This is a genomic window from Lentzea sp. NPDC004789 (assembly GCF_053601075.1).
In genome coordinates, this window is sequence record NZ_JBSGBE010000009.1 from 170,519 (window position 1) to 225,722 (window position 55,204).

At 70.3% G+C, this 55,204-nt stretch carries 56 protein-coding genes (2 of these 56 cut by a window edge); 37 read left to right on the forward strand and 19 right to left on the reverse strand.

Going from position 1 to position 55,204, the window contains the following annotated elements:
• A protein-coding gene (locus ACWEIJ_RS22025) for a LysR family transcriptional regulator (RefSeq protein ID WP_449839068.1) crosses the window boundary here: on the reverse strand, positions 1-444 show its 5' end (the start). The gene continues 501 nt to the left of window position 1, outside the view; the window shows 444 of its 945 coding nt (coding positions 1-444); it begins with the start codon at positions 442-444; the stop codon falls past the left edge of the window.
• A gap of 108 nt (positions 445-552) precedes the next feature.
• On the opposite strand from ACWEIJ_RS22025, the gene ACWEIJ_RS22030 reads away from it, so the two are divergent.
• Positions 553-1,929: an aminopeptidase P family protein gene (locus ACWEIJ_RS22030; RefSeq protein WP_449839069.1), complete on the forward strand. Its 1,377-nt coding sequence runs from the start codon at positions 553-555 to the stop codon at positions 1,927-1,929.
• Between the two features lie 6 nt (positions 1,930-1,935).
• Here ACWEIJ_RS22030 and glpK (ACWEIJ_RS22035) read toward each other — a convergent pair whose 3' ends face one another.
• Complete coding sequence (gene glpK / locus ACWEIJ_RS22035) at positions 1,936-3,447, reverse strand: glycerol kinase GlpK (RefSeq protein WP_449839070.1); 1,512 nt, start codon at positions 3,445-3,447, stop codon at positions 1,936-1,938.
• A complete protein-coding gene (locus ACWEIJ_RS22040) occupies positions 3,447-4,211 on the reverse strand; it encodes an IclR family transcriptional regulator (RefSeq protein WP_355456473.1) in 765 nt (254 codons plus the stop codon). Before ACWEIJ_RS22040 ends, glpK (ACWEIJ_RS22035) begins: the two co-directional genes overlap by 1 nt.
• Before the next feature lie 255 nt (positions 4,212-4,466).
• Between ACWEIJ_RS22040 and ACWEIJ_RS22045 the strand changes: the two genes are divergently transcribed.
• From ACWEIJ_RS22045 to ACWEIJ_RS22070, 6 genes are all read left to right on the forward strand, one after another.
• Positions 4,467-5,222, forward strand: coding sequence for an MIP/aquaporin family protein (locus ACWEIJ_RS22045; RefSeq protein ID WP_449839071.1), 756 nt, complete (start codon positions 4,467-4,469; stop codon positions 5,220-5,222).
• A 35-nt stretch (positions 5,223-5,257) separates the two neighbouring features.
• On the forward strand, positions 5,258-6,775 hold the full coding sequence (glpK, locus tag ACWEIJ_RS22050; RefSeq protein ID WP_449839072.1) for a glycerol kinase GlpK: 1,518 nt from the start codon (positions 5,258-5,260) through the stop codon (positions 6,773-6,775).
• A gap of 84 nt (positions 6,776-6,859) precedes the next feature.
• Positions 6,860-8,425, forward strand: a complete 1,566-nt coding sequence (locus ACWEIJ_RS22055; protein ID WP_449839073.1) for a glycerol-3-phosphate dehydrogenase/oxidase — start codon at positions 6,860-6,862, stop codon at positions 8,423-8,425.
• Between the two features lies 1 nt (position 8,426).
• Positions 8,427-8,732, forward strand: a complete 306-nt coding sequence (locus ACWEIJ_RS22060) for a hypothetical protein (RefSeq protein WP_449839074.1) — start codon at positions 8,427-8,429, stop codon at positions 8,730-8,732.
• A 102-nt stretch (positions 8,733-8,834) separates the two neighbouring features.
• On the forward strand, positions 8,835-9,767 hold the full coding sequence (locus ACWEIJ_RS22065; RefSeq protein WP_449839075.1) for a glycoside hydrolase family 6 protein: 933 nt from the start codon (positions 8,835-8,837) through the stop codon (positions 9,765-9,767).
• A 69-nt stretch (positions 9,768-9,836) separates the two neighbouring features.
• On the forward strand, positions 9,837-10,742 hold the full coding sequence (locus ACWEIJ_RS22070) for a lysyl endopeptidase (RefSeq protein WP_449839076.1): 906 nt from the start codon (positions 9,837-9,839) through the stop codon (positions 10,740-10,742).
• 44 nt (positions 10,743-10,786) lie between these two features.
• Here the strand turns inward: ACWEIJ_RS22070 and ACWEIJ_RS22075 are convergent, their stop codons facing one another.
• Together ACWEIJ_RS22075 and ACWEIJ_RS22080 are read right to left on the reverse strand one after the other, a co-directional pair.
• The gene (locus ACWEIJ_RS22075) at positions 10,787-11,188 is read right to left on the reverse strand and encodes an SsgA family sporulation/cell division regulator (RefSeq protein WP_449839077.1); all 402 of its coding nucleotides are present in this window, start codon (positions 11,186-11,188) and stop codon (positions 10,787-10,789) included.
• Between the two features lie 99 nt (positions 11,189-11,287).
• Positions 11,288-12,229 carry a pirin family protein gene (locus ACWEIJ_RS22080; RefSeq protein ID WP_449839078.1) on the reverse strand — a complete coding sequence of 314 codons (942 nt, stop codon included), beginning with the start codon at positions 12,227-12,229 and terminating at the stop codon, positions 11,288-11,290.
• 80 nt (positions 12,230-12,309) lie between these two features.
• On the opposite strand from ACWEIJ_RS22080, the gene ACWEIJ_RS22085 reads away from it, so the two are divergent.
• Genes ACWEIJ_RS22085 through ACWEIJ_RS22100 form a run of 4 tightly spaced genes read left to right on the forward strand, consistent with a single transcriptional unit; the run spans position 12,310 to position 15,910 of the window.
• Positions 12,310-13,692 (forward strand): ferredoxin reductase family protein, encoded by a 1,383-nt coding sequence (locus tag ACWEIJ_RS22085; RefSeq protein WP_449839079.1) that lies wholly within the window; start codon positions 12,310-12,312, stop codon positions 13,690-13,692.
• A gap of 4 nt (positions 13,693-13,696) precedes the next feature.
• Positions 13,697-14,104 carry an FMN-binding protein gene (locus ACWEIJ_RS22090; RefSeq protein WP_449839080.1) on the forward strand — a complete coding sequence of 136 codons (408 nt, stop codon included), beginning with the start codon at positions 13,697-13,699 and terminating at the stop codon, positions 14,102-14,104.
• A 19-nt stretch (positions 14,105-14,123) separates the two neighbouring features.
• Positions 14,124-15,074, forward strand: coding sequence for a cell division protein ZapE (zapE, locus tag ACWEIJ_RS22095; protein ID WP_449839081.1), 951 nt, complete (start codon positions 14,124-14,126; stop codon positions 15,072-15,074).
• A gap of 56 nt (positions 15,075-15,130) precedes the next feature.
• Positions 15,131-15,910 carry an ion transporter gene (locus tag ACWEIJ_RS22100; RefSeq protein ID WP_449839082.1) on the forward strand — a complete coding sequence of 260 codons (780 nt, stop codon included), beginning with the start codon at positions 15,131-15,133 and terminating at the stop codon, positions 15,908-15,910.
• A 61-nt stretch (positions 15,911-15,971) separates the two neighbouring features.
• Here the strand turns inward: ACWEIJ_RS22100 and ACWEIJ_RS22105 are convergent, their stop codons facing one another.
• Complete coding sequence (locus ACWEIJ_RS22105; protein ID WP_449839083.1) at positions 15,972-18,821, reverse strand: right-handed parallel beta-helix repeat-containing protein; 2,850 nt, start codon at positions 18,819-18,821, stop codon at positions 15,972-15,974.
• A 379-nt stretch (positions 18,822-19,200) separates the two neighbouring features.
• On the opposite strand from ACWEIJ_RS22105, the gene ACWEIJ_RS22110 reads away from it, so the two are divergent.
• The 4 genes from ACWEIJ_RS22110 to ACWEIJ_RS22125 all read left to right on the forward strand — a co-directional run bounded on the left by ACWEIJ_RS22110 (position 19,201) and on the right by ACWEIJ_RS22125 (position 22,007).
• Complete coding sequence (locus ACWEIJ_RS22110; protein ID WP_449839084.1) at positions 19,201-20,055, forward strand: geranyl diphosphate 2-C-methyltransferase; 855 nt, start codon at positions 19,201-19,203, stop codon at positions 20,053-20,055.
• Entirely contained in the window at positions 20,055-21,119 is a 1,065-nt protein-coding gene (locus ACWEIJ_RS22115; protein ID WP_449839085.1) for a family 2 encapsulin nanocompartment cargo protein terpene cyclase, read from the forward strand. Before ACWEIJ_RS22110 ends, ACWEIJ_RS22115 begins: the two co-directional genes overlap by 1 nt.
• A gap of 273 nt (positions 21,120-21,392) precedes the next feature.
• The gene (locus ACWEIJ_RS22120; protein WP_355450118.1) at positions 21,393-21,569 is read left to right on the forward strand and encodes a hypothetical protein; all 177 of its coding nucleotides are present in this window, start codon (positions 21,393-21,395) and stop codon (positions 21,567-21,569) included.
• Positions 21,570-21,659: 90 nt separating this feature from the next.
• A complete protein-coding gene (locus ACWEIJ_RS22125) occupies positions 21,660-22,007 on the forward strand; it encodes a hypothetical protein (protein ID WP_449839086.1) in 348 nt (115 codons plus the stop codon).
• Between the two features lie 66 nt (positions 22,008-22,073).
• Here the strand turns inward: ACWEIJ_RS22125 and ACWEIJ_RS22130 are convergent, their stop codons facing one another.
• Complete coding sequence (locus tag ACWEIJ_RS22130) at positions 22,074-23,534, reverse strand: aminotransferase class I/II-fold pyridoxal phosphate-dependent enzyme (RefSeq protein WP_449839087.1); 1,461 nt, start codon at positions 23,532-23,534, stop codon at positions 22,074-22,076.
• 36 nt (positions 23,535-23,570) lie between these two features.
• A complete protein-coding gene (locus ACWEIJ_RS22135; protein WP_449839088.1) occupies positions 23,571-24,248 on the reverse strand; it encodes an AfsR/SARP family transcriptional regulator in 678 nt (225 codons plus the stop codon).
• 167 nt (positions 24,249-24,415) lie between these two features.
• On the opposite strand from ACWEIJ_RS22135, the gene ACWEIJ_RS22140 reads away from it, so the two are divergent.
• Genes ACWEIJ_RS22140 through ACWEIJ_RS22160 form a run of 5 tightly spaced genes read left to right on the forward strand, consistent with a single transcriptional unit; the run spans position 24,416 to position 27,875 of the window.
• Positions 24,416-25,279 carry a manganese catalase family protein gene (locus ACWEIJ_RS22140; RefSeq protein WP_449839089.1) on the forward strand — a complete coding sequence of 288 codons (864 nt, stop codon included), beginning with the start codon at positions 24,416-24,418 and terminating at the stop codon, positions 25,277-25,279.
• A gap of 13 nt (positions 25,280-25,292) precedes the next feature.
• A complete protein-coding gene (locus ACWEIJ_RS22145; protein WP_449839090.1) occupies positions 25,293-26,507 on the forward strand; it encodes an Nramp family divalent metal transporter in 1,215 nt (404 codons plus the stop codon).
• Entirely contained in the window at positions 26,507-26,935 is a 429-nt protein-coding gene (locus ACWEIJ_RS22150) for a DUF2243 domain-containing protein (RefSeq protein WP_449839091.1), read from the forward strand. Before ACWEIJ_RS22145 ends, ACWEIJ_RS22150 begins: the two co-directional genes overlap by 1 nt.
• Entirely contained in the window at positions 26,932-27,369 is a 438-nt protein-coding gene (locus tag ACWEIJ_RS22155; protein WP_449839092.1) for a general stress protein, read from the forward strand. The genes ACWEIJ_RS22150 and ACWEIJ_RS22155 overlap by 4 nt, the downstream gene beginning before the upstream one ends.
• A gap of 5 nt (positions 27,370-27,374) precedes the next feature.
• Complete coding sequence (locus tag ACWEIJ_RS22160) at positions 27,375-27,875, forward strand: MSMEG_6728 family protein (RefSeq protein WP_449839093.1); 501 nt, start codon at positions 27,375-27,377, stop codon at positions 27,873-27,875.
• On the opposite strand, the gene ACWEIJ_RS22165 is transcribed toward ACWEIJ_RS22160, so the two are convergent.
• Positions 27,809-28,726: an anti-sigma factor RsbA family regulatory protein gene (locus tag ACWEIJ_RS22165; protein ID WP_449839094.1), complete on the reverse strand. Its 918-nt coding sequence runs from the start codon at positions 28,724-28,726 to the stop codon at positions 27,809-27,811. The genes ACWEIJ_RS22160 and ACWEIJ_RS22165 overlap by 67 nt on opposite strands.
• A 218-nt stretch (positions 28,727-28,944) precedes the next feature.
• Between ACWEIJ_RS22165 and ACWEIJ_RS22170 the strand changes: the two genes are divergently transcribed.
• Together ACWEIJ_RS22170 and ACWEIJ_RS22175 are read left to right on the forward strand one after the other, a co-directional pair.
• The gene (locus ACWEIJ_RS22170; protein ID WP_449839095.1) at positions 28,945-29,319 is read left to right on the forward strand and encodes an STAS domain-containing protein; all 375 of its coding nucleotides are present in this window, start codon (positions 28,945-28,947) and stop codon (positions 29,317-29,319) included.
• 27 nt (positions 29,320-29,346) lie between these two features.
• Positions 29,347-30,564, forward strand: coding sequence for a PP2C family protein-serine/threonine phosphatase (locus tag ACWEIJ_RS22175; protein WP_449839096.1), 1,218 nt, complete (start codon positions 29,347-29,349; stop codon positions 30,562-30,564).
• Here ACWEIJ_RS22175 and ACWEIJ_RS22180 read toward each other — a convergent pair.
• Positions 30,537-30,938 (reverse strand): PRC-barrel domain containing protein, encoded by a 402-nt coding sequence (locus ACWEIJ_RS22180; protein ID WP_449839097.1) that lies wholly within the window; start codon positions 30,936-30,938, stop codon positions 30,537-30,539. The two genes, ACWEIJ_RS22175 and ACWEIJ_RS22180, sit on opposite strands and share 28 nt — an antisense overlap.
• Positions 30,939-30,974: 36 nt before the next feature.
• Positions 30,975-31,400, reverse strand: coding sequence for a hypothetical protein (locus ACWEIJ_RS22185; RefSeq protein ID WP_449839098.1), 426 nt, complete (start codon positions 31,398-31,400; stop codon positions 30,975-30,977).
• 103 nt (positions 31,401-31,503) lie between these two features.
• Here ACWEIJ_RS22185 and ACWEIJ_RS22190 point away from each other — a divergent pair, with 103 nt between their 5' ends.
• From ACWEIJ_RS22190 to ACWEIJ_RS22210, 5 genes are all read left to right on the forward strand, one after another.
• Entirely contained in the window at positions 31,504-34,065 is a 2,562-nt protein-coding gene (locus ACWEIJ_RS22190; RefSeq protein WP_449839099.1) for an ATP-binding protein, read from the forward strand.
• A gap of 42 nt (positions 34,066-34,107) precedes the next feature.
• Positions 34,108-34,536: a hypothetical protein gene (locus ACWEIJ_RS22195; protein ID WP_449839100.1), complete on the forward strand. Its 429-nt coding sequence runs from the start codon at positions 34,108-34,110 to the stop codon at positions 34,534-34,536.
• Between the two features lie 2 nt (positions 34,537-34,538).
• Positions 34,539-34,967: a hypothetical protein gene (locus ACWEIJ_RS22200; RefSeq protein ID WP_449839101.1), complete on the forward strand. Its 429-nt coding sequence runs from the start codon at positions 34,539-34,541 to the stop codon at positions 34,965-34,967.
• 250 nt (positions 34,968-35,217) lie between these two features.
• Entirely contained in the window at positions 35,218-35,544 is a 327-nt protein-coding gene (locus ACWEIJ_RS22205) for a VOC family protein (RefSeq protein WP_449839232.1), read from the forward strand.
• Between the two features lie 37 nt (positions 35,545-35,581).
• On the forward strand, positions 35,582-35,827 hold the full coding sequence (locus ACWEIJ_RS22210) for a DUF2630 family protein (RefSeq protein ID WP_449839102.1): 246 nt from the start codon (positions 35,582-35,584) through the stop codon (positions 35,825-35,827).
• A gap of 3 nt (positions 35,828-35,830) precedes the next feature.
• On the opposite strand, the gene ACWEIJ_RS22215 is transcribed toward ACWEIJ_RS22210, so the two are convergent.
• A complete protein-coding gene (locus ACWEIJ_RS22215) occupies positions 35,831-36,277 on the reverse strand; it encodes a GtrA family protein (protein ID WP_449839103.1) in 447 nt (148 codons plus the stop codon).
• An 82-nt stretch (positions 36,278-36,359) separates the two neighbouring features.
• Positions 36,360-37,268, reverse strand: a complete 909-nt coding sequence (locus ACWEIJ_RS22220) for a helix-turn-helix transcriptional regulator (protein WP_449839104.1) — start codon at positions 37,266-37,268, stop codon at positions 36,360-36,362.
• 70 nt (positions 37,269-37,338) lie between these two features.
• Between ACWEIJ_RS22220 and ACWEIJ_RS22225 the strand changes: the two genes are divergently transcribed.
• The 4 genes from ACWEIJ_RS22225 to ACWEIJ_RS22240 all read left to right on the forward strand — a co-directional run bounded on the left by ACWEIJ_RS22225 (position 37,339) and on the right by ACWEIJ_RS22240 (position 43,389).
• The gene (locus tag ACWEIJ_RS22225; RefSeq protein WP_449839105.1) at positions 37,339-37,920 is read left to right on the forward strand and encodes a class I SAM-dependent methyltransferase; all 582 of its coding nucleotides are present in this window, start codon (positions 37,339-37,341) and stop codon (positions 37,918-37,920) included.
• Positions 37,921-38,043: 123 nt separating this feature from the next.
• The gene (locus ACWEIJ_RS22230) at positions 38,044-39,999 is read left to right on the forward strand and encodes a WD40 repeat domain-containing serine/threonine protein kinase (protein WP_449839106.1); all 1,956 of its coding nucleotides are present in this window, start codon (positions 38,044-38,046) and stop codon (positions 39,997-39,999) included.
• 68 nt (positions 40,000-40,067) lie between these two features.
• On the forward strand, positions 40,068-41,672 hold the full coding sequence (locus tag ACWEIJ_RS22235) for a purine-cytosine permease family protein (RefSeq protein WP_449839107.1): 1,605 nt from the start codon (positions 40,068-40,070) through the stop codon (positions 41,670-41,672).
• Between the two features lie 19 nt (positions 41,673-41,691).
• Complete coding sequence (locus ACWEIJ_RS22240) at positions 41,692-43,389, forward strand: cation:proton antiporter (protein ID WP_449839108.1); 1,698 nt, start codon at positions 41,692-41,694, stop codon at positions 43,387-43,389.
• A 10-nt stretch (positions 43,390-43,399) separates the two neighbouring features.
• Here the strand turns inward: ACWEIJ_RS22240 and ACWEIJ_RS22245 are convergent, their stop codons facing one another.
• The 5 genes from ACWEIJ_RS22245 to kstR form a co-directional block, all read right to left on the reverse strand.
• On the reverse strand, positions 43,400-45,544 hold the full coding sequence (locus ACWEIJ_RS22245) for a xanthine dehydrogenase family protein molybdopterin-binding subunit (protein WP_449839109.1): 2,145 nt from the start codon (positions 45,542-45,544) through the stop codon (positions 43,400-43,402).
• Positions 45,541-46,521: an FAD binding domain-containing protein gene (locus ACWEIJ_RS22250; protein ID WP_449839110.1), complete on the reverse strand. Its 981-nt coding sequence runs from the start codon at positions 46,519-46,521 to the stop codon at positions 45,541-45,543. The genes ACWEIJ_RS22245 and ACWEIJ_RS22250 overlap by 4 nt, the downstream gene beginning before the upstream one ends.
• Positions 46,521-46,976: a (2Fe-2S)-binding protein gene (locus ACWEIJ_RS22255; RefSeq protein WP_449839233.1), complete on the reverse strand. Its 456-nt coding sequence runs from the start codon at positions 46,974-46,976 to the stop codon at positions 46,521-46,523. The genes ACWEIJ_RS22250 and ACWEIJ_RS22255 overlap by 1 nt, the downstream gene beginning before the upstream one ends.
• Before the next feature lie 286 nt (positions 46,977-47,262).
• Positions 47,263-47,667 carry a hypothetical protein gene (locus ACWEIJ_RS22260; protein ID WP_449839111.1) on the reverse strand — a complete coding sequence of 135 codons (405 nt, stop codon included), beginning with the start codon at positions 47,665-47,667 and terminating at the stop codon, positions 47,263-47,265.
• Between the two features lie 24 nt (positions 47,668-47,691).
• A complete protein-coding gene (kstR, locus tag ACWEIJ_RS22265) occupies positions 47,692-48,267 on the reverse strand; it encodes a cholesterol catabolism transcriptional regulator KstR (RefSeq protein WP_449839234.1) in 576 nt (191 codons plus the stop codon).
• A gap of 158 nt (positions 48,268-48,425) precedes the next feature.
• Here kstR and ACWEIJ_RS22270 point away from each other — a divergent pair, with 158 nt between their 5' ends.
• From ACWEIJ_RS22270 to ACWEIJ_RS22295, 6 genes are read left to right on the forward strand one after another with little or no spacing between them, the layout of a single operon-like run.
• A complete protein-coding gene (locus tag ACWEIJ_RS22270; protein WP_449839112.1) occupies positions 48,426-50,327 on the forward strand; it encodes an acyl-CoA dehydrogenase family protein in 1,902 nt (633 codons plus the stop codon).
• Entirely contained in the window at positions 50,327-51,289 is a 963-nt protein-coding gene (locus ACWEIJ_RS22275; RefSeq protein WP_449839113.1) for an acyl-CoA dehydrogenase family protein, read from the forward strand. Before ACWEIJ_RS22270 ends, ACWEIJ_RS22275 begins: the two co-directional genes overlap by 1 nt.
• Positions 51,279-52,406 carry an acyl-CoA dehydrogenase family protein gene (locus tag ACWEIJ_RS22280; RefSeq protein ID WP_449839114.1) on the forward strand — a complete coding sequence of 376 codons (1,128 nt, stop codon included), beginning with the start codon at positions 51,279-51,281 and terminating at the stop codon, positions 52,404-52,406. The genes ACWEIJ_RS22275 and ACWEIJ_RS22280 overlap by 11 nt, the downstream gene beginning before the upstream one ends.
• Positions 52,406-53,290: a bifunctional MaoC family dehydratase N-terminal/OB-fold nucleic acid binding domain-containing protein gene (locus tag ACWEIJ_RS22285; protein ID WP_449839235.1), complete on the forward strand. Its 885-nt coding sequence runs from the start codon at positions 52,406-52,408 to the stop codon at positions 53,288-53,290. The genes ACWEIJ_RS22280 and ACWEIJ_RS22285 overlap by 1 nt, the downstream gene beginning before the upstream one ends.
• Entirely contained in the window at positions 53,277-53,660 is a 384-nt protein-coding gene (locus tag ACWEIJ_RS22290; protein ID WP_449839115.1) for a MaoC family dehydratase, read from the forward strand. The genes ACWEIJ_RS22285 and ACWEIJ_RS22290 overlap by 14 nt, the downstream gene beginning before the upstream one ends.
• Positions 53,657-54,799, forward strand: a complete 1,143-nt coding sequence (locus ACWEIJ_RS22295) for a lipid-transfer protein (protein ID WP_449839116.1) — start codon at positions 53,657-53,659, stop codon at positions 54,797-54,799. Before ACWEIJ_RS22290 ends, ACWEIJ_RS22295 begins: the two co-directional genes overlap by 4 nt.
• Here ACWEIJ_RS22295 and ACWEIJ_RS22300 read toward each other — a convergent pair.
• Positions 54,785-55,204, reverse strand: the 3' portion of a protein-coding gene (locus ACWEIJ_RS22300) for a Clp protease N-terminal domain-containing protein (RefSeq protein ID WP_449839236.1). It continues 117 nt past the right edge of the window; 420 of the gene's 537 nt are visible here — the last part of the coding sequence; the start codon falls outside the window, past its right edge; it ends in the stop codon at positions 54,785-54,787. The two genes, ACWEIJ_RS22295 and ACWEIJ_RS22300, sit on opposite strands and share 15 nt — an antisense overlap.

Consider the following 55,204-nt stretch of genomic DNA (forward strand, 5'->3'; position numbering starts at 1 on the left):
CAGGTCGCCCTCCTCGTCGACCGCGATCACCGCCGCGTCGAGGTGGCCGTTCGCCAGCGCCAGCGCCAGCGCGGTCGACGACGGCTCGACCACCAGCGTGACGTCGTCCAGCGCGTCTTCGAGCCGGGTGTAGAGCGCCGCCACGCACTCCATGTGCACCGAGCCGAACCGGATCGGGCCGCCCCTCCCGGCCATGTCCGAGCCGAACGCCTCCAGCTCCACCAGCAGCAACCTGGCCCGTTGCAGCATCTGCGCGCCCAGCGCGGTGGGCACGGCACCGGACCGGCCGCGGTCGAACAGCCTGCCGCCGACCAGCCGCTCGACCCGTTGCAGCAACGTCGTGAGCGAGGGCTGGGAGATGCCGAGCTGGGTGGCCGCGCGGGACAGGCTGCCCGCGTCACCGATGGCGCAGATCGCCCTCAGGTGCCGGATCTCCAGTTCCATAACCTGAGGCTATCCCCGATCTGGAGTGGCGCATCCCCGCCGATGGGCGGAAGGCTGGCAGGAAGGACCACTCTGAGAGGACGCGAATTGGCTCGGACACGCCGTGACATGGCGAAACTCGTGGAGGCCGACGGCTTCCGCTCCTACATCCGCGACGGCTGGGGCGAGTGGGACAGCGCCATCGACCTGCCGCGCGGCACCGCCGAGGCGGCCCAGGCCCACCGCGCCAGGCTCGCCAGGGCACTTCCGGGCAAGCGGATCGCGCTGGCCGCGGGTCGTGCGCACGTCCGGTCCAACGACACGTTCCACCCCTTCCGCGCCGACAGCGACTTCGTCTGGCTGACCGGCTGCCAGGTCGAGGGCGCGGTGCTGGTGCTCTCCGACGACGACGCCACGCTGTTCGTGCCGGTGCCGTCCGAGACGCACAGCGTCGACTTCTTCGGCGACGCCGACCGCAGCCCGTTCTGGATCGGCGCCGCCGCCGGTCCGAAGGAGTGGGGCGAGGCGCTCGGCATCACGGCCCGCCCGCTGGAGGACCTCGCGCACGCCCTGCGCGGCCGCCACCCCGAGACGCTGACCGCCAAGGGCGTCGACCCGCTGCTGGACGCGCTCACCGGCTCGCACAGCGACGAGCTGCGGACCGTGCTCGCCGAGCTGCGCCGCATCAAGGACGACTGGGAGATCGACCAGCTCCGCCAGGCCGTCGACGCGTCGGTCAAGGGCTTCGCCGACGTCGCCATGGAGCTCGGTCAGGCCGTGCGCGGCGGGGGAGAGCGGTGGCTGCAGGGCACGTTCGACCGCCGTGCCCGCACCGAGGGCAACGGCCCCGGCTACACCTCGATCGTCGCCGCCGGCCCGCACGCCCCGGTCCTGCACTGGACCCGTTGCGACGGCCGCGTGAACGAGTCCGACCTGCTGCTGCTCGACGCCGGTGTCGAGATGAACTCGCTCTACACCGCGGACGTCACCCGCACGTTCCCGGTGAGCGGCGAGTTCTCCGCCGCGCAACGCCAGGTCTACGACCTCGTGCACGCCTCGCACGTGGCCGCCCTGGCGGAGGTCCGGCCGGGCAACGACTACAGCGCCTTCCACCACACCGCGATGCGCGTGCTCGCCGAGGGCCTGCACGACTGGGGCCTGCTGCCGGTGAGCGTGGACAAGGCCCTCGACCCGAGCGGCCAGCACCACCGCCGCTACATCGTCTGCGGCACCGGGCACTTCCTCGGCCTGGACGTGCACGACTGCGCCGACGCCCGGCAGGAGACCTACCAGCAGGGGATCCTCGAACGAGGGATGGCGCTGACGGTCGAACCCGGCCTGTACTTCCACCCCAACGACGAGACGCTGCCGCCCGAGCTGCGCGGCATCGGCGTGCGCATCGAGGACGACCTCGTGGTGACGAGCGACGGCGCCGAGATCCTCTCGGACGCGCTGCCGATCGCCACCGACGACGTCAGCGCCTGGGTGCGCAAGCAGCGCTCCTGAAGTCTCCTAAGTGGACGGACTGGAACGGGCCCACGCGAACGTCAGCTCGACGGCCCGCTTCCAGTTCGCGTACTCGTCCTCGCGGTGCCGGGCATCCATCACCGGGTTCCACCGCGCGGCCAGATGCCAGTTGCGGCGCAGTCCCTCCAGGTCCGGCCAATATCCGGCGGCGAGGCCCGCGGCATAGGCGGCACCCAGTGACACGGTCTCGGCGACCAGCGGGCGCATCACCGGGATGTCCAGCACGTCCGCGATGAACTGCATCAACAGGTGGTCGGCGGTCATCCCGCCGTCCACCTTCAACACCGGCGTGGGCGCCCCGAGGTCGGCGTTCATCGCGTCGACGACCTCGCGCGTCTGCCACCCGGTCGCCTCCAGCACGGCCCGCGCCAGGTGCCCCTTGTTGATGTACGACGTGAGCCCGACGACGAGCCCGCGGGCCTGCGCGAGCCAGTGCGGCGCGAAGAGTCCCGAGAACGCCGGCACGATGTAGCAGCCGCCGTTGTCCTTGACCGTGCGCGCCAGCGTCTCGATCTCCGGCGCGGAGTGGATCAGCCCGAGGTTGTCGCGGAACCACTGCACCAGCGACCCGGCGACGGCGATCGAGCCCTCCAGCGCGTACGCCGGTTCGCCGCCGATCTGGTAGCCGATCGTCGTCAGCAAACCGTGCTTGGACCGCACCAGCTCGTTGCCGGTGTTCATGAGCAGGAAGCCGCCGGTGCCGTAGGTGCCCTTGATCGAGCCCTTCTCGAAGCAGGTCTGCCCGAACAACGCCGCGTGCTGGTCGCCCAGCGCCGCAGTGATCGAGATGCCCGGCACGACGCGCGTGGTGCGTCCGGAGATCTCGGTCGACGGCCGGATCTCCGGCAGCATCGCCGCGGGCACGCCGAAGAACTCGAGCAGCATCGGGTCCCACTGCCGCGTGCTCAGGTTCATCAGCATGGTCCGCGACGCGTTGGTCACGTCGGTGACGTGCAGGCCGCCGTTCACGCCGCCGGTGAGGTTCCAGATCAGCCAGGTGTCCATGGTGCCGAACAGGACGTCGCCGCGCTCGGCACGTGAGCGCAACCCGGCCACGTTGTCGAGCATCCACCGCAGCGAGGGCGCCGAGAAGTAGGTCGCGAGCGGCAGGCCGCAGCGTTCGCGGACCTCCTCGATGCCGGGCTGCTTCCCCAGCTGGGCAACGAGGTCCTCGGTGCGGATGTCCTCCCACACGATCGCGCGCCCGACCGGGACACCGGTGTGGCGGTCCCACAGCACGAACGTCTCGCGCTGGTTCGTGATCCCGAGCGCGACGACCTGCTCCGCGGTGATGCCGGCCTGCCGCAACGCCTGCGGCATGATCCGGTCGACGTTGCGCCAGATCTCCACGGCGTCCTGCTCCACCCAGCCCGGCCGCGGGTGGTACTGCCGGTGCTCGCGTTGCGCTACCGCGACCAGACGGGCGTTCTGGTCGAACAGGATGCAGCGGGTCGACGTGGTGCCCTGGTCGATCGCCATCACGAAGCGCTGAGCCATCAGGACTCTTCCACTAGTGCGCCGGTCACCGATTCGGCGGCTTGGAGGACTTGGCGGACAAGCGTGGCGCGCGGACGGCCGGAGGGCTCGCACAACCGGTCCACGGCACCGGAGATCCCGATGGCGCCGACGACGAGGCCGCCGGGGATCCGGATGGGCGCGGCGATGCTCGCCTCGCCCGGCATGTACTCCTCGGCCTCACCCGCCCAGCCCTGCGCGCGCACCTCGGTCAGCACCCGCTCCAGCGCCTGGGCGCGCGTGATCGTCCTGCGCGTCAACGACGTCAGCTCCCGCCGGCGTGCGGCCGCCGACAGGTCCGGGTCGTAGGCGAGCAGCACCTTGCCCAGTGCCGTCGCGTGCAACGGCAGCATGGCACCGATCCCGAGCGTTTGCACCGAGTCGTCCGGGCGGAACACGTGGTGCACGACGAGCACGGCGCCGTCGTGGTGCATGCCGATCCGGACCTCCTGGCCGCTGCGCGCGGCCAGCGTGTCCGCCCAGTTGATCGATCGAGAACGCAGCTCGTTCGCGTCCAGGTAGGACGTGCCCAGGTGCAGCAGGGCCGCGCCGAGCCGGTAGCGGCCCGTCGCCGGGTCCTGCTCGACGAACTCGACCCGTTGCAGCGTGCGGAGAATCCCGTGCGCGGTGCCGCGCGCGAGACCGAGCGAGTCGGCTATCTCCGTGAGACCGTGATGGCCGGAGCCACGCGCCAACAGCCGCAGCACGGCTGCGGCTCGTTCGATCGACTGGATGGGTCCGGGCACGGCGGCAAACGTAATTGAGACGACCCGTGTCGGCAATGTCGAACAGCTCCGTGCGTCAGCCGACCTGGAAAACCGGCGGAAAACCGCTGGAAACACGGCATTTGAGCGCAGAGTGACCGAGTGGTCACAGTCGTGCACCCACCTGGTGTCGACATTGTCGAAACGCGCCTGTTGAGCAGGCGTGACCTGGCTCATTACGTTCCGCGTCAATCACCAGCGGGTGATCAGCCGTTCAAGGACGAATGGGAGGCCAGCGTGGGTCTCGGGTCAGTGTTCCTCAGCGAGGTGCTCGGTACGGGCGTCCTGCTGTTGCTGGGTGCGGGCGTGGTGGCCAACGTGCTGCTCGCCAAGTCGAAGGGGCTCGACGGCGGATGGCTGTTGATCAACTTCGGCTGGGGCCTCGGTGTCTTCGCCGGTGTGTACGTCGCCTACAAGTCGGGCGCGCACCTCAACCCGGCGGTGACCGTCGGCATCCTGACCAGTGGCGCCGCTGAGTACGCCCCTGGTGTTCCGGTCAGCGCGGGCTCGACCGTCGTGTACTTCGCCGGTGAGTTCCTCGGCGCCTTCCTCGGTGCGGTGCTCGCGTGGCTCGCCTACAAGCCGCACTTCGACGAGACGCCCGACGAGGGCCTCAAGCTCGCCGTCTTCTCCACCGGCCCGGCGATCCGCAGCTACACCTGGAACCTCGTGTGCGAGATCATCGGCACGTTCGTCCTGGTCTTCGTGATCCTCGCGTTCGGCAAGACCCCGACCCAGATCGGCCCGCTGGCCGCGGCGCTGCTGGTCGTCGGCATCGGCGCCTCGCTCGGTGGCCCCACCGGCTACGCGATCAACCCGGCTCGCGACCTCGGTCCGCGCATCGCGCACGCCCTGCTGCCGCTCTCCTACAAGGGCACTGACGGCGAAGCCATTGGCAAGAAGGACTCCGACTGGGGCTACTCCTGGATCCCGGTCGTCGGCCCGCTCGTCGGCGGTGCCATCGCCGGTGTCGTCGCCTCGATCGTGTTCTGACGAGCGTTCTGACCATCCCGAAAGGACAAACTTCGATGACGCAGTACGTTCTCGCCGTCGACCAGGGCACGACCAGCACGAGGGCCATCATCTTCGACCACAGCGGCTCCATCGTCGCCGTGGGCCAGAAGGAGCACGAGCAGATCTTCCCGCGGGCCGGTTGGGTCGAGCACAACCCGGTGGAGATCTCCGAGAACACCCGGTTCGTGATCGGTCAGGCGCTCGCCGCCGCCGACCTCAACACCGGTGACCTCGCCGCCGTCGGCATCACCAACCAGCGCGAGACCGCGGTGGTGTGGGACCGCAACACCGGCGAGCCCGTCTACAACGCGATCGTCTGGCAGGACACCCGCACCCAGGCGATCGTCGAGGAGCTCGGCGCGCTCGGCGGCGGTGCCGAGCGGTACAAGGCCAAGGTCGGTCTGCCGCTCGCGACCTACTTCTCCGGCCCGAAGATCCGCTGGATCCTCGACAACGTCGAGGGCGCCCGTGAGCGCGCCGAGGCCGGCGACCTGCTGTTCGGCAACACCGACACGTGGACGCTGTGGAACCTCACCGGCGGCCCCAACGGCGGTGTGCACGCCACGGACGTGACCAACGCGTCGCGGACCATGCTGATGGACCTCGACACGCTGCAGTGGGACGCGGAGATCGCCGGCGAGATGGGCATTCCGCTGTCCATGCTGCCGGAGATCCGCTCCTCGTCGGAGGTCTACGGCCACGGCGGTCCCGGCGGTGTGCTCAAGGGCGTGCCGATCGCGGGCATCCTCGGCGACCAGCAGGCCGCCACGTTCGGCCAGGCCTGCTACGAGCCCGGCACCGCGAAGAACACCTACGGCACCGGCAACTTCATGCTCCTCAACACGGGCACGGAGAAGGTCGCGTCGAAGAACGGCCTGCTGACCACGGTCTGCTACAAGATCGGCGACGAGGCCCCGGTCTACGCCCTGGAGGGCTCGATCGCGGTCACCGGCTCGCTGGTGCAGTGGCTGCGCGACAACCTCGGCATCATCGGCTCCGCGCCCGAGATCGAGACGCTGGCCCGCTCGGTCGAGGACAACGGTGGCGCGTACTTCGTGCCCGCGTTCTCCGGCCTGTTCGCGCCGTACTGGCGGGCGGACGCGCGCGGCGCGGTCGTCGGCCTGACCCGGTTCGTCAACAAGGGCCACCTGGCCCGCGCCGTGCTGGAGGCCACCGCGTTCCAGACCCGCGAGGTCCTGGACGCGATGAACGCCGACTCCGGCGTGCCACTGACCGAGCTGAAGGTCGACGGCGGCATGGTCGCCAACGAGCTGCTGATGCAGTTCCAGGCGGACGTGCTGGACGTGCCGGTGGTCCGTCCGGTCGTCGCCGAGACGACCGCGCTCGGTGCCGCGTACGCCGCCGGCCTGGCCGTCGGCTACTGGTCCTCTTTGGACGAGCTGCGCGCCAACTGGGCCGAGGACAAGCGCTGGACGCCCGAGCTCGCGGCCGACGAGCGCGAGCGCGAGTACCGCAACTGGAAGAAGGCCGTCACCAAGTCGTTCGACTGGGTCGACGCCGACGTCCGCTGAGCTGCTCTCCTTCTTGGGCTGGTTCTTCTTTCTTAGGAGCTGAAGTTGTTCGCGAGGCTGGATCCGGCTCGGCGTGCTGACTCGGTGCGTTCGTTGGGCTCCGCGGAGTTCGACGTGCTCGTGGTCGGAGGTGGTGTGGTCGGCGCGGGCGCTGCTCTGGACGCCGCGTCGAGAGGCCTCTCCGTCGCGCTGGTCGAGGCACACGACTGGGCGGCGGGCACGTCGAGCCGGTCCAGCAAGCTCGTCCACGGCGGGCTGCGGTACCTGGAGCAGCTGGAGTTCAAGCTGGTCCGGGAGGCTCTGAAGGAACGCGGACTGCTGTTGCGCCGGCTCGCACCCCACCTGGTGCGGCCGGTGCCGTTCCTCTTCCCGCTGGAGAAGCAGTGGGAACGCGCCTACGTCGGCGCGGGTGTGCTGCTGTACGACACGATGGGTGGGGCCGGTGCGGTGCCGATGCACCGGCACCTGTCCCGCACCCGGATGGCTCAGGTCGGGCCGTCGCTCGCCGTCGAGAAGTTCGCCGGCGCGATCCGGTACTACGACGCGCAGATGGACGACGCCCGGCTGGTCCTGACGCTCGTGCGCACCGCGGCCCAGCACGGCGCCACCGTGGTGTCGCGGGCTCGGGTGACCTCGCTGGTGCGGTCCGGTGGCCGGGTCTCCGGCGCGCTGGTCGAGGTCGACGGCCAGACGGTCGAGGTGCGCGCGAAGCGGGTGATCAGCGCGACCGGCGTGTGGACCGACTCGCTGAACTCGATGTCGCCCGGCACTCCGCCGTTCCACGTGCGGATGTCCAAGGGCGTGCACGTGCTCGTCGACCGCTCGAAGATCGACCTGGACGGCGGGCTGATCACGCGGACCGAGAAGTCGGTGCTGTTCGTGATCCCGTGGGGCGCCTACTGGATCATCGGCACGACGGACACGCCCTACGACGGCGATCCCGCTGCCGTCACCGCCACTTCCGAAGACGTTTCCTACATCATCGACCACGTCAACGCCGTGCTGCGGTCCCCGCTGTCGGTCGACGACGTCGTCGGCACGTACGCGGGTCTGCGGCCGCTGCTCGACGGCGCGTCCGGCGACACCGCGAAGCTGTCCCGGGAACACGCGGTGGCCGAGCCGGAACCGGGCTTCTTCGTGATCGCCGGTGGCAAGTACACGACCTACCGGGTGATGGCCGCGGACGTGGTGAACTCGGCGGTGGCGGGCCTGGGCAAGGCCGTCGCCCCGTCGCTGACCGCGAAGCTGCCGTTGTGCGGTGCGGTCGGCTACCACGAGCTGTGGGCGGACCGGGCTCGAGTCGCCGCCGAGTCCGGCCTGCCCACGTCCACTGTGGAGCGTCTGCTGCGGCGCTACGGCTCCGCGGTCTCGGACGTGCTGGCGCTGATCGCCCAGGACGCCCTGCTCGCCACGCCGGTGGCCGGGTACCTGGCGGCCGAGATCGTCTACGCGGTCACGCACGAGGGCGCCCTCGGGCTGGACGACGTCCTGGCGCGGCGGACCCGGATCGCCGTGGAGCACCTCGACTTCGGCGCTTCGGTGGCGGGTCAGGTCGCCGACCTGATCGCCAAGCCGCTGGGGTGGTCGGTCGCCGAACGCGATGCGGCGGTCGAGGCCTACCGGACCAGTCGTGAGTTGGCGGCGAGATGAGATGGACAGCGCGGAGCTGATCGAGAGGCTGCGGCGGGAAGGCGGCTTTCGCCTGTTACCGCTGCTGGGGAACACCGGGCAGGTCGCAGGGGTGCACCTGACCCGGTTCCTGCCCGGTGGGCACCTCGACGTGATCCAGGCGTGGGACGAGCGGTGGGCGGCCTACGCGAGACTGCCCGACGCGCTGGACGCCCGGACGCCGTTCCTCGGGCCGGTCGGCGGCGGGGTGGTGCGCAGCGGGCCGTTCGCCAGGATCGTCGCCCCGCTGCTGCCGCTGCAGTCCGGAATCGTCGGTGGTGCCGAGTAGGTTGGGATGCAGGGGTTCCCAGCTCGGGGGTACCCCTGCGTGAGCCTGCCGGTTCGGCCTCGACTTACCGCCCCTTAGGCGCCCCGGCCCACCCTCGAAGCCATGATGAGAGCACTCGCGCTGGCCCTGCTGGCCGTCGTGGCGACCGCCCCGGCCGCGCACGCCGCCAGTCCCCTCAGCCTGACCGACGGCTTCTACGTCGACCCGGACTCCAACCCCGCCGTGTGGGTGCGCGACCACGCCGCCGACGGTCGCCGGCCCGCGATCAAGGCGAGCATCTCCGCGAAACCGATGGCCCGCTGGTTCGGCAACTGGAGCGGCGACATCAAGGCGGCCGTGAGCGGCTACGTGGGCAGGACGGGCTCGAAGCTGCCGGTTCTCGTCGCCTACAACATCCCCGGCCGGGACGCGTGCGGCGGCCACTCCGGTGGCGGCGCGGGCACGCCGGAGGCCTACCGGGCGTGGATCTCCAAGTTCGCCGAGGGCATCGGCACGCGTCCGGCCGTCGTGATCGTCGAACCGGACTCGCTGGCGGACTTCAACTGCCTCGACGACGCCAAGATCGCCGAACGCACCGCGATGATCAGGTACGCCACCGAGCAGCTCAAGGCCAAGGCGCCCAACACGTGGGCCTACCTCGACGCGGGCAACGCCCAGTGGATTCCCGCGAACACCATGGCCACCCGCCTGGACAACGCCGGCGTGCGCAACGTCCGCGGCTTCTCGCTCAACGTGTCGAACTACCACACCACGGCCGCCTCCACGACCTACGGCAACGACGTGAACGCGAGCTTCGCGGGCTTCACCAAGCCGTTCGTGATCGACACCAGCCGCAACGGCAACGGCCACAACGGTGAGTGGTGCAACCCCGGCGGCCGCAAGCTCGGCACTCCGGCCCGCACCGGCGGTGGCGCGGAGATGCTGCTGTGGATCAAGGTGCCCGGCGACTCCGACGGCAAGTGCGGCAAGGCGCCCAACGTGGAGGCGGGCAAGTTCGACCCGCAGCTCGCCTACGACCTCATCTACGGCTACTAGCGACTTGGGGGCTTGATCACGGCGTTATGGTGAGGGAGCAGGCCGCCGCCTGACGAAGGGACATTCGTGATGAGGCGGCCCCTGCTTCCCGCTCTCCTCGCAACCGTGCTGGCCCTGTGCGGCCTGATGGCACTCGACCCCGCTCCCGCCGCGGCGCAGCAGTCGCCGCGGTCGGCGGTCTACGGCGGCGGCCCGTTCTACGCCGACGGCCAGGCCGTGATGAACACCCTGCGCGCCTCCGGGTTCACCACCGTGATCCTCTGGAGCATCCACGTCCACCCCAACGGCGACCTGTACTACAACGACGTCCTGATCGTGCGGAACGGCCGCTACGTCGGCGACGCCGGCTGGCCCGCGCGGCTGCGGACGCTCAAGCAGGCACCGACGTCGGTCAACCGGATCGAGGTGTCGATCGGCGCCTGGGCGGTGCCGGACTGGGAGAACATCGCCGCACTGGTCAACTCCCAGGGCACCGGCTCGTCGAGCATCCTGCACCGCAACTTCCAGGCGCTGAAGACCGCCACCGGCGCCGACGCGATCAACAACGACGACGAGTCGTTCTACCAGGTCGCGCCGACCGCGGCGTTCGCCCGCATGGCGGTCGGACTCGGGTACTCGAAGTTCACCTTCGCCCCGTACACGAACCAGTCGTTCTGGGCGGGGCTGAAGAACAACCTCGGCAGCGCGGTGGTCGACCGCGTGTACCTGCAGGGGTACGCGGGTGGTTCCGGCAACGACCCGGCCACGTGGAACCAGGCGCTCGGCATGAAGGTGGATCCGGGGCTGTGGAGCAGGCACGGATCCGGGTGCACGGCGGGTGACTCGCCCGCGACCGTGCAGAGCAAGATGCGGTCGTGGCACAGCTCGGCCGGCATCGTCGGTGGCTTCATGTGGCTGTACGACGACATGAAGGCGTGCTCCGCACAGGGGACCGCGGCCGCGTATGCGAGCGCGATCCGCAACGGCGTGAGCTGATCGGGGTGCCTGGCCCCGCGCGGGTCAGGCACTTCCGCGAGCCGTCAGTCGAGCAGCTTGCGCAGTTCGGCGTCGAAGTCGACGTAGTCGTTCTCGTGCCCGGGGGCGACCACGTCGTAGGTGGAGTTCAGGAACTCCTGCAGCTCGGACGAGCTCACGTGGAAGACCGCGCGCGAGACGTCGGACTGCAGTTCGAGAACGGCGGTCGTGGAGTTGTGCGGACGCAGCCGCACGTCACCCGCGCCGCTGGTGGTGAGCAGGCCGTCGGCGAGCAGGTCGCGGCTGACCAGCCACACCGTCTCCTGGCGTCCCATGCGGAACGTCATGCTCACGGCGTGCGGGTCGTCGGCGCGGTAGCCGAGCTCGACCTCGACCGGCATGGGGCGCCCGGACGGGGCGATGAAGGCGAAGACGGACTCGGCGCCCACTCGTGTCACGTTCGTCATGCCCCCTTAGACGCGCGGCAACCTTCGTGGATGCCTCGCTCAGGAAAAGCGATCGGAACGTGATTTTCAACAGTCCTGAAGTATGACTTTTGACATCGGTCACGCCGGGTTGCCGCGCGGACGCAGACGGCCACCGGGAAGCGGTGGCGCGGGCAGCCGGGCGCCGTCGTAGCCCTCCACCCGGCCGAACCTTTCGGTCTCAGCCTGCCATTCGTCTCGACAGGCGACGATCTCGTCGTGAGTGCGTCCTACGAAGTTCCACCACATGACGATCTCTTCGCCGAACGGCACGCCGCCGAGCAGCACAACCCTTGCGCCGTCCCGGGTTGAGAGCGTCAGCGTGGTGTGGCCGGTACCCGCGTAGCCCAGCGCGCCGGGGGCGAGAGCGGTCTCCTGGAACGTCACGTCGCCGGTGTCGAGCAGGACGCCGTGCTCGAAGTCGCGGCGGACGGCGAGTTCGACGGTTGCCCCTTCGGGCAGAACCAGCTCCGCGCCGAGCAGCGGAGTGAACGTCGTCACAGGTGAGGTCGAGCCGGCCAGCGAGCCGAGGAACACCCGGACCTCCGCGCCGCCGACGTGGACGGTCGGCGGGACGTGGTGCTGGAAGTCGCGCGGGGCGTCGCGGTGGGCGTCGGGGAGTGCGAGCCACAGCTGGACGCCGTGCAGGACGGTGGACGACGGGGTCGACACCTCGGAGTGCGCGATGCCGCGGCCGCCGGTCATCAGGTTCAGCTCACCCGGCCGCACGAACGCGTGCACGCCGTGGCTGTCGCGGTGCTCGATCTCGCCGGTGAACAGCCAGCTCACGGTCTGCAGGCCGGTGTGCGGGTGCGGGGCGACGTCCATGCGCACCTCGTCCGGGCCGTAGTGGTCGCAGAAGCACCACGCGCCGATGAACGACCGCTGCTTCTGCGGCAACGTCCGGCGCACCGACATCGCGCGCGGGCCACCCAGCGGAACGTCGCGCGGGTGCAGGACCTCCACGGTTCCCGGCGCGGACGTGCACGTCACCTCTGCGGGCTCGGCCTCGACGTTGCTCACGCCGGTGATCGTAGGCGCGGTTCAGCTGACTCACAGCTGACTCTTCCGGTGTCTTCAGGCTGGTCGCCGAGGATGACCGCATGACAGCGACACTCACGCCCGCTTCGCCGGTCGTGCGAAGACGCCCGCTCGACGGCGGGCTGCGCGTCGGCGCCACCGCGGTGCTGTGGGCCGGGTTGCTGCTGGTCACGTACTGGTGGGCGGCCGGAGGCGGGATCACCGACCTCGGCGGCGCGGAGACCGCGCTGAACTCGCTCGGCCGGCTCACCGGGCTGGTCGGGTCCGACCTGCTGCTCGTCCAGGTCCTGCTGATGGCGCGGCTGCCCGTGCTGGAGCGGGCGTTCGGGCAGGACCGGCTGGTCGCGGTGCACCGGGTCGTCGGCTTCACGTCGTTCAACCTCGTGCTGGCCCACCTGGTGCTGATCACGTGGGGCTACGCGGCGGGCGACCTCACCGCGACGCCCGCGGAGTTCTGGGACCTCGTGACCGGCTACCCGGCGATGCTGCTCGCGCTCGCCGGCACCGCGTGCCTCGTGCTGACGGCCGTCACCAGCGTCAAGGCGGCGCGGGCACGGCTGCGGTACGAGTCGTGGCACCTGCTGCACCTCTACGGCTACCTCGGCGTCGGCCTGGCTCTGCCGCACCAGCTGTGGACCGGCCAGGAGTTCCTCACCTCGACGGCCGCGACGATCTACTGGTGGAGCCTGTGGGCGGCCGCAGCAGCCGCCGTCCTGGTGTGGCGGATCGGGCTGCCGTTGTGGCGCAACGCCCGGCACCGGCTGCGGGTGACCGCGGTCGTGCCCGAGGGCGACGGTGTCGTCTCGGTCCACCTGACCGGGCGCCACCTGGACCGGCTGCCCGTGCGGGCGGGGCAGTTCCTCGGCTGGCGGTTCCTGGGCCGGCCCGGCTGGACCCGCGCCAACCCGTACTCGCTGTCCGCCGCGCCCGACGGCCGCGGCCTGCGGATCACCGTGAAGACGCTCGGCGACGGCAGCGCCGCCGTGCGCGGGCTGCGCGCCGGCACCCCGGTGCTGTTCGAGGGCCCGTTCGGCCGCCTCACCGACCAGGTCCGCACCCGGCGCGGGATCGCGTTGATCGGGGCCGGGGTGGGCATGGCGCCGCTGCGCGCACTCGCGGAAGGGCTCGACTACGCGCCCGGCGAGGCGGTGCTGCTGCACCGCTTCGCCACCCACCCGCTGTTCGCCGCCGAACTGAACGCCCTCGTCCGCGGCCGCGGCCTGCGCGTCGTCGACCTGCCCGGTCACCGCCGGTCGTCCGCCTCGTGGCTGGGCGAAGGGGTGCCGGTCGACGACGTGACCGCGCTGCGTCACCTGGTGCCCGACATCGCCGACCGCGACGTCTACGTCTGCGGTCCGTCGCCGTGGGCGGAGTCGGTGCGCCGCGCCGCGACCGCGGCGGGCGTGCCGGGCGAACGCATCCACGTCGAGGAGTTCAGGTGGTGACCCGGTGACGCGCATTCTCGTGTGGCTGGCGGGCACGGCGACCGCGCTGGTGCTGCTGTTCGGTTACCGCACGTCGTTGTCCGGCCCGATGGCCACCACCGCCGCCGCGGCGCCGACCGGGGCCCCGGCGAGCGGTTCGGGCAAGGTGACCGGCCCGGCGGTGGACACGCGCTGGGGGCCGGTGCAGGTCGAGATCACCCTGGACGGCGGGAAGATCACCGCGGTGACCGTGCCGCGCTACCCGGACGGCAACCGCAGGGACCAGCAGATCAACGACCGCGCGCTGCCGATCCTGGTGCGGGAGACGCTGGACGCGCAGAGCGCCGACATCGACACCGTCAGCGGCGCCACCGTGACGAGTGAGGGATATCTCCAGTCCCTTCAGGCCGCATTGGACCAGGCGGGCAAGTGATCTTCGTAGACTCGTGCAGGTGGATCTTCGCGCCAGTCTGCTCGCCCGCGCGTCGGGCAGCGGCTACAACTTGGACTCGGCGCAGCTGCGGGCGATCGACCGGCTGGCCGGGCTGGGGGAGCGGCGCCGCGGCGTCTACCTGCACGGCCCGGTCGGCCGGGGCAAGAGCTTCCTCGCGGACGCGTTCTTCGACGTGCTGCCGGTGCGCGGGAAGCGGCGCGTGCACTTCCACTCCTTCTTCCAGGAGCTGCACGCGCGCATCTCGTCACGGTTGCACGAGCGCGGTGCGGTGAAGAAGGCCGTCGACGAGCTGATCGGCCGCTGCGACGTGCTGGCGTTCGACGAGTTCCACCTGCACGACGTGGGCGACGCGATGTTGATGACCCGCCTGCTCGAAACGCTGAAGGCACGCGGGGTGATGATCGTCGCCACGTCCAACTACCCGCCGGACGGCCTGCTGCCCAACCCGCTCCACCACGACCACTTCCTGCCCGGCATCGCGCTGGTCAAGGAGCTGATGGACACCGTCGAGCTCAACGGCCCCAACGACTACCGGCATCTGCGCGGTCGTCCGCGCTCCCGCTTCGAGACCGGCGGGATCGTCACGCACGCCGAACCGCCGGCGACACCGGTCACCCTCAGCGTCAACGGCCGCGACCTCACCGCGCTCGGCATCGACGACCGCATCTGGTTCGACTTCGGCGACCTGTGCGAGAAGCCGACGTCCACGCAGGACTACCTCGTGCTCGCCGAGCGCCACGACGACTGGGTGATCACGGCGGTGCCGCGGCTGGAGACCTGCGATCGCGAGGCGCAGCAACGGTTCGCGAACGTGGTGGACGTGCTGGTCGACCGCGACGTCCGGCTGACCCTCGTGAGCGACCACCCGCTGCGCGAGATCGTCGGCGGGCAGGCGCTCGACCTCGCCCGCACCGCCAGCCGCCTGGAGTTGATCAACACCTCCGGGTGATCAGCTCGGCGCGCGGCCGGCCGATAGTGCCCTTGTCCCCTGGCGAGGAGTGAGGCATGACGTTGCGCGTCCGCATCGGTGAGGTCGTCGAGAGCACGCGGTTCCAGTGGATGATCATCTGCGTGATCGTCGTCAACGCGATCACGCTGGGGGCCGAGACGTCGGCGTCGATGGTCAAGCGCAACGGTGACCTGCTGAGCGCCATCGACCACCTGGCGCTCGCGATCTTCGTCGCCGAGCTCGCCGCCCGGCTGTACGCGTTCGGCCGGCGGTTCTTCCGCGATCCGTGGAACGTCTTCGACTTCGTCATCGTGGCGGTGGCGCTGCTGCCGGCGGCCGGTCCGCTGTCGGTGCTGCGGTCCATGCGGATCCTGCGGGCGCTGCGGCTCGTGGCGATGGTGCCGAGCATGCGCCGGGTCGTGACGGCACTGGTGAAGTCCGTGCCGGGGCTGATCTCGCTCACCGGTCTGCTGACGTTGCTGCTCTACGTCGGCGGGGTGATCGCGAGCAACCTGTTCGGCGACTCCGGCGACCCGCGGTTCGCCGACCTGGGCTCGACGTTGCTGACGCTGTTCCAGATCACCACCGGCGACGGCTGGTCGGACGTGATGCGCGACCTCATGGTGCACCAGCCGCTCGCGTGGATCTTCTTCCTCTGCTACCTGATGGTCGGCACGTTCACCATGCTCAACCTGTTCATCGCCGTGGTGTGCAGCGCGATGGAGCAGGAGGTCCAGCACGTGCCGGCACCTCGCGCCGCGACGCACGACGACCTGCTGCTGCAGGAGGTGCGCGCGTTGCGGGACGAGGTGCGCGCGTTGCGCCAGGCCGCGTGAGTGACGAGGTCCCGACCGGCGACGCCGCCGTGCACCGATCGGGACCCCTGCAACCCCGTTGTCACGGGGTGACCGGGACGTTCGTCAGGCCCTTCTTCGCGCGGGTGACGGTGTTGGAGGCGTGGACGACGTTCGGTTCGGCCGCGCACTTCGACGCCGACGTGACGTAGACGGCGTACTCGCCGACGTTGCCCAGGTCGGATCTGTTGTCGCGCCAGGTGTTGCCGCAGCCGTTGGCGAACGACGGCGTGGTGCCGGGGTTGTGCGTCTCGTAGCCGTTCCTGAACGTGCCGGGCGAGGTGAAGGTGCCGGTGTTGCCCTCGATCAGGTAGCCGGTGCCCTTCACGTCGACCCACGAGTCCGCGGAGTTCGCGCCGCTGATCCCGGTGCCGTTGAACGTGTTGCCGCGGATCACGCCGCCCCGCGTGCCCTCCTTGACGTCGATGTGCTCGGCGGCGACGTTCGGGCCGATCCTGTTGCCGAGCACCTGCACGCGGTCGGACCGGTCGACGCCACCGGTGTTGCCGTGGCACTTCCAGTTGGAGTTCGCCGAGCCGAGGTAGACGCCCTCGCCGTAGTCCTTCGTGACGACGCCGGTGTCGGTGATCGTCGAGTTCCTGAGCACGCCGTCGGCGGAGGAACGCCGGAAGTGCACGCCCTCCTCGTCGATCTTGCGCACGGTCACGCCGTCGATCGTGACGTGGTGGGAGTTGTCGAGGACGATGCCCTTCTTGGACTCCGCGACCGTGATTCCCCTGATGTTCCAGTACGGCGCGTTGTACAGCCACAGGCCGTAGCCGGGGTCCCAGCCCGCGGTCGGCACCGGGCAGGCCGGCGGTTCACCGGACGGGCCGTCGTTGACCAGCACCGCGGACGACGGGCCGGTCAGCGTGATCGGGCTGCCGGAGGTGCCCGCCTTCTGCGTGATGAACGAACCGCGGTAGGTGCCGGGCGCGAGCTGGATGGTGTCACCCGGCTTAGCGGCGGCCAGTGCGGCCCTCAGCTGGTCCGAAGTGGACACCGGGATCGCGACCTCCGCGCCGGGACCGGCCGGGAGGTTCTTGAGGAACAACGACTTCGCCGAGTCCGTCCGGGAGGCGTCGACGCCGTGGCCGCCGGTGTAGTCGCGCTGCTCGTTCTTCGCCCAGTCCGCGATGGGCGTGCCACCGGCGTCGAGGTGCCGGTACGCGGTGCCGTTCCAGCCGAACTGGTAGATCCGCTGCCGGTCGTCGTAGTACGGCAGGTACGGGCCGCCGGTGGCCAGCTGCTTGGTCATGTCGTTGTGGAAGAAGACGTTGCGCGGCCCGGAGGCACCCGACCACTTGATCGCCTTCTGGCCCGCCGCCCACCAGATCGGGAACCAGTTCGAGTCGTCGGGACCGCCGCCGCCCTCCTCACCGCAGTTCGCGCGGCAGTTGCCGGAGCGGTGCGCGTAGGAGACGTGCACCGTGTTGTTCTCGAACAGGTTGTTGCGCTCCCAGCCGCCGTGCAGGTTCAGGTCGGAGTCGAAGTCGTTGCCCACCACCACGTTGCCCGACGCGGACCACTGGAAGGTGAAGTGCCGCAGGTTGCGCGAGGTGTTGCCGGCGTACAGCGAGTCCCACACGCGTGAGCCGCGGAAGTAGCCGTTGCCGCCCTTGCCCTTGTTCCACGAACCGTCGAGGTGGTTGTCGACGATCTGCAGGTTCTTGGCCTCCTCGGTGACGATCGGGTGCGACCCGGTCATCTCCGCGCGGATGCCCCGCACCCACGAGTTCGCCGCCCACTTGAAGACGATGCCGTGCATCTCCGCGTCCGGAGCCATGTTGCCGTAGTTGTCGACGGCCTCGGCGGGGTCGAGGTTCGGCATCGCCTGCGTGAAGCCGAAGTTCTCGAAGCCCACGCCGAGGACCGGGTCCACCAGCGGCGACACCTTGGAGTCGTAGGTCGTCCCGTCGATCGCCGGTGAACCGTCCGAGGTGGAGTTGACGGGGACGTCGAACTCCAGCGGCTTGTCGAGCGTGACCGCCGAGCCGGAGACCGCGGCGACGGTGAAGATCTGCTGCCGCATGTGCATGTTCAGCAACGGCCACTCGGTGCCGGTGGCGAACTGCTGCTCGTAGAACTTGACCGAGTTCGCGGCCCGGACGTTGACGAACATGCCCGGCTTGATGTTGGTGGTGGACTGCACCTGGATGGTCCGGTCACCGGCCTTCGCGGCCGTCTTGACCTTCGCGCCCGCCTTCCAGTGCACGTTGACGGTGCCCTCGAAGATGTCCTTGCGGTTGGCGGGAGCCGACGCGTAGTCGCTCGCGTAGCTGGGGTGCACGCCGCGCGACTGGACCCGGAACAGGCCGCGACCGGGCCACAGCCAGCCGCCCTTGCCCTGCCCGTAGGTCATGCCGTCCTCGTCCCAGTCCGAACCGTCCGGGGTGAGGGCGTCGTAGCGGGTGTTGGCGTCGGGTGTGTAGACGATCTTCGTGGCGGTCGCGCCGGCACCCCTGATGATCAGGTAGTCGGCGTCGACGTGCACCTCCCTGGACACCTTCAGCTCCCCGGCCGGCAGCGTGATGAGGCTCAGCTTCGAATAGCCCGCGGTCGGCGAGCACTGGGTGCGGATCGCGTCGACGGCGGCCTGCAGCCCGGTCGTGTCGTCGGCGGAGTCATTCGGGTGCACGTTGAACTGGGAGGCGAGTTCCGCGGGGGTGATCTGGCAGGCCGCGTCCGGGTTGACGTCATTGTTTCCGGGTAGCGCGCCATTGCCCCGATATCCCGCCTTCGACCAGTCGTAGAGGCCGGAAATGGGGGAACGTCGATTGCCTGACGAGACGTCCAGGCCGGTCAGTGCGGGTGCGGCCGTCGCTGTGGTGACGGGTACCGCGAGTGAACCGATTAAGAGCAGGCTCAGCAGGGGGAGCGAGGTTCGCGTCATCGAAAACCCTCTTCGGCAGGGCGGGGTCTTTTCTTTGTAATCGATGGCCGTGCCGGTGTCAAACATTCACATTCCTGAAATAGGTAATACTGAAATGCTTTTCAATGACACTTCGCGAACGGGGTGCGCATCCGGGGTCTGTGTCCGGCCGACGTGGAATCGTTGTCCTCCTCGTCATCCGGACGGACGTACGAAATCCACGAAAGTGGGGATACCGCAGGGGTTGCGCGGGTGAAGACGCCCACCGTGGTGCGTCATCCGGCGCCCCGTTCGTGGCCGAACCAACGCCTGAACGGCGGATCGCCGCGTGGGCTGAAAGCTGCAAATGTCATTTGCTGTTCGGCAGCGAGCGTTCCAACGAACAGGAGCACCACTGGTCATGGCCAGCCCCACTGTGAAGCCGGTTCTGCGCACCGACTACCAGCGTTCCGTCGCGGACTACTGGAACAGGGAGAAGGACCCGGTCAACATCAAGCTCGGCGAGGTCGACGGGCTGTACCACCACCACTACGGGCTCGGGGCGTACGACCCGGCGGTGCTGGAGGCTCCCGCCGAGGTCCGCGACGAGGCCATCATCGCCGAGATGCACAGGCTGGAGACCGCTCAGGCCGAGGTGCTGCTCGACCACTTCGGTGACATCCCGCTCGGCGGCAGGCTGATGGACGGCGGCTCCGGCCGCGGTGGCACGAGCTTCATGGCCAACGCCCGGTTCGGCTGCCAGGTCGACGGCGTCAGCATCTCCGAGCAGCAGGTGGCGTTCGCGAACGGCCAGGCCGCCGAACGCGGTGTCTCCGACCAGGTGCGGTTCCACTTCAAGAACATGCTCGACACCGGCTTCGAGACCGGTGCGTTCAACGGCATCTGGACCAACGAGACCACGATGTACGTGGACCTGCAGCAGCTGTACGGCGAGTTCGCGCGGCTGATCGCGCCCGGTGGCCGGTACGTCTGCATCACCGGCTGCTACAACGACCTGACCGGTGGGCGTTCGCGGGCGGTCAGCCAGATCGACCAGCACTACATCTGCAACATCCACGCCCGCAGCGAGTACTTCAAGGCGTTGGCGGACAACGGTTTCGTGCCGATCAGCGTGGTCGACCTGACGCCGGAGACCATCCCGTACTGGGAGCTGCGGGCGAAGTCGTCGGTCGCCACCGGCATCGAGGACCCGTTCCTCACCGCCTACAGGGAAGGCAGCTTCCACTACCTGCTGATCGCGGCGGACCGGGTGTGATGAGGGATCTGCTGAACGGGCCGTCCGGGCTGGGCACCTCCGCTGCCCGGCTCGGACGGCCCGAGGCCGTCGGGCTGCCGCCGGAACCCGGTTACGCGGAACGCCCGTGGGGTGACGGCACGGCGCCGCCGCTGTACGTGCCGGTCCTCGAACGCGAGGACGCCCTGCTGGCCGCCGCCGTGGACGAGCGGCTCGTCGCGTGGGCCGCGGACTGCGGTTTCGAGGAGCCGGAACGGTTCCTGGGCGGCCAGTTCGGACGGCTCGCGGTGCTGACCCACGTGGACACCGACGACGTCGAGCAGCTGCTGATCGCCGCCAGGCTCAACGCGGCCTGGTGGGCGGCGGACGACCTGTACGCGGACAGCACCGAGCTGGGCGCGGTGCCCGCCGAGCTGCCGCCGCGGCTGGCGCTCGCGATGGCCGCGATGGACCCGGTCGCGCCCGCGGCCGAGTTCACCGCGGAACTGGAGGAGGTGCTGGCGGCCGACCCGGTGCTCGTGGGCCTGCGGTCGGGCATCGCACACCTCTCGTCGCGCAGCACACCCACTGTGGTGCAACGGGTCTGCTACTCGACGTTCGCGATGTTCGTGTCCTGGAGCGCCTACGCGGCGTGGCGGCACACCGGCAACTACCCGCCGGCGTGGCAGTACCTCGCGACCCGGCAGCACGACACCTTCTACACGTCGATGACCCTGATCGACGCGGTGGGCGGCTACGAGCTGCCCGCGCCGCTGTACTACGACCCGCGCGTGCGGCAGCTGCTGACCGCCGCGGGCACGGCGTCGGTGATCGTGAACGACCTGGTGTCGGTGGAGAAGGACGCCGCCGACGAGAAACCGGTCTGCAACATGGTGCTGCAGATCGCGGCCGACCGGCGGTGCTCGATCGCCGAGGCCGTGGAGAGGACGGTCGAGCTGCACAACCAGTTCGTGCGCGACTTCGAGGCGGGGTGTAAGGAGCTGCTGGCCGTGCCGTCGGTGGAGCTGCACCGGTTCCTGAAGGGCACCAAGGCCTGGATGGGCGGCGGCTTCGAGTGGCACACCACGCACCCGCGCTACCGGTAGGCCACGTGCGGTTGACGTGGCGGGGCGCGGCGTCGACCGGTTGCGGGTGTGCCCGTGGGCGTTGCGCGAGGGGATCATGTTGCGGCACTTGGCAGCTCACGCGCACGGTCGGTGACCTCGCCGCGTCAGCAGCGGACACCGACCGTAAGTCCATTTAGGACAGATGTATCACCCTTATGTTGCAACGGCACAGCGCATGTCCGTGCTGCTCACGGGGTATTCGTTGATCCCAAACCCCGGCTTGCGCCGCTCACACGCGAGGGAGTGGTTGTGATGGCACACGTGCGTCGTCTGGTCGACGTTCACACCGGTGACGAGTTCGATCAACCGGTTCCCTTCGGGCTCGTGTACCCGGTGTGCACAGCGGACGGTGAGGCCCCTCCCAGCCAGCGCGGCCGGACGTGGGAGCACCTGATCGCGAGCGACCGGGAGCTGCGGCCGGTCGTGTGAGCCTCTGGTGGTTTCAGCCCGCCTCGCGTGGGTACTCGGCCCGGCAGGCGTCAAGCAGTCGGCGCGGAGACTCGGCTGTGGAGGCGGGCGATGACACTCGACGACATGTCGCGGCAGCAGCTGCGCGTGACGGTGCTGGAGAAGCTGGACAACGCGGTCTGCACCGCACTCACGAACATCGAGGCGGACGAGGCCCGCAAGGTCCTGAGCGCGGCCGTCGCCGACTGCGCCGCGACTGACGCGGTGGCTCCGCCGCAGGTCCTGGCCTGTGTGGAGGCCGCGGACGAGCACCTGGGGTACGGCGAGCGGATGGAGGCGCGGACCCTGCTGACGGTGGCGCACCGGCTGCTGGCGCGGGTGCCGCGGCCGATGGTGGTGCCGAGTCCGGCCCGGCCCGGCGACGTGACGCTGGAGGCTCGGACGAGGCGCGGCCGCTGAGGTCGATGGCGTGACACCGCAGGCAAGGACTCACCTGGCCTTGCCTGCGGTGAAGCCCGTTTCGGCTCAGGCCTGAGCGGCGGCGCGAGTGCTCACCACGCGCACGCTCTTCAGGTCCGGATCGGCCGGGTCCGGCAGCTCCATCCCGGCCGCGAGCCCGCTGCGCACGTAGTCCAGCACCTCCCGCGTGATCACCTCGCCGGGCAGCACCGCGGGCGCCCCCGGCGGGTACGGCGTGATCATCTCGGCCGAGATCCGGCCTGCCGCCTGCTCGGCCGGCACCTGTTCCACCTCGGCGAAGAACGCGTCGCGCGGCAGCATCGCCGTCTCCAGCTGCAGGTCGGACGGCGAGGGCAGGTCGATCGGCTTGGGGGAGGGCAGGTCGGCCTGCGTCAACGCTCGCAACGCCTCCACCAGCACGTGGGCCGAGCGGTGGTCGTCGGCGTGGGTGAACTGGGCGACGACGCGCCGGTGGTCGGACAGGCCGAGGGTGACGCGCTGGTGCTCGCGCAGCCAGTCGGTGGCCTGGTAGCCGCTGATGTGCAGCCCGGACACGTCGATCACGATCTTCAGCGGGTCGAACGAGTGCACCAGGTCGCCGAACTCCATGACGTGCAGACCCGGCAGCTCGTCGACGGCGGCACGGGTCGACTCTGCCAGCGCCAGTGCTGCGGTCAGCATGGCCTCGCCCTGCTCCACCATGTGCCGGCGCCAGCCGTCGAGGGTCGCGTACACGAGCGAGGTCGGGCTGGTCGTGCCGAGCAGGTCCTCGCGCGCCTTGAGCACCTTCGGGTCGACCAGGTCGCCCTGCAGGTGGAACACGGAGCTCTGCTCGACCGCGGCACCGGACTTGTGCACGCTCGTCACGACCACGTCGGCGCCCGCGTCCATGCCCCACGGCGGCAGGTCGTCGTGGAACGGCAGGTGCGCGCCCCACGCCTCGTCGACGATCAACGGCTTGCCGAACGAGTGGCACACCTCGGCGATCGCGGCGATGTCACCGCACGTGCCGTAGTCGGTCGGCGTCACCAGCAGCATGCCCTTGGCCTCCGGCTCGGCCTCGAACAGCTCGCGCACCTGCTCGGGCGAGGGCGGGTGGGTCAGGTGGCGTTCGGCGTCCCACTGAGGACTGATCCACACGGGACGGACGCCGCTCAGGATCAGGCCCGACACCACGGACTTGTGCGCGTGCCGCGGCACGATCAGCTTCTCGTGCGGACCGGCCACCGACAGCATGGCGCTCTTGACCGACAAAGAACTGCCGCACGTGGAGAAGAACGCGTGCTCGGCGTTGACCGCGTCCGCCATCAGCTCCTGGGCGTGCTCGATGACGCCGCCGCGCATCAACCGGTCGTCGAGGCCGTTGAGCGCGATGACGTCGGCCTCGAACACCTCCTTGCCGAGCACGTCGAGCACGCGGGGGTCGACGCCCCTGCCCTGACGGTGCCCCGGCGGGGTGAACGGCACGTAGCCGCGGTCGCGGAACTGCTGCAACGCTTCCAGCACTGGTGCCCTGCTGTGGTCCATGACGGGGGAGTTGCCAGAACCGCGGCGTCTCGAACATCACCGCAGCAAAGGTCGCACGAGCGCGTGAATGTGCGCGGACGGTTCCAGGCCCAGCTCGGCGCGCAGCCGCGTGCAGTAGCTCTGGTACTGGCGCACGGCCTGCGCCGGGTTGCCGTCGGCCAGGTGCAGCTCGACCAACGTCCGGTGCGCGCTCTCCCGCAGCGGGTCGGTCTGCACGGCGGCGAGCGCGGCCTGATGGGCGTGGTGGTGGTCGCCGCACGAGCGGAACCGGTCGCTGAGCGTCTCCAAGGCGCGCAGCCGGGCCTGCCGCCACCAGTCGCGCTCGGCCTGCACCCACGGCTGCCACCAGCCGGGCAGCAGGTCGGCCTTGAGCATCCCGACGGCGTCCGGACTGGCACCGGGCGAGGCCGCGAACGCGCACGCCCGCCGGAAGTCGACCTCGACGTCGGAACCGAGCGCGAGCGTGTCCTCGTTGACCACGACCAGCGGCTCCGGCGGTTTGACCAGCCGCCACAGCGACGACCGCAGGCACGCGCCGGCCCGCCGGGAGGTCGCGTCCGGCCACAGCAGCGTGGCGGCGACCGGGCGCGGCACCGGTGTGTCGCGCAACGCCAGCAGGGCGAGCAGCCGGCGCGCGCCGGGCACGACGTGGACGGGTGTCCGGTCGCAGTCCAACCGGAAACCGCCGAGCAGCTGGAGGTGCAACCGCGTCATGGCGGCCGAGTGCCCGGTCGTTGCGCACTCACACACCTCGACGACGAAATTGCTCCGTCCTGACCAGCGGCGGTGACGCGGGCGTGTCGACCGCGTGCCTCGGTCGAGCCGTTCGGGTCACGACGACTCCCTAGCTTCGCGGTGAACCCCGAGCAAGGGAGACCGAGATGTTCCTGCACACCAGCAGGTTGCAGTTCGAGGCGAAGCCGGACCGGCCGGACGCGCACTACGCGCGCAAGCTCCAGGAGCTGATCGGCGGCGCCTACGGCGAGATGACCGTGACCATGCAGTACCTCATGCAGGGCTGGAACTGCCGGATGGAGGGCAAGTACAAGGACCTGATCATGGATGTGGCCACCGAGGAGATCGGCCACGTCGAGATGCTCGCGACGATGGTCGCGCGGCTGCTGGAAGGCGCGCCGTCCGAGGTGACCGCGCAGGCGGTGGACGACGACCCGGTGGTCGCCGCGGTGATCGGCGGCATGGACCCGCAGCAGGCGATCGTGAGCGGCGGCGGGCCGACGTTGTCCGACAGCAACGGCGTGCCGTGGAACGGCCGGTACGTCGTCGCGAGCGGCAACCTCATGGCCGACTTCCGCGCGAACGTCGCGGCGGAGGCGCAGGGCAGGCTGCAGACCGCACGGCTCTACAACATGACCGACGACAGCGGTGTCCGCGACATGCTCAAGTTCAACCTCGCCCGCGACACCCTGCACCAGAACCTGTGGCTCGCCGCGATCGAGGAGCTGCAGGAGGACGGCCTCGAAGGCCCGATCGCGCCGAGCGCGCTGTTCGACGAGGAGTACGCCGAGCACGCGAGCGCGATCTGGCACAACTCCGACGGGCCCGCGGGCGTCGAGGGCGGCTGGGCGTCGGGCACCGCACCGGACGGCGTGCACGAGTTCACCTACAACATGAAGGCGGAACCGCTGGGGGACAAGGGCTCCGCGCCCAAACCCGATCCGCTGCTGTACGCGACCAGCCCGGCGAACCTCGGGCTGATCGAGAAGGCCATCCGCAAGCTCACCTGAGGAGGACCGGCAGATGGTCGGCATCACGGTGCCAGCTCGCGTGCGGTCCGCCGCGGTCGTCATGGGTCCGGCGTTCGTCGTCGCGGTCGCCTACGTCGACCCCGGCAACTTCGCGACGAACATGGCCGGTGGCGCGGCGCACGGATACCTGCTGTTGTGGGTGATCGTCAGCGCGAGCCTGCTGGCGATGTTCGTCCAGTACCAGTCGGCGAAGCTCGGCATCGTGACCGGCCGCAACCTGGCGGAGCTCTGCCGCGAGCACTACCCGCGACCGGTCACGGGGCTGCTGTGGGTGCAGGCGGAGCTGGTGGCCGTGGCCACCGACCTGGCGGAGTTCGTGGGCGCGGCGGTGGCGCTGAACCTGTTGTTCGGCGTGCCGCTGCTGCCCGCGGCCGGCATCACCGCGCTGGTGTCGTTCGGCATCCTCGCGCTGGCACCGCTGCGGCGGCGCCGGTTCGAGTCGGTGATCATCGGCCTGCTCGCGGTCGTGCTCGGCGGCTTTCTCTACCAGACGCTGAACCTCGGTCCGCTGACCGGCGCGGTGGCGGGGCTGGTGCCGGGGTTCGCCGGGGTGGACAGCGTGCTGCTGGCCACCGGCATGCTCGGCGCCACCGTCATGCCGCACGTCATCTACCTGCACTCGGCGCTGACCCAGCGGCATCACCGGCCGGGCGACGTCCGGGAGGTCCTGCGCGCCAGCCGCACCGACATCGCCGTCGCGCTGGGCATCGCGGCGGTGGTGAACGTGAGCATGCTCGTGGTCGCGGCCGGTGCGTTCCACCAGACCGGTGCGCCGCGCGAGTCGTTGCAGGACATGCACTCCGGGCTCGGGCAGCTGCTCGGGCCGGGCGCGGCGCTGGCGTTCGCGCTGGCACTGCTCGCGTCCGGGCTCGCCGCGTCCAGCGTGGGCACCTACTCCGGTCAGGTCGTGATGGAGGGGTTCCTGCGCCGCCGGATTCCGTTGTGGCTGCGGCGGTTCGTGACGATGGCGCCCGCGCTGGCGGTGCTCGCGTTCGGCGTCGACCCGACGAAGGCGTTGGTGCTGAGCCAGGTCGTGCTGTCGTTCGGCATCCCGTTCGCGTTGGTGCCGATGGTGTTGCTGGCGCGGCGGAAGGACGTGATGGGCGCGTCGGCGAACCGGCGCGCCGTCACGGCGGCCGGTGCGGTGGCGGCGCTGGTGATCTCGTCGTTGAACCTGTTCCTGCTCGTGCGGACGGTGGTGGGCTGATGGTCGCGGCAGTGGTGCTGGGACTGGGAATCGGCGGTTTCCTCGACGGCATCGTGATCCACCAGCTGCTGGGCTGGCACCACATGTTGTCCGGTTGGTATCCGGCTGAGGACACGCGGCTGATGATGGTCGGGGACGGGCTGTTCCACCTGCTGTGCCTCGTCTTCGTGCTCATCGGGGTGGCGCTGCTCAACCGGCGGGCGCCGCTGCGGGAGAGGGTGCTGCTGGGCGGGATCCTCGCCGGGTGGGGCGTGTTCAACCTGGTCGAAGGCGTGGTGGACCACCAGGTCCTGGGTCTGCACCACGTCCGTCCAGGACCGGACCAGCTGGCCTACGATCTCGCGTTCCTGGCCTCGGGGTTGGTGTTGCTGGTGTTGGGAGCGGTGTTCGCGGGTAGTCGTGCGATGTGGAAATCGAGCACGAGGTGACCAGGCGAGAGTCCAGCCTGCTGGCGACCTTCTCCGACTACCTGGAGGCGCAGCGGCTGGTGGACCGGATGTCCGACGACGGGTTCCCGGTGGAGAGCGTGCGGATCATCGGTGACGGTGTCCGCACGGTCGAGCAGGTGACCGGGCGGATGACGCGAGGCAGGGCCGCGGTCGCCGGCGCGGCGAGCGGTGCCTGGTTCGGTGTCTTCATCGGACTGCTGTTCGGGCTGTTCACCGCCGGTGCGGCGTGGCTGTGGCTGTTGCTCGTCAGCCTGGTGATCGGTGCCTTCTGGGGCGCGGTCTTCGGATTCGTGGCGCACTGGAGCACGCGCGGCCGGCGGGACTTCTCCAGCGTCATGACGTTGCAGGCGCAGCGCTACGAGGTGCACGTCGACCAGGCGATGGCCGCTCGGGCGGCTCGCTACGTCCTCTGAGGCCCATGCAGACCTTCCTCCCGCACCCGGACTTCGCCGCCACGGCCCGAATCCTGGACCGTCGGCGGCTCGGGAAGCAGCGGGTCGAGACACTGCAGGTCCACCGCGCGCTGGTGGTGCCGGGCCACGGCTGGCGGCACCACCCGGCGGTGCGGATGTGGGCGGGGTACGAGGAGGCCCTGGTGCGGTACGGGCTGGAGATCTGCGCGGTGTGGCGTGCCGCGGGCTTCCTCGACACCTGCGAGGCGACCATGCGGTCGGATCTGGCGCGTGCCAAGGACATCCTCGTGGTGCGCACCCAGGACGAGCTCGCCGTCGCGGGCGAGCTGCCACCGTGGCTGGGCGACGAGGCGTTGCACCGCAGCCACCAGTCGGCGTTGGTGCGCAAGGATCCCGAGCACTACCGGCGGTACTTCCCGGACGTGCCGGACGATCTTCCCTACGTGTGGCCGCCGACGCTCACCCGCACGGTGAACCCGTCCTCGTCGCGTCCCATCGACACGTAGTCGCAGGTGCGGTGCAGGATCCACAGGCCGAGCCCGGCCGAGCGGCTGGCCGCCGTCGGCATCAGCCCGGCCAGCGCGTCCGCCGGCCCCGATCCCCGGTCGGTCACCGTCACCACCACGCGCGAGTCGTCGGTCCACAACCGGAACCGCACCGGCGGGACGCCGTGGCTCAGGCCGTTGGTGACGATCTCGCTGGCCGCGTAGACGATGTCGTGCGCTCCGTCCTCGCTGAGCCGCACGCCCGCGATCGCCGCGCCGACCGCCTCGCGGACGGCCGCCGGCGTCGGGTCGACCAGGCAGACCAGCGGCGGCGCCTGTTCCAGCAGGTCAGGGACCGGTGCGCTGAGCGGCAGGCCGCTGCCGAACTCGGGGCTGGGCAGGTGCTCGCCGGACGCCGTGGCGATGTACTCGTGCGTCCGGACGACGTCCGCGAGCACCTCCTGCGGTGTGGTCCTGGTGTCGTACGGGCACAGGCCCCACAGCGGGAACTCGGCGTACGCCTGGTTGACGGCGTTCTCGTAGCGGCCCCACCAGTCCCACGGCACGCCGAAGCCGGGGTGCGGCACGTCCCCGATCGCGTGGATCTGGGTCGCGCCCGCCTTCGCGTGCTCGCCGAAGATGGCGCGGTAGCTCGCGATCGCCTCGGCCGGCCGGGCGTACTGGTCGGCACCGGGCAGATACGTCACGGCGTCGTCACCGAGCGCATTGCGCAGCAGGGCGGTGTTCTTCTCGGCGCACGCCACCAACGTCGGCTGGCCCGCGCGCAGGCCGTCCTCGACGAACGGCACCGCGATCGCCAGGAAGTCGTCGTCCGAGCCGTAGAACGCGGTCTCGTGGTAGAAGCCCGTCATCGGGCCTGCTTCCCGAGGACGGCGTCGCTGACACCGGACGTGCACATGAGGCCCGATCCTACGCTCGTCGTCACTGGGCCATCCGGGGGAACCTGCAGGCAGGCCCGCGGTTCGGGACGCGCCGGACCGCGGGTGCACGCGAACTGCGCTACCGTCATGGCGGGTTGAGCAGGCAGCCCGTCCGACGGGTCGCGCCGGCCCCGCAGGGAGGCTGCCCAGTGCACATCGACTCCGCTCCTTTCGTCACCACCACCGAGAGCGTGGGCGCCGCCGTCGTCGTGCGCGTGGCGGGTGAACTGGACTGCACGACCACCGACGAGCTGTCCGGCTGCCTGGACGGGGCGGTGGGCTCGGTCGCGCCACCCGCACCCGTGGTGGTGGACCTGACCGACCTGCGGTTCCTCGGTGCGCAGGGGATCGGGATGCTGCTCGACCACCAGGACATGTGCCTGCGCAGGGGCAGCGCGCTCGTGGTCGTCGCGAACACGGCGGCGGTGCTGCGGCCGTTGGAGGTGCTGGAGCTGACGGAGGTGCTGGGCGTGCGGCCGTGCGTGTCGTCGGTGCTGACACCGGAGGGGTCCGAACTCGCCTGACCCGTCCACAAAGGACTCGGAGGAGTGGTGCCCACCGACGACCCCTCGTTCGTCATGCTCGCGGACCTGCTCGAGGCGAGCCATCTCGTCACCGTGGAGCAGATTCCCGGGCTGGTCGAGCGGTGCGCCGCCACCGCCGGGTTCTCCGAGGTGCTGATCCTGCTCGCGGACCTGCGGGAGGAGAGGCTGGTCGCGCTGCACCCCGGTGGGGTGCGGTCGTTGCCGGTGGACGCGAGCCTCGCCGGCCGGTCGTTCCGCGACGTCACGCTGATCGTGAGCCGGCGGGGCGAGGCCCGGCACTTCTGGATCCCGTTGCTGGACGGCACGGAACGCATCGGCGTCCTCGGCGTCACCGCGCCGGACGAGGAGAAGCCCACCATGTGCCGGTTGCGGGCGCTGGCGTCCCTGGTCGCGTTGACGCTGGTGAGCAGACGCCCGCACAGCGACACCTACCAGCGGCTCGTGCGCACCCGGCCGATGACGGTCGCCTCCGAGGTCGTGTGGCCGTTGATGCCGCCGCTGACGTTCGCCACGGACAACCTGGTGCTCACCGCCGTGCTGGAACCCGCGTACGAGATCGGCGGCGACGCCGTCGACTACGCGATCTCCGGTGACGTCGTGCACCTGTCGATGTTCGACGCGATGGGCCACGACCAGTCCGCGGGCCTGACGGTCGCGCTCGCGACCGGCGCGTGCCGCAACCACCGCCGCCGCGGCCACGGTCTCGTCGAGACCAGCGTCGCGGTGGACCAGGTGATCGGCGAGCAGTTCGGCGGCCGGCGGTTCGCCACCGGGGTGCTCGCCGACCTCGACTACCGCACCGGCCGCCTGAGCTGGGTGAACCGCGGCCATCCGCCGCCGTTGCTGATCCGGCAGAGCCGCTGGTTGCGTCAGCTGCGGTGCCGTCCGGCGCCGCCGATGGGCTTCCGGCTGCCCGCCACACCCCAGTTGTGCCACGAACAGCTGGAGCCGGGTGACCGGCTGCTCTTCTACACCGACGGCATCGTCGAGGCCCGCGACCCGCAGGGCCGGGAGTTCGGCCTGCGGCGGTTCGCGGACTTCGTGATCCGCCGCGAGGCCGACGGCTGCCCGGCGCCCGAGACGCTGCGCCGCCTGATGCGCACCGTGCTGGAGCATCAACACGGACGACTGCAGGACGACGCGAGCGCGCTCCTCGTCGAGTGGCAACACGAACGCGAGCAGTCGGTGGTGGTCCATCACAGCATCGGCGGCATGGACCGGTAGCTCTCGGCGTAGTAGTCACCCGTGCGGCGCCGGTAGTCCTCCGGGTCGGTGTCCGCGTCGTACTCGGGCGCGTTCTTGATCTGTTCCTTCGTGCGGTCGACGTAGACCTTGCGCTCGTCGTGGTCCACCCGCTGCACGGTGCCGACCGGCAGCACGACGGTACGGCCGAAGATCCACGGTCCGGTGGAGATCATCAGGCAGTCGTCGGGCACCTTCGCGTTGTTCTCGTCGATCTTGCCGATCTCGCCGTCGGTGGCCTCGACGTGGTAGCCGATCAGGCCGGTGTCCGGACGTTGCGCGAGCTCGTCGGGCCCAGGTCCCTCGGTCCAGGACAGGTCCCGCCACGCCCACGGGATGAACGGGATCGGTTGCATCACATGCCTCCCAGGGGAATCGGACGCGGCGGTCCGTCAGCGGTCGCCGCGCGTCACGTCGTCGAGCACCAGCGACAGGCCGATGCCGAGCATCCACACGTCCTTGGCGAGCGTGATGCCCTGCTCGGTCGGCCAGATGCTGCCTTCCCGCCGCATGCCGGGCGTCTTCGCGTACAGGCCGAGCAACGCCCCGGCGAACCCGGTGAGCGCGAGACCCGCGACGGCCGCGGGCACGAACGGCAGCAGCAGCGCGGCACCGGTCGCCATCTCACCGGCGGCCAGCAGCGAGGTGAACCGCTTCGCGTCGATCTTGCGCAGCACCGGGTAGGTGCTCGCGGCCCAGCCGTGCAGGCGTTCGGCCGTCTCCTGGTCGGCGCCGCGCTTGCCGAGACCGGAGTGCAACACGAACGCCCCGGCGGCGGCGCGTGCGGGCAGCTGCCGCAGGAGCGAGCGGCTGATCATGTCCTGACCTCCTCGGTGACGGTGCCGAACGGGTACCCGCAGCGGTGGCGGCGAACACCGGTCTTCGCACGCAAGGCGGTGGGGCGATCATTAGGCTTCAGTCATGTCCGGCCCCAGACCTGAAGACGCGCACGCTCTCGACGAGCTGATCGCCGAGCTGCGCGCGCTCAAGGTGTGGGCGGGAAACCCGTCGTTGCGGCAGATGGAGAAGCTGTCCGGGCTGGCTCGCAGCACCCTGGCCGACGCGCTCAGCCCGCGCCGGAAGACCGCGCCGGCGCTGGAGGTGTACCTCGGGCTGCTGCGGGCGTTCGGCGTGCGGGACGACGAGGCCGGACCGTGGCTCGCCGCGTGGCGCCGCGTCCAGGCCGAACCTGCGCCGCGCGGCCAGGCCGGTGCCGCGGTGGTGCCGCGTCAGCTGCCCGCGGTGGTGCCGGGTTTCACCGGGCGCGCCAAGGCGTTCAAGGAGCTGACCGCACTGCTGGAGGGCGGCAGCAGGCTCGCGGTGGTGTGCGGGATTCCGGGCGTGGGCAAGACTGCGCTGGCCGTGCAGTGGGCGCACCAGGTGGCGGCCAGGTTCCCGGACGGGCAGGTCTACCTGGACCTGCGGGGGTACTCGTCCGGCCCTCCGGTCACCGCGGACCAGGCGCTGGCGCTCGCGATCCGGGCGTTCGGCGTGCCCGGTGAGGACATTCCGCTGCAGCAGGACGCGATGGTCGGCATGTACCGGTCGATGACGTCCGAGAAGCGCGTGCTGGTCGTGGTGGACAACGCGCCCAGCGCCGCACACGTCCGTCCACTCGTGCCGGGCGGACCGGGCTGCATGACGGTCGTGACGAGCCGTGACCGCCTGGCCGGGCTCGTGGCCAGGGAGGGCGCGCACCGGCTGGAGCTCGGCGTGCTCACGCCCGAGGAGGCACCGGCGGTGGTGATCAGCGTGCTGGGCGCGGAACGGGCGCTGCGCGAGGAGGCCGCCGTCGACGAGCTCGTGCGGCTCTGCGGGTACCTGCCGCTCGCGTTGCGGATCACCGCCGCGAACCTCGCCGACCGTCCACATCAGACGATCGCGGAGCTGATGGCCGAGCTGACCGCGGGCGACCGGCTCACCGCGCTGGAGATCGAGGGCGACGCCGACGCCGCGGTGCGCACGGCGTTCGACCACTCCTACGCGACGCTCGACCCGGTGGCGCGGACGTTGTTCCGCCGCATGGGGATGGCGCCGGGGCCGGAGCTGCCCGCGCGGGCGGCGGCCGCGTTGCTCGACCGCCCGGACGCCGAAGCCGCGCTGCGCACGCTGGTCGCCGCACACCTGGTCGAGGTCCGCGCCGCCGGACGGTACGGACTGCACGACCTGCTGCGGCTCTACGCCCGTGAGCGTTACGCGGCAGAGGAAAGCGCGGACGAGTCGATCGGCCGCCTCTACGCGCAGTACCTCGACCTGGCCGTGGCCGCCGCACGCGCGGTGCGTCCCGACTTCTCGGTGCTCGCGTCGATCAGTCCACAACACACGTTCGCGAACGCCACCGAAGCGCTGCAGTGGTTCGACACCGAACGCGCGACCCTCGTGTCCCTGATCGAACAGGCGGGCGCGCCGATGGCGTGGCTGCTCACCGACGCGTTGCGCGGCTGCTACTGGTTGCGCCGCCACACCGCGGAATGGCTCGCCGTCGCCCGCGTGGGCCTGGCCGCCGCCGCGGACGACCCGAGCGCGTCCGCCGCGATGCACCTGTCGCTCGGCACCGCGCACTGGGGTGCGGGCGACCACCACGCGGCCGCACAGCACTTCGAGCGGGCGGTCGAGTTCAGCCGGGCGGCGGGCGACCGGTTCCGCGAGTTCAGCACGCTCGGCAACCTCGGCGGTGTGCACGCCGAGCTCGGGTCGCTGGAGGAGGCGGCCGACTGCTTCCGCCGCGAGCTGGCCTTCTACGCCGAGATCGGCGACACGGCCCGGCGCGCGCGGGCGCTGGGCAACCTGGGTCTGACCGAGATGCGGCTGGGACGCCTGGTCGAGGCCGCGGCGAACCTGCGGCTGGCCGTGGAGCTGCGCGAGCAGATCGGTGAGACGCGGTCTGCCGCGAACTCGCTGGGCGCGCTCGGCGTCGTGCACCGCTACCTCGGCGAGCTGGACCAGGCCGCGCACTTCCTGCGGCGGGCCCGGCAGCTCAACCACGACCACGAGGACCGGGTCAGCGAGGCCGCCGCGCTGGACGACCTCGCCCGCGTCCACCGCGACGCGGGCCGGCCGCAGGAGGCGGTGCGGTGCGCGGAGGAGGCGCTCTCGCTCGCCACCGGCTCCGGCAGGGTCGAGATCGACGCGCTGATCACGCTGTCGGCTCTGCGCGGCCGCCGCGACGACCTGCGGCGGGCGTGGCGGATGGCGGTGGCGATCGGGTACGGGCCCGGTGTGGCGGACGCGCTGGTCGAACTGGCCTGGCTGGACCTCGCGAGCGGCGACGCCGAGGCCGCGGTGGGCAACGCGACAGAGGCGCACGAACGTGCGTCCGCGACCGGTCAGAGCATTCTCGCCGGCCTTGCCCTGGTCGCCCTGGCCAGCGCGCACGAGGCGCGCGGCGACACCTCCGCGGCCGCGGACGCACGGGTGCGGTCGGCGGAGGTGCTGCAGAGCGCCGGACATCGAGGTGTCCGGGATCGTCCGAACGGCTTGTGAGCGGCCACGGCACTTGATACATCCGTGGCTGAAGGGGGATCCATGAAGAAGATGACTGTGTCGATGACGGCTGCCCTGACACTGGGCGTGCTCGTCGCACCTGCCGCCGAGGCCGGTACCGATCCCGTGTACGACCCGGGGTCGTCGGTGCCCAGCCGGTTCGCGTTCCAGCCCTCGAAGGCCGGTGTCGGCGAGGCACTGGCCTCCGGCTCGTTCTCCGAGTACGGCGCGTCGCTCGGCGGGCGTTCCTACGTCAAGGACCTCGCGGACGACGGCATGGACACGAACCTGTGGGTGCAGTACGGCAAGTTGCAGAGCTACACCTACACCGAGCGGGTCGCGACCGCGTCGGGTGCCGGCGTGAGCACCCCGGTCGCTTGGGGCTCGCCGGTGGACCTGCACGTCGACTTCATCCGGGTGAGGGTGTGCTTCGGTCAGGGTGAGGACAACTGTTCCAAGTGGGTGGGCTGACCGTGAAGAAGTTGGCGCTGGTCCTGGGCCTCGCACTGGCTTTCGGGCTGTGCACGGCGCCGTTGGCGCACGCGATCAAGTGCTCGGGCGATCCCGTGTACGACCCCGGTGGGGTGGGCCCGTGCTACTTCGGGCTGACGCCCGTGATGCCCGGCGCCGAAGCGACGGTCAAGGGCAGGTGGTTCGACCGGACGCCGTACTTCGACCCGCAGGCCTCCTACGTCAAGGACACCGCTGACGACGGTATGGACGCCTACCTGTGGGTGCGTTACGCCCAAGGCACCCAGACGAGCGAGGAGCTGCTCGCCCGCGCCTCGGGCCCCGGTGCGACGGCGGCGGTCCACTGGTCGTTCGCCCCGGCCGTCGACTCCTTCTCCGTGCGGGTGTGCGTCGGTGAGGGCACGACGACCTGCTCGGCCTGGAGGACCTGACCGGGGTGTCCGGATCCGTCCGGGCCCGTCCGAGCGTCTTCCCCGGTGAGCGCCCTGAGATCACGCTCGGGGAGTGCTGAATCCACTGAAGCGCGGCCGGTCCGGCCTGGGGGTCTGGACCGTCGGCGTCACCACCGTTGTCCCGCCGAAGATCGTGAGCCTGCCCAGGAGCAGCTGACCGCGATGAGTTCCGCCCGCCCGCTCGGTCCACCTCTCGAAAGGGGTGGGCCGAGTGGACCTGTACAGCGTGATGTGTGTGAGTGACCTCGTCAGGTCGTTGTGGTGGTACGAGGTCTTCTTCGGACGTGAGGCGGACGAGGTCATCGGCCAGGAGCACCTCTGGCGGGTGGGGGAGAACGCCTACGTGGTGATCGACGCCCGTGACGTGCGGGCGGCTCGGGTGGGCGGGTCCATGATCACGTTCGGCGTGCGCGGGGTCGAGCTGTCGCAGGCGCTGGCCCGGCTCACCGAGCACGGCATCGCCTGCGGGCCGGTGGAGACCTACGCCAACGGTGTCCGGCACGTCGAGGTCCTCGATCCGGACGGCAACAGCCTGTCGCTGGCCGCGCTGCCGTGATGCGCACCGCCCGGCGTTTGCACGTAGAGTCCGGAAGGTGACCGACGAAAACGTGCTGGGCCGCATCAACGAGCTGGTCGAGGAGGAGCACCGCCTGCGCGAACGCGTGGTGGCCGGCGAGATCTCCAGCTCCGAGGAACACGACCGCCTGCGCGCCCTGGAAGAGGCGCTCGACCAGTGCTGGGACCTGCTGCGCCGGCGTCGCGCCGCCCGTGCCCAGGGCGAGGACGCGGACGACGTCTCCGCGCGCTCGGTCGGCGAGGTCGAGGGCTACCTGCAGTAGGCCTCACTCGGTGTCGCGGAAGATGATCCACCGCAGCACGCTGTACATGAACGCGGCCTCGCACGCGCCGGCGACGACGCGGGACAGCAGGTACTGCACGCCGATCGCGGTGAGCGCGCTGCCGACGCCCAGGATGAACGCCAGGTAGTTGATTCCGATCGCCACCGCGTACAGGCCCGCCTGCGGGCCGACGGGGGCGTGCGAGCGGAAGTTCAGGGCGCGGTTGAGCACGAAGCTCAGGCCGAACGCCAGGACGTACGCGATCGTGAACGCGATCGGCACCGGCAGGCCGAGGCCGCTGCGGAACAGGGCGAGCAGTACCAGGTCGAGGCCGAACGTGCATCCGTTGATCAGCGCGAAGCCCAGGAAGCTCGGCGCGACGACGCGGGACAGGCCGAACGGCAGCCACCGCACCACGACTTCCATCAGTGCGTGGAACCGCTGGGTCATGGCACGACAGTGCCACGACCGCGAAGGCGGAAACCGGCGAACCGCCCACCGTCCGCAGGTGTTCGGTTGTTGTTCACCGGGATCAGCCGTTGACCCTTCGCCACTGCGTCGGGCTCATCCCGTGCACCTTGCCGAACGTCCTGGCGAAGTAGCCGGCGTCCGGGAACCCCACCTGCCGCCCGATGTCGCCCACCGGCAGCTCGGTGACGGCGAGCAGCCGCCGTGCCTGCACCATCCGGCGCTCGGTGATCCACTCCTGCACGGTCCGGCCGGTCCGCCTGCGCACGGTCGAGGTCAGGTGGCCGGGGGAGATGCGCACCGCGGCCGCGACCTCGCGCAGTGACAGCGGGTCCGGGTACCGGCGCTCGATCACGTCGAACACCTCGGCCAGCAGCGGTTCGGCGTTCTCGCGCAGGTCGCCGACCACGTCCGCGGCCAGCCGGGACACCCCGACCAGCAGCAGCACCAGGTGGGCGGACACGGCCTCGCGGTAGCCCTCGCGGCGGTGGTGCAGCTCGTCCCGCAGCGCGTGGATCCTGGTGGTCCAGTCGTCCCGGTCCGGCACGGGCACCTTGAGCCGCAACGCGTTCCTGGCTCCGCCGTGGACGAACGGGAACAGCAGCGGGTGCGTGCGCCACGCGAGGTGCGCGCCGGGGGTGTCCGGGCCGAGCGCGTCCGCGGTGAAGAACACGCCCCAGCCCTGTGCGTCCAGGAGGTCGTCGTGGTCGGCCTTGCCCGTGACGTCGCCGGGCGCGATCACGAACAGGTCGCCCGCCTCGACGTGGCGGACCTGCTTCCCCGCGCGCACGATGCCGCCGTCGGCCGCGAAGTACGCGATGCCGGGGAAGTCGTGCGAGTGCGCCTCGTGCGCACCCTTGATGTCGGCGTCGTGCCCCAGCGGCAGGACCTTCACGGCCAGCTCGCCCGGTGCCGGCTGCCACCGGTAGGTCGGCGGCTGGTCACCGCTCAGCGACGTTCGTCGGATCTGCACCGTCAGATAGTCCCATTCAAACCACGGATCGACGCAGAAACCTTGCTGGCAGCGCATTCAGAATGGGTTCATGACCGAAACATCGTCCCACGAGCGGCACTATCTGCCGGGGATGGGCAAGCACTACCTGTTGCCGTTCTACGACCTGCTGCACCAGGTGACCGGGCTGGCCGCCGTCCACCGGGAGATGATCACCTTGGCTCGGCTGCGGGGCGGCCGGCGGGTGCTGGACGTGGGCTGCGGAACGGGAAACCTGTTGCGCTCCACCGGGAAACGGCATCCCGACGTCGAGCTCACCGGCGTGGACCCGGACCTGAAGATGCTCGCCAGGGCCGAGCGCAAGACCCGGCGGGCCGGGGTGAAGGCGCGGCTGGACCGCGGGTTCGCGCAGGAGCTCGCGTTTCCGGACGACTCGTTCGACGTCGTCTTCTCCAGCCTGATGCTGCACCACCTCGACCCGGCGGCCAAGGACGAGATGCTCGCCGAGGTGCGCCGGGTGTTGCGGCCGGACGGGGTGCTCGTGCTCGCCGACATCCGCCACGAGGCGGCGGGCGAGCGGATCGCGGCGGCCGGGTTCACCGTCGAGCCGACCCGGCGCCGCAAGCTGCGGATGCTCGCCGAGATCGGCATCGAGGTCGCCGCGGTCCACTAGCGACAGGTCCATTGTCGACCGATTGAAGGTGCACAATGTTGCTTGCGCGCCAACAGTTCCGGTCCTTCGCGAACTTGCGGGACACCCTCGAACGGGGGTGAGTTCTCCTCTACGCTGCCCGCCGTGACAGATGCGACGGGAAGCCTGGTGGCGCACCGCTACCGGCTCGTTCAGGTGATCGGCACCGGCGGCATGGGCCGGGTCTGGCTCGGCCGTGACGAGGTCATCGGCCGGGAGGTGGCGATCAAGGAGCTGCTGCTGCCCGCCGGTCTGGACGAGCAGCAGCGGGCGTTGCTGTGCCAGCGCGCCATGCGGGAGGCGCAGCTCGCCGGGCAGCTGAACCACCCCGGCATCGTCACCGTGCACGACGTCGTCGAGTACAACGGCACGCCGATGATCGTGATGGAGTTCGTGCGCGGCGGTTCGCTGTCCGACGCGATCAAGGCCAGGGGTGCGCTGCCGGTCGACCACGTCGCCCACGTCGCGAACGCGATGCTGAGCGCGTTGCGGGTGGCGCACCAGGCCGGGATCGTGCACCGCGATCTCAAGCCCGCCAACGTGCTGCTCTCCGGCGACCGGGTCGTGATCACCGACTTCGGCATCGCGCGGCTCACCGGTGACGTCCCGCTGACCACCGACGGCTCGATCGTCGGCACGCCCGCGTACATGGCGCCCGAACAGGGCACCGGCGCGCCCATCACGCCCGCGACCGACATGTGGTCGCTCGGCGCCACCCTGTACGCCGCCGTCGAGGGCCGGCCGCCGTACCAGGGCCAGGACTTCATGACGACGCTGTCGATGCTGCTCACCCAGGAGCCGCCGCCTCCGGTGCGCGCCGGGCGCCTGTCGTCGTTGCTGGGTGGGCTGCTGCGCAAGAACCCCGCCGAACGCGCGTCGGTCGACCAGGCCCTGGCGTTGCTGGCGGGGGCACCGATCGTCCTGCCGACGCGGAAGACCGGTGTCCGCAGACGCACGTTGCTGCTCGCGGGCGGCGGCGCTCTCGCGGTGTCCGGTGGCGGCACGGCGTGGTGGCTCAGCTCGCGCAAGACCACCGGCAACGGCGCGGAACTGCCGTCCTCCAACAACACCAAGCTCGCCAACTCCGACGGCGGCTCCGAGAAGTCGACCACGTCGTCGGCCGGGAAACCGGAGGACATCACCGAGCACGTCCAGCTGTCCGACCACAAGGCGACCGTCACGTCGATCGCGTGGAGCCCGGACGGCAAGGTGCTCGTCAGCGGCGACGACGGCCTCGACGGTGCCGTGGTCCGCATCTGGGACACCGCGACCGGCAAGCTGATCGGCACCGTCCAGAACCCGGACGGCCCCGGCGGTGCCTCGGCGTGCGCGGTGGCGATCAGCCCGGACGGAAAGATCCTCGCGGCGGGCGGCAACCGCACCGGCGACAGCACCACGTACCTGTGGAACCTCGCCGACCGCACGCAGATCGGCACGCTGGAGGACGCCAGGGCGATCATGCAGGCCCTGCGCTTCCACCCGGACGGCAAGACCGTCGTCGGCCTGACCCACACCGGCGGCCTCAAGGTGTGGGACGTCGCCACGCGCAAGGTCAAGATCGGCCTGACCGAGGCCCACGGCGGCGACGACATCACGTTCAGCCCGGACGGCAAGCTGCTGGCCTACGGCGGCACCAAGTTCCAGGAGATCAAGCTCGTCGACTCGGCCACCGGCAAGACGGTCAGGACCATCAACGACTCGTCCGCGAGCGGTGTGTCGTTCTCGCCGGACGGCAAGACCCTCGCGGTTCCGGACGACGACGGCACCAACAGCCTGCAGCTGTGGGACGTGGCGACCGGGCAGAGCAAGGCGGTCTTCGACCGGACCGAGGGCGACGACATCATCACGAAGACCCTGTACCACCCGGACGGCAGAACGCTCGCGACCTGGGGCCACGGCAACTCCGTGCAGCTGTGGGACGTGGCGTCGAAGTCGGTGCGCGCCAACGTCATCGGCGCCGGCGGGAAGATCGAGGCGGTGGCGTTCGACCCCAAGGGCGAGCGGATCGCCTGTGCGGGCGAGGACAAGTCGATCCGGATCTGGAGGCTGCCCCAGCGCTGACCGAGCGTCACACGTCCGTCACAGACGCGGTGATCAGGGGCAACGCGGGTTTCCTAGCGTCAGTCTCCATGACCGTTGACGACGAGGTGCGAGCGCCGGCGCTCGAAGCGTCCAACGAGACGCTGGAGGACTACACCCTGCGGTTCGCGCCGCGCACGTACCGGCGCTGGACGCCCGCGGTGGTCGGGGCGTCGGCGCTGGGCGGGATCGCCTACATGGCGGACTTCTCGATCGGTGCCGGCATCGGGCTGACGCACGGGACCGGGAACGCGTTGCTGGCCATCCTGTTCGCGGCGGTCGTGATCTTCGTGACCGGTTTCCCGCTGGCCTACTACGCGGCCAGGTACAACATCGACCTCGACCTGATCACCCGCGGATCCGGGTTCGGCTACTACGGTTCGGTGCTCACCAGCGTCATCTTCGCGAGCTTCACGTTCATCTTCTTCGCGCTCGAAGGCTCGATCATGGCCCAGGGCCTGCGGTACGCCGTCGGGCTGCCGTTGTGGCTGGGATACCTGACCTCGACCCTGGTGATCATCCCGCTGGTGATCTACGGGATGAAGGTGCTGGCGAAGCTGCAGAGCTGGACGAACCCGCTGTGGCTGCTGCTGATGGTGGCGCCGCTGGTCGTCCTGATCGTGCAGCAGCCGGACTCGGTGCGGCGGTGGCTCGCCTACGGCGACAACGGTGTGAGCACGGCGGCGGTCATGCTGGGCGCCGGGGTGTGCCTGTCGCTGATGGGGCAGATCGGCGAGCAGATCGACTACCTGCGGTTCATGCCGCCGCGCACCGCCGAGAACCGGCGTGCCTGGTGGACGGCGACGATCCTGGCCGGGCCCGGCTGGGTGGTGTTCGGCGCGTTCAAGCAGGCGATCGGCGTGTTCATGGCCGTCTACGTGCTCGACGCGGTGGGCGCGGTCGCCGCCGTGGAGCCGATCGAGCAGTTCACCGGGGTGTTCAAGCAGTTCATGCCGCCGTGGCTGGTGGTGCCGCTCGCGCTGGTGCTGGTCGTGCTGAGCCAGGTGAAGATCAACGTCACCAACGCCTACTCCGGGTCGCTGGCCTGGACGAACTCGTTCACGCGCGTCACCAAGCGGTATCCGGGACGGCTGGTGTTCGTGCTGGTGAACCTCGCGATCGCACTGGTGCTCATGGAAGCCGACATGTTCAGCTTCCTGAACAAGCTGCTGAGCTTCTACTCCAACTGCGCGATGGCGTGGGTCGTCACGGTGGCGACGGACATCGCGATCAACAAGTACCTGCTGAAGCTCTCGCCGAAGCAGCCGGAGTTCCGGCGCGGCATGCTGTACGCGGTCAACCCAGTCGGCGTCGGGTCGTTCCTGGCGTCGTCCCTGCTGTCCATCTCGGTCTACTTCGGACTCCTCGGGACGGCGATCCAGCCGTACTCGCCGCTGGTGGCCGTCGGCATCCCGATCGTGCTGACGCCGTTGCTGGCCGTCGTCACGAAGGGCCGCTTCTACCTGCGGCGCACGGACGACGGCATCGCCGAGCCGGTGCTCGACGAGACCGGCAACCCGAGCGGCACGCGCTACGACTGCGTGGCGTGCGGTGAGTCCTACGAGCGGCCGGACATGACGGCGAGCGCCGCGGGCGGCACGATCTGCTCGCTGTGCCTGAGCACGGACCGGGAAGGTCTGCACGTGCTGCCCTGATCGGGCAGGATCGGGCGCCATGCAGGAACTGGCGTTGCTCGCCGTCGCGGGCGTGCTGATCATCGTCGCGGTGTCGTACTTCGCCCCGAAGCTGGGGGTGGCGGCGCCGGTGCTGCTGGTGCTGGTCGGAATGGGCTGCAGCCAGCTGCCCGGCGCACCGCACGTCTTCGTGCGGCCGGAGTGGATCCTGACGGTCGTGCTGCCGCCGATCCTGTACTCGGCGGCGGTGAACGTGCCGGTCGTGGACTTCCGGCGCAACTTCGCGACCATCGGGTCGCTGTCGGTCGTGCTGGTGGCCCTGTCCGCGTTCGGCACCGGGTTGCTGCTCTGGTGGCTGGTGCCGGACCTCGGGTTCGCCGCCGCGCTCGCACTGGGCGCGGTGGTCAGCCCGCCGGACGCGGTCGCCGCCACGTCGATCGGCAAGAAGCTCGGCCTGCCGCCCCGGCTCGTGACGATCCTCGAAGGCGAGGGGCTGGTCAACGACGCGACGGCGCTCGTGCTGCTGCGCACGGCGATCGTCGCGATCACGGCCAGCGTCTCTTTCGCCGGGGCCTTGGGCGACTTCGCGTTCGCCGTGTCGGTGGGCGTGGTGATCGGGGCGGTGGTCGGCATCGCCTCGGTGCAGGCGCGCTCGCGGATCCACGGGCAGCCGGTCCTGACCACGGCGATCTCGTACGTGGTGCCGTTCCTCGCGTTCATCCCGGCCGAGGAGGTGCACGCGTCCGGCGTGCTGGCGGTCGTGGTCGCCGGCCTGATCACCGGGCACCTGAGCGCGCGGAGGTTCACCGCCCACGACCGCGTCTCCGAACGGACGAACTGGCGCACGATCCAGCTGCTGCTGGAGAACGGCGTCTTCCTGCTGATGGGCTTCGAGCTCACGTCGGTGGTCAGCGACGTGGCGAACGAGGGCCTGGCGCGCACCCTCGTGCTCGGCCTGCTGGTGACGCTCGCCCTGATGGTGCTGCGCGGGGCCTTCGTGATCCCGCTGATCGCGTTGCTGCGCCGTCAGCAACGCCGTGCCGACGCGTTCGCCGACAAGATCGAGTCCTTTGTGGACCGATTCGTCGCGCGCGGTCCGCGCCCCGGTGACGAGAAGCGGTACGACCGCGGTGTCCGGGCGCTGCAACGCAGGCAGGCCGATGTGGCGTTCTACGCCAACGAGGGGCTGAGCTGGCGCGGCGGCGCGGTGCTGGCGTGGTCGGGCATGCGCGGCGTCGTGACGCTCGCGGCCGCCCAGACGCTGCCCACGGACCTGCCGTACCGGCCGGAGCTGATCCTGATCGCCTTCACGGTCGCGATCGTCACGCTGGTCGTGCAGGGCGGCTCGTTGCCGCTGGTGATCCGGTGGCTCGGCATCCGGGGCAACGACGACGAGCACGAACGCCGCGAGTACGCGCGCCTGGCGGGCGAGCTGATGGCGGCGACCCACAGCTTCCTGGGCAACCCGGAGCTGTGCCGCGAGAACGGCCGGGAGTTCGACCCCGAGCTGCTGGAACAGACGCGGGAACGCACGCTCGCGATGAGCGAGGGCGTCGAGAAGATGTTCGTCGAACAGGACCAGGACAGCGTGCTGCACCAACGCCGTGAGCTGCAACGGATGATGACGGAGGCCCAGCAGAACGCCCTGCTGGAGGCGCGGGCCGGCGGCACCTACGCCTCGCACACCCTGGAACGCGCCCAGAGCTTCATCGACGGCCAGGCCACCCGCTTCTTCTGACTCCGACGGCTCAGCCCAGCAGTTTGTCCAGCGTGATCGGCAGATCGCGGACCCGTACACCGGTCGCGTGGTGCACGGCGTTCGCGATCGCGCCGGCCACGCCGACGATGCCGAGCTCGCCGATGCCCTTGGCGCCCAGCCCGCTGATCACCGGGTCCGGGTGGTTCAGGAACCTGACGTCGATGCGCGGGACGTCGGCGTGCACCGGTACGAGGTACGAGGCGAGGTTGGCGTTGGTGAACCGGGCACTGGCGTCGACCTCGGTGGCCTCCAGCAGCGCCTGGCCGATGCCCATCACGACCGCGCCCTGGATCTGGCTGCGAGCCGCCTTGGCGTTGACGATCGTGCCCGCGTCGCACACCGACAGCCAGCGCGTCACGCGTGGTTCACCGGTGAGCCGATGGACTTTGACCTCGCAGAAGTGCGCGCCGAACGAGCGGAAGCCGTGCTCGGGGTCGACGAGCTTGGGCGAGGTGCCGACTGCTTCCACGCCACCGACGTCGCACGTCGTGAGCAACGTGCCGAAACTCGTGGTCAGGCCACCGGACGACACGCTGCCGTCCCGGTAGACGACCGACGCGGGATCCTTGCCGTAGAAGGGAGAACGCGGGTTGGTCACGGCGAGGTTGACCAGTTCGGCCTGCACGGCCTTCGCGGCGGCCTGAACGGCCGGACCGTTGGTGCCCGTCGACGTCGAGCCGCCCGCGTTGGCCGCGGCGGGGGAGGTGGAGTCACCGAGCTCCGGCCGGACGCGCGCGACCGGGATGCCCAGCTCGTCGGCGGCCAGGATCGCGAACACCGTGTACTGACCGGTGCCCAGGTCGGCGGCGGTGCCGGAGACCGACGCCGTGCCGTCCGGCAGGAGCCGGACCTTGACCGACGCCTGGCCTCGGCCCGAGCCGTAGGTCGCGGTGGCCATGCCGGTGCCCACGAGCCAGTCGCCGTCGAGGGTCGCGCGGACCTCCCCAGGGCGTCCGGCCCAGCCGAACTCCTCGGCGCCGAGGCGGTAGCACTCGTCGAGGTGCTTGCCGGACCACGGTTTCCCGGTGTTCGGCACGAGCGTGGCGTAGTTGCGCAGCCGCAGTTCCAGCGGATCGAGGCCGAGCTGTCCGGCGAGCTCGTCCATCGCGCTCTCCAGCGCGAACGAGCCGTTGGCCTCGCCCGGCGCGCGCATCACGGTCGCCGCGCCGAGGTTGAGCGGCACGATCGTCTTGGTGACGCGGATGTTCGGGCTGGCGTAGGTGGTCAGCGTCCAGTTCGCGACAGACTCGGACCAGTTGCCGCCCAGGCCCCTGCTGGTCACGCCGTCGTTGACGATCGACGTCAGCTTGCCGTCCGCGGTGCACGTCATCGAGAGGGTCTGCTTGGTCCTCGGGCGGTGTCCAGCCATCGCGAACACCTGCTCACGCGTCAGCGCCGCCTTGACCGGCCTGTTCAGCGCCCTCGCCGCCGCGCACGCCAGCGGGACCTGCGCCCAGTTGCCCCACTTGCCGCCGAACCCGCCGCCGACGTGCGGGCTGAGCACGTGGATCTTGGCCGCGTCCACGCCGAGCGTCTCGGACAGCCTGCGCTGCACCAGAAGCGCGCCCTGCGACACCGTGTAGACGGTCAGGTGGTCGTCGTTCCAGGTCGCCACGGTCGCATGCGGTTCCATCGCGCAGTGGTGCTGGAACGGGGTGGTGTAGCTCGCGGTGAAGGTGACGTCGCCCAGGGCCTGGGTGCCGACGACCTCCTCGACCTCTTCGTACTTGCGCAGCGCCGGCCCGGGGAAGTCGGTGACCGGCGGCTGCTGCTCGTAGGTCGCGGTGACCAGCCCGGCGGCGTCACGGGCCTGTTCCCACGTCTCGGCGACGACGAACCCGATGGCCTGGCCGAAGAAGCGCACCTCCTTGTCCTGCAACGGGGGGAAGCGCTCGTCGTTCTGCTCCTGGACGTACGCGAAGAGCTTCAACGGGTTGAACGGCGTGTACACGGCCAGCACGCCGGGGGAGGCCAGCGCCGCGCTCGTGTCCATCGCGGTGATCTGGCCGCGGCCGACGGTGCTCGTGACCAGGTAGCCGTAAGCGACGCCGGGGATCTTGGTGTCGGCGGCGTACGGTGCCGCCCCGGTGACCTTGATGCGGCCGTCGACCCGGTCGACGGGCTGCCCGATCACCGCACACCCGCCGCGTCGAGCAGGGCGCGGACGATCGTGCGCTTCAACAGACTGGTTTTGAACGCGTTGTGCGCCAACGGCCGTGCTCCGTCCACAGCGGACTCGGCAGCGTCCGCGAACGTCCGTTCCACCGCCACGCCGCCCTTCAGCCGCTCTTCGACGGCGCGCAGCCGCCACGGTTTCGTGCCCACACCGCCCGCGGCGAGCCGGACGTCCTGGACGACACCGCGTTTGAGGTGCACCGCCGCCGCGACGGAGGTGAGCGCGAACTCGCAGGACTGCCGATCGCGGATCTTGAGGTACGTGGAGTGCCGCTGGGCCCACGGCAGAACCGGCACGACGACCTCGGCGATCAGCTCGCCCGGTCCGAGCACGTTCTCCCGTTCCGGCGTGCTGCCGGGCAGCCGGTAGAAGTCCTCCAGCGGCACGGTCCGGTCGCCGTCCCTGCTCCTGAGCACGACCTGGGCCTCCAGCGCGGCGAACGCGACGGCGACATCGCTGGCGTGCGTCGCGGCGCACGCGTCGCTGGTGCCGAGGATCGCGTGGCCGCGGTTGTTCCCGGTCAGCGCCGGGCATCCGCTGCCCGGCAGCCGTTTGTTGCACGCCGACGTGACGTCGCGGAAGTAGTCGCACCGGGTGCGCTGCATCAGGTTGCCGCCGATGCTCGCCATGTTCCGCAGCTGGCCGGACGCGCTGAGCAGCAACGCGCGGGAGATCATCGGGTGGGTCGCGGTGACGACCGGATGCGCGGCGACGTCGCTCATCCGCTCCAGCGCGCCGATCCGCACCGCGCCCGCGTGCAGCCGGATGCCCTTGAGCGGCAGCCGGTTGACGTCGATGACCCGGTCCGGCGTCAGGACGTCGAGCTTCATCAGGTCGACCAGCGTGGTGCCGCCGGCGAGGAACGCCGACCCCGGCCGGGCCAGCTTGAGGGCGTCGGCGACGGTCGCCGCCGAGGCGTAGTCGAACGCGTGCATCAGCGCTCACCGCCCTTGGCCTGCTTGATCGCTTCCAGGATGTTCGGGTAGGCGCCGCAGCGGCAGATGTTGCCGGACATGGCCTCCCGGATCTGGTCGTCGGTGCGGATCCCGCGTTCCTCGACGACCTTCACCGCGGACATGATCTGCCCGGACGTGCAGAACCCGCACTGGAAGCCGTCGTGGTCGATGAACGCCTGCTGCACCGGATGCAGCTCGTCGCCGTCCGCGATCCCCTCGATCGTGGTGACTTCCTTGCCCTGCAAGGTGGCCGCCAGCGTGAGGCACGACAGCACGCGCCGGTCGTCGACGTGGACCGTGCACGCGCCGCACTGCCCGCGGTCGCAGCCCTTCTTCGTGCCGGTGAGCTGCAGCCGTTCCCTGAGCGCGTCCAGCAGCGTCACCCGCGGGTCGATGCTGAGCTTCCGGCGCTCGCCGTTGACCTTGAACGCCACCTCGACGAGCCCCGCGGTGTCCGGCGTGCCGACCGCCGCGACCGCCTCGACCGCGGACGACGTGAGCGCGACTCCGGCCGAGACCGCCGCCGCCTGACCGAAGAACTGCCGCCTGCTGGTTGTCATGTGACCCCCTGTGCTCGGGGCCACACAAGCAGTATCGATCCGATGGGTCAATGCGCCAAGGCGCCGAATCTCGCCGGTAACGTCAGTTTCGGTGCCAGAGATCCGATGAATCTTGGCGTTTTGCGGGAATTGTGGTCGCTTGGGCGTTCACCCCGCTGAATCAGCTCGCGGTGATCGTCGTGCAGGTGACCTTCTGCCCTGGCGCGGAGGTCGAGGACGCCAGCACCTTCTCGCCGTCGAGCAGGATGCGGCACGTCAGCACCTGATCGCCGTTGGGCGTCGCGATGATCTCGGCCTTCTCGCCGGCGTTGACGACCACCTCCTCCGTGAACGGGACGGGGACGGCCTTGGCGACGGCGTGCGGCGTTTCCTTCTTGTAGCGGTCGGTGTTGCTCAGGTACTCGACCTGCATGGGGGTGGCGGTGGCGGGTTCGGTCGTCACCTCGTAGGTGATCGCCCAGGCCTTGCCGACCAGCGTGTTCCAGCCGCCGAACTGCTGCACCAGCACCACCGTGCCGCCGCCGACCACGGCCAGCACGCCGAGCACGATCACGAGCGTCTTCACAGGACGGACCCTATTGTGCTCGGCTCACTTCAGCAGCAGGCGCACGGTGAGTTCGAGGCGGTTCGCGACGTCGGTGGCCGTGGCGCGGCGCGTCACCCAGGCGACCAGGTTCGACAGCCACACGTCGCCGATCACGCGGGCGATGGCCTTCTGCTCGTCGGTGGGTTCCTCGGCGCTCATCGCGCGGGTGAACATGCTCTCCATCAGCCACGCGACGCGGTCGACCTCGGCGCCCGCGGAGGCGTCGGCGAAGGTGAACGCGCGGGTCATCGCCTCGGTGAGGTGCGGGTTGCGCTGCAGGCCCCTGGTGATGCGGCCGAGCACGAACAGCACGCGCTCGTAGGGGCTGTCGCCGGGAACGGTGGCGCGGTCCATCTTCTCCTGGGCGCGTTCCAGTTCGACGCCGAGGCTCGACACGAGCAGGTGGACCTTCGACGGGAAGTAGCGGTACAACGTGCCCAGCGCGACGTCCGCCCGGTCGGCGACGGCGCGCATCTGGACGGCGTCGAACCCGCCCTTGGACGCCAGCGCGATGGTCGCGTCGACGATCCTCTTGCGCCGTTCGCGCTGGGCCGCGGAGCTGAGCTCCTCGCCCGCCATCAGCGCGTCCGTGCGCGACTTCGAAGGTGACACGGAGATGATCCTCCTGAAACGTGTTGCAGCTGCCCTCACATCCTACTCGATCGGTTTCGCGCCCATGATCTGTTGCCCGAATTAGAACACGTTCTATAAACTCCTTCACGTATGGAGGAGGCCGCATGCCGATCGCCACGACCGGGGAACAACGAGCGTTGCGGGACAGTGTGGACGCGGCCAAGGGCGAGTGGGCTGACCTCGTCCGGGTCGGGTTCTTCGAGGTGACGCGGGAGGGCGGCACGGTCGCCGATCTCGCGGTGATGCTGGAGCGGGCGGCGGAGAACCTCGTGCCGGGGCCGTTGCTGCCCACGGCGCTGGTGTCGGTGCTGCAGCCCGGGTTCGAGGGGATCGCGGGGTTCGGCTTCTCGTCTCATCACGTCGTCGGTGCGGCCGAAGCCACGCACGTGTTGCTGAGAACGGACTCCTGGAGGCTCGCGCCCGTCGCGCAGGTGACCGAGCTCGACGCCGTCGACCTCTCGCGGTCGCTGGGCTCGGTGGTCGTCACCGAACCCGGTGTCGAGGTCGACGACCCGACGGATCTCGCGATCACGTTGATGGCGGCCGAGGCGAGCGGAGTCGCCGCGTGGTGCCTGAACACCGCCGTCTCGTATGCCCGGCAACGGCAGCAGTTCGGGCGGGCGATCGGGTCGTTCCAGGCCGTGAAGCACCTGTGCGTCGAGATGCTGTGCCGGGCCGAGCAGGCGAGTTCGGTCGCCTGGGACGCGGCCGGTTCGGTCGGCGAGGACGAACACCCGCTGGCCGCGGCGGTGGCGGCGGCCGTGGCGCTGGACGCGGCGGTGCGCAACGCCAAGGACTGCATCCAGGTGCTGGGCGGGATCGGGTTCACCTGGGAGCACGACGCCCATCGGTACCTGCGGCGGGCGTTGGCGTTGCAGCAGCTGGCGGGCGGGGTCGCGCGGTGGCGGCGGCGGGTCGCGGAGCTGGCGTTGCAGGGCGTGCGCCGCACGCACACCGTGGAGATCTCGGGTGATCCGGAAGTGCGGGCGTTCGCCGAGGAGCTCGCCGGGCTGGCGCCGGGTGAACAGCGGGAAAGGCTGGCGGACAGCGGGTTCCTGGTGCCGCACTGGCCGCGGCCGTACGGGCTGGACGCGGACCCGGCACGGCAGCTGGTGATCGACGACGAGTTCGCCCGCGCCGGGGTGCGCAGGCCGGACCTCGTGATCGGCGGCTGGGCCGGGCCGACGATCCTCCGTCACGGAACCCCTGAGCAGCAGGAACGTTTCGTGCGACCGACGTTGCGCGGCGAGCTCACCTGGTGCCAGCTGTTCAGCGAGCCCGAGGCCGGTTCGGACCTGGCGTCGTTGCGCACCAAGGCCGTGCGGGTGGACGGCGGCTGGCGGCTCACCGGGCAGAAGGTGTGGACGTCGCTCGCGCACGAGGCCGACTGGGCGATCTGCCTCGCCCGCACCGACTCGTCGGTGCCCAAGCACAAGGGGATCACGTACTTCCTGGTCGACATGAAGTCCGCCGGCGTCGACGTGCGGCCGTTGCGGGAGATCACCGGCGACGCGCGGTTCAACGAGGTCTTCCTCGACGAGGTGTTCGTGCCGGACGACTGCGTGGTCGGCGAGGTGAACGACGGCTGGCGCCTGGCGCGCACCACCTTGGCCAACGAGCGTGTCGCGATGGGGCGCGGATCGTCGCTGGGCGAGCCGCTGGAACAGGTTCTCGGCTCTCCGGCTGCCGCTGACCACGCCGAACGGCTCGGTGCGCTGGTGGCGGAAGGACTGGCGGTGTCGGTGCTGGACCTGCGGGCGAGCCTGCGGGTGCTGAGCGGGCAGGAGCCGGGCGCGGAGTCCAGCGTGCGCAAGCTGGTGGGGGTGCGGCACCGGCAGGACGTCGCGGAGTTCGCGGTCGAGCTGCTCGGGCCGGACGGGGCCGTGGACGGCGAGGCGGTGCACGAGTTCCTGTTGACGCGGTGCCTGAGCATCGCGGGTGGCACGACGCAGGTGCTGATGAATCTGGCCGGCGAACGAATTCTCGGACTGCCGAGGGAGCCGTGATGGACTTCGAGCTCGACGACACCCAGCGGGAGATCGCCGGACTGGCGGCCGACGTGCTGGGCAGGGAGAGCGGCACGCCCTGGAAAGCCCTGGCAGAGGCCGGTTTGCTGGCTCTGGCCGTGCCGGCACGGCTGGGCGGCGACGGGCTCGGCGTCCTGGAGACCGCCGTCCTGCTGACCGAGGTCGGCCGCCGCGCGGTGGACGTGCCCGCGCTGGCGACGCTGGCGTTGGGCGTGCTGCCGATCGTCAAGCACGGGACCGCCGCGCAACAGGACGAACTGCTCCCGCTGGTCACCGAGCAGCACGGCGTGCTCACGGCGGCGCTCAGCGAACCGTCCCATCCGCTGCCCGCCGAGCCGGGCACCACGGCCGGACCGGACGGGATCTTCGGGGTGAAGATCAACGTGCCGCACGCCGCCGAAGCACGGCGGATTCTCGTGAGCACGGACCGCGGCGTCCACGTCGTCGATCCCGGGCAGCCCGGTGTGTCCATATCGGACGGTACCGTGCGGTTCGAGGGCGCCCGCGGTGAGGAACTGGCGGGTGCGGCCGCGGATCTGCGCCGATACGCGCTGGCCGGGGCGTGCGCGGTCGCGGACGGCGTGCTGGCCGGTGCCCTCGATCTCACGGTGCGGCACGTCGGCACGCGGCACCAGTTCGGCAAGCCGCTCTCGACGTTCCAGGCCGCCGCGTGCCAGGTCGCGGACGTCTACATCGCCGCCCGCACGCTGCATCTCGCCACGCTCTCCGCTTGCTGGAGCCTCAACGACAACGACCTCGCCACCGCGGCCTACTGGCTCGCGGCGGAAGCGCTGCCGGCCGTGCACAGCTGTCACCACCTGCACGGCGGGCTCGGCCTCGACATCACCTACCCGATGCACCGCTACTACGGCATGGCCAAGGAGCTGACGCGGTTCGTCGGCGGAGTGGAGCACCGCTTGGGAGCCATCGATGTTCATTGACCTGACCGCCGACCAGCGCAGGCTGCGGGACGAGCTGCGCGAGTACTTCGCGAACGTCATGTCCGCGGAGGAGCGCGAGGCGATGCTCACCGAGCGGCACGGCCGGACCTATCGCGAGCTGGTGCGCAGGCTCGGGCGCGACGGGAGGCTCGGCGTCGGGTGGCCGCGGGAGTACGGCGGCAAGGGGTTCGGGCCGGTCGAGCAGCAGATCTTCGTCAACGAGGCGGCGCGGGCCGACGTGCCGCTGCCGTACGTGACGTTGCAGACGGTCGGGCCGACGCTGCAGGCGTTCGGCACGCAGGAGCAGAAGGACTTCTTCCTGCCGCGCATCCTCAGCGGCGACCTCCACTTCGCCATCGGCTACACCGAACCCGACGCCGGCACGGACCTGGCCGCGTTGCGCACCAAGGCGGTCCGCGACGGCGACCACTACGTCGTTAACGGGCAGAAGACGTTCACCACCGGCGGGCACGACGCCGACCACGTGTGGCTGGCCTGCCGCACCGGCGCACCGGACTCGCGGCACAAGGGCATCACGATCCTCATCGTCGACACCACCGACCCCGGCTACTCGTGGACGCCGATCATCACCTGCGACGGTGCGCACCACGTCAACGCGACCTACTACAACGACGTGCGCGTGCCGGAGAACCGCAGGGTCGGCGAGGAGAACAAGGGCTGGCGGTTGATCACCACCCAGCTCAACCACGAGCGCGTGATGCTCGGCCCGGCCGGCCGGCTCGGCGCGCTGCTGGGACGCGTGCACGACTGGGCCCGCGAACGGCAGCTGCTCGACCTGCCCGACGTGCGGCGGGCGCTCGCCGAGGCACGCGCGGTGCACCGGGTGAACGAGCTGCTCAACTGGCAGGTCGCGAGCGGTGAGGTGGAGGTCGCGGACGCCAGTGCCACCAAGGTGTTCGCCGCGGACCGAACCCAGCGCGTCGGCCGGCTGCTCGAAGAGCTGGTGGGACGGCACGGTGCCAGCGAGGAACTGGTGCGGTGGCTGGACGTGCAGGCGCGGCGCAACCTCGTGCTGACGTTCGGCGGGGGAGTGAACGAGATCCAGCGCGAGCTGATCGCCAACATCGGACTGGGACTGCCTCGGGTGGTGCGATGATCGACATCGAGAAGGAAGCCGCGCGCATCGCCGAACGAGGTGAGTCGGCGCCGCGGCTGGCACGTGACCCGGTGAACCTGCCGATGATCAACAACTGGCTGGAGGCCATCGGCGACCGGCACCCCGGCTACACCGAGGTCGCGCCGCCCGCGATGGTCCAGGTGTGGACGATGGCCGGGCTGCACGGCCAGCGCACCCTGGACGACCCGCTCGGCGCGATGATGAAGATCCTCGACGAGGCCGGGTTCACCTCGGTCGTGGCGACGAACAGCGACCAGACCTACCACCGCTACCTCAGGGTCGGCGAGCACGTCTCGGTGACCACGAGCCTGGAGGACGTGACCGGTCCGAAGAAGACCGGGCTGGGGGAGGGCTGGTTCGTCACGACCCGCAGCACGTGGTGGGTGGGTGACGAGGCGGTCGCGGAGATGCGGTTCCGGGTGCTCAAGTTCCGTCCCGCGGCGAAACCCGAACCAGCGCCCGCACCACCGCAAACCCAGGTCATCCGGCCCTCCGTCAACCGCGACACCGAGTACTTCTGGGCAGGCTGCCGTGAAGGCGAGCTCCGCATCCAGCGGTGCGGCGGCTGCGGCCTGCTCCGGCACCCGCCCGGCCCGATGTGCCCGGAATGCGGTGCCACCAAACCGAAGTACCTCGTCTCGGACGGCCGCGGCGTGATCTACAGCTACGTCGTGCACCACCACCCGCAGGTGCCCGGCAGGCAGACCCCGTTCGTGATCGCCCTGGTCGAGCTGGACGAGGGCGTGCGGATGCTCGGCGAGTTCCAGGGCGAACCGAGCATCGGCCTGCCGGTCGAGGTCGTGTTCACGAAGGTCGACGACGAACTCACGATGCCGAGCTGGAGGCCCCGTGCGGACCGGTGATTCCCTGCCCGAGTGGCACGTCGAGGCCACGCCGACGTTCGTGATCAGCACCGCGATCGCGACTCGGGACTTCCAGGACGTGCACCACGACCGCGACCTCGCGGTCCAGCGCGGCTCGAAGGACATCTTCATCAACATCCTGACGACGACCGGCCTGGTGCAGCGGTACGTCACGGACTGGGCGGGCCCGGAAGTGCTGGTGCGTCAGATCAACATCCGGCTCGGCGCCCCCTGCTACGCCTACGACACGCTGAAGTTCTTCGGCCAGATCCTCTCCAGGGACGACCAGGACGTGGTGATCGAGGTCGTCGGCAGGACCGGGCACGGCGACCACGTCACCGGAACCGTGAAGATCGAGGTGCCGGCATGAACGCCGCGATCGTCGGCATCGGCGCGACCGACTTCTCGAAGGACTCCGGCCGCAGCGAGCTCCAGCTGGCCGCCGAGGCGGTCAGGGCCGCGCTCCAGGACGCCGGGCTCACACCGTCCGATGTGGACGGACTGGTCAGCTTCACCATGGACACCAACGCCGAGATCGCGGTCGCGCGCGAGCTGGGCATCCCGGAGCTGACGTTCTTCAGCCGCGTCCACTACGGCGGCGGGGCGGCGTGCGCGACCGTCCAGCAGGCCGCGATGGCCGTGCAGACCGGTGCGGCGAAGGTCGTCGTCTGCTACCGCGCCTTCAACGAGCGTTCCGGCCACCGGTTCGGCCAGGTGCAGACCGCGGCCGCCGCGAACATCGACAACAGCTGGTCGTACCCGATGGGGCTGGGCACCCCGGCCGCGATGGTCGCGATGTTCGCCCGCCGGTACATGCACGAGTACGGCGCGACTTCCGAGGACTTCGGCCGGATCGCCGTGATCGACCGCAAGCACGCCGCCACGAACCCGCACGCGTGGTTCCACAACCGCCCGATCACGCTGGCGGACCACCAGGCGTCGCGCTGGATCGCCGAACCGCTGCGGCTGCTCGACTGCTGCCAGGAGACCGACGGCGGGGTGGCCCTGGTGGTCGCGTCGGCGGAACGCGCCCGCGATCTGCCCCAGAAGTCCGCGCACATCAAGGCCGCCACGCAGGGCAGTGGCCCGGACCAGTTCACGATGACGAGCTACTACCGCGACGACCTGACCAGGTTGCCCGAGATGGGCGTGGTGGCAAGGGGGTTGTGGGAGAGGTCGGGCATCGGTCCGTCCGATGTGGATGTCGCGGTGCTCTACGACCACTTCACCCCGTTCGTGCTGGTGCAGCTGGAGGAACTGGGCTTCTGCGGCCGGGGCGAGGCCAAGGACTTCATCGCCTCCGGTGCCCTGGAGCTGGACGGAGCGTTGCCGCTCAACCCGCACGGCGGCCAGCTCGGCGAGGCCTACCTGCACGGCATGAACGGCATCGCCGAAGGCGTGCGCCAGGTCCGCGGCACCGCGGTGAACCAGGTCGCCGACGTCGAGCACGTCCTGGTCACCGCGGGCACGGGCGTACCGACCAGCGGGTTGGTCCTAGGCTCGTCGTAGCCGGTCGCGCATCACCTTGCGCACCATCTTCAGCACTCCCTTGGCCTCCTCGTCCGGCTCGGCCTGGAGGTAGCCGAGGAGCTGGAGCAGCAGGTCGTTCGTCGACGACCAGAGCGGCACGAAGGTGCCGGCGACCGGACCGGTGCCCCGGATCGGCCCGCCGGTCACCTCGGTGATCTTCCGGACCAGGTCGATGGTCTGCTCGTCGCGGAACACCAGCTGCACCTCGCCTTCCGTGAACCGCAGCTCCATCTTGCGCGCCGCCGCCTCCTCCGGCGTGGCGTCAGTGGTGGTCTCCGGATCGAGCTCGTCGATCTTCGCGGCGATCACGTCCGGGTCGATGCCGAGGTCCGCGAGGACGCGGGCCGCCATGCTCCCCTCGGACCTGATCAGCGCTTCCAGCAG

Coding starts and splice junctions, on each gene's coding strand:
- ACWEIJ_RS22215 (WP_449839103.1), bottom strand. CDS start 36,277: ATGACCCAGCGGTTCCACGCACTGATGGAAGTCGTGGTGCGGTGGCTG.
- ACWEIJ_RS22085 (WP_449839079.1), top strand. CDS start 12,310: ATGACAGCGACACTCACGCCCGCTTCGCCGGTCGTGCGAAGACGCCCG.
- ACWEIJ_RS22150 (WP_449839091.1), top strand. CDS start 26,507: ATGGTCGCGGCAGTGGTGCTGGGACTGGGAATCGGCGGTTTCCTCGAC.
- ACWEIJ_RS22110 (WP_449839084.1), top strand. CDS start 19,201: ATGGCCAGCCCCACTGTGAAGCCGGTTCTGCGCACCGACTACCAGCGT.
- ACWEIJ_RS22065 (WP_449839075.1), top strand. CDS start 8,835: ATGATGAGAGCACTCGCGCTGGCCCTGCTGGCCGTCGTGGCGACCGCC.
- ACWEIJ_RS22240 (WP_449839108.1), top strand. CDS start 41,692: ATGCAGGAACTGGCGTTGCTCGCCGTCGCGGGCGTGCTGATCATCGTC.
- ACWEIJ_RS22295 (WP_449839116.1), top strand. CDS start 53,657: ATGAACGCCGCGATCGTCGGCATCGGCGCGACCGACTTCTCGAAGGAC.
- glpK (WP_449839072.1), top strand. CDS start 5,258: ATGACGCAGTACGTTCTCGCCGTCGACCAGGGCACGACCAGCACGAGG.
- ACWEIJ_RS22235 (WP_449839107.1), top strand. CDS start 40,068: ATGACCGTTGACGACGAGGTGCGAGCGCCGGCGCTCGAAGCGTCCAAC.
- ACWEIJ_RS22275 (WP_449839113.1), top strand. CDS start 50,327: ATGGACTTCGAGCTCGACGACACCCAGCGGGAGATCGCCGGACTGGCG.
- ACWEIJ_RS22120 (WP_355450118.1), top strand. CDS start 21,393: ATGGCACACGTGCGTCGTCTGGTCGACGTTCACACCGGTGACGAGTTC.
- ACWEIJ_RS22165 (WP_449839094.1), bottom strand. CDS start 28,726: ATGACGGGCTTCTACCACGAGACCGCGTTCTACGGCTCGGACGACGAC.
- ACWEIJ_RS22270 (WP_449839112.1), top strand. CDS start 48,426: ATGCCGATCGCCACGACCGGGGAACAACGAGCGTTGCGGGACAGTGTG.
- ACWEIJ_RS22140 (WP_449839089.1), top strand. CDS start 24,416: ATGTTCCTGCACACCAGCAGGTTGCAGTTCGAGGCGAAGCCGGACCGG.
- ACWEIJ_RS22190 (WP_449839099.1), top strand. CDS start 31,504: ATGTCCGGCCCCAGACCTGAAGACGCGCACGCTCTCGACGAGCTGATC.
- ACWEIJ_RS22180 (WP_449839097.1), bottom strand. CDS start 30,938: ATGCAACCGATCCCGTTCATCCCGTGGGCGTGGCGGGACCTGTCCTGG.
- ACWEIJ_RS22130 (WP_449839087.1), bottom strand. CDS start 23,534: ATGGACCACAGCAGGGCACCAGTGCTGGAAGCGTTGCAGCAGTTCCGC.
- ACWEIJ_RS22205 (WP_449839232.1), top strand. CDS start 35,218: ATGTGTGTGAGTGACCTCGTCAGGTCGTTGTGGTGGTACGAGGTCTTC.
- glpK (WP_449839070.1), bottom strand. CDS start 3,447: ATGGCTCAGCGCTTCGTGATGGCGATCGACCAGGGCACCACGTCGACC.
- ACWEIJ_RS22075 (WP_449839077.1), bottom strand. CDS start 11,188: ATGACGAACGTGACACGAGTGGGCGCCGAGTCCGTCTTCGCCTTCATC.
- ACWEIJ_RS22225 (WP_449839105.1), top strand. CDS start 37,339: ATGACCGAAACATCGTCCCACGAGCGGCACTATCTGCCGGGGATGGGC.
- ACWEIJ_RS22185 (WP_449839098.1), bottom strand. CDS start 31,400: ATGATCAGCCGCTCGCTCCTGCGGCAGCTGCCCGCACGCGCCGCCGCC.
- ACWEIJ_RS22105 (WP_449839083.1), bottom strand. CDS start 18,821: ATGACGCGAACCTCGCTCCCCCTGCTGAGCCTGCTCTTAATCGGTTCA.
- ACWEIJ_RS22250 (WP_449839110.1), bottom strand. CDS start 46,521: ATGCACGCGTTCGACTACGCCTCGGCGGCGACCGTCGCCGACGCCCTC.
- ACWEIJ_RS22060 (WP_449839074.1), top strand. CDS start 8,427: ATGGACAGCGCGGAGCTGATCGAGAGGCTGCGGCGGGAAGGCGGCTTT.
- ACWEIJ_RS22195 (WP_449839100.1), top strand. CDS start 34,108: ATGAAGAAGATGACTGTGTCGATGACGGCTGCCCTGACACTGGGCGTG.
- ACWEIJ_RS22100 (WP_449839082.1), top strand. CDS start 15,131: ATGACGTTGCGCGTCCGCATCGGTGAGGTCGTCGAGAGCACGCGGTTC.
- kstR (WP_449839234.1), bottom strand. CDS start 48,267: ATGGCGGGCGAGGAGCTCAGCTCCGCGGCCCAGCGCGAACGGCGCAAG.
- ACWEIJ_RS22030 (WP_449839069.1), top strand. CDS start 553: ATGGCGAAACTCGTGGAGGCCGACGGCTTCCGCTCCTACATCCGCGAC.
- ACWEIJ_RS22280 (WP_449839114.1), top strand. CDS start 51,279: ATGTTCATTGACCTGACCGCCGACCAGCGCAGGCTGCGGGACGAGCTG.
- ACWEIJ_RS22145 (WP_449839090.1), top strand. CDS start 25,293: ATGGTCGGCATCACGGTGCCAGCTCGCGTGCGGTCCGCCGCGGTCGTC.
- ACWEIJ_RS22125 (WP_449839086.1), top strand. CDS start 21,660: ATGACACTCGACGACATGTCGCGGCAGCAGCTGCGCGTGACGGTGCTG.
- ACWEIJ_RS22070 (WP_449839076.1), top strand. CDS start 9,837: ATGAGGCGGCCCCTGCTTCCCGCTCTCCTCGCAACCGTGCTGGCCCTG.
- ACWEIJ_RS22115 (WP_449839085.1), top strand. CDS start 20,055: ATGAGGGATCTGCTGAACGGGCCGTCCGGGCTGGGCACCTCCGCTGCC.
- ACWEIJ_RS22160 (WP_449839093.1), top strand. CDS start 27,375: ATGCAGACCTTCCTCCCGCACCCGGACTTCGCCGCCACGGCCCGAATC.
- ACWEIJ_RS22135 (WP_449839088.1), bottom strand. CDS start 24,248: ATGACGCGGTTGCACCTCCAGCTGCTCGGCGGTTTCCGGTTGGACTGC.